The 57,671-nt window shown below is 39.6% G+C and carries 49 protein-coding genes and 4 pseudogenes (1 of these 53 running past the window's edge); 21 read left to right on the top strand and 32 right to left on the bottom strand.

Annotated elements, in window-relative coordinates:
* Positions 1-1,517, top strand: partial view of an iron uptake porin gene (locus tag V7L20_RS25395; protein WP_334746735.1) — the 3' portion only. It extends 214 nt beyond the left edge of the window; 1,517 of the gene's 1,731 nt are visible here — the last part of the coding sequence; its start codon lies beyond the left edge, outside the window; its stop codon occupies positions 1,515-1,517.
* A gap of 142 nt (positions 1,518-1,659) precedes the next feature.
* On the opposite strand, the gene V7L20_RS25390 is transcribed toward V7L20_RS25395, so the two are convergent.
* Positions 1,660-1,860, bottom strand: a complete 201-nt coding sequence (locus V7L20_RS25390) for a hypothetical protein (RefSeq protein WP_334746734.1) — start codon at positions 1,858-1,860, stop codon at positions 1,660-1,662.
* Positions 1,861-2,046: 186 nt separating this feature from the next.
* Here V7L20_RS25390 and cysK point away from each other — a divergent pair, with 186 nt between their 5' ends.
* The 3 genes from cysK to V7L20_RS25375 all read left to right on the top strand — a co-directional run bounded on the left by cysK (position 2,047) and on the right by V7L20_RS25375 (position 4,786).
* On the top strand, positions 2,047-3,009 hold the full coding sequence (gene cysK / locus V7L20_RS25385) for a cysteine synthase A (protein ID WP_334746733.1): 963 nt from the start codon (positions 2,047-2,049) through the stop codon (positions 3,007-3,009).
* A gap of 15 nt (positions 3,010-3,024) precedes the next feature.
* On the top strand, positions 3,025-3,726 hold the full coding sequence (locus V7L20_RS25380; RefSeq protein ID WP_334746732.1) for a J domain-containing protein: 702 nt from the start codon (positions 3,025-3,027) through the stop codon (positions 3,724-3,726).
* Between the two features lie 187 nt (positions 3,727-3,913).
* A complete protein-coding gene (locus V7L20_RS25375; protein ID WP_334746731.1) occupies positions 3,914-4,786 on the top strand; it encodes a 6-carboxytetrahydropterin synthase in 873 nt (290 codons plus the stop codon).
* A 260-nt stretch (positions 4,787-5,046) separates the two neighbouring features.
* Here V7L20_RS25375 and V7L20_RS25370 read toward each other — a convergent pair whose 3' ends face one another.
* The 4 genes from V7L20_RS25370 to V7L20_RS25355 form a co-directional block, all read right to left on the bottom strand.
* The gene (locus V7L20_RS25370; RefSeq protein ID WP_334746730.1) at positions 5,047-5,568 is read right to left on the bottom strand and encodes a Uma2 family endonuclease; all 522 of its coding nucleotides are present in this window, start codon (positions 5,566-5,568) and stop codon (positions 5,047-5,049) included.
* Between the two features lie 32 nt (positions 5,569-5,600).
* Entirely contained in the window at positions 5,601-6,617 is a 1,017-nt protein-coding gene (locus V7L20_RS25365; protein WP_334746729.1) for a PrsW family intramembrane metalloprotease, read from the bottom strand.
* Positions 6,610-7,530: a class I SAM-dependent methyltransferase gene (locus V7L20_RS25360; protein ID WP_334746728.1), complete on the bottom strand. Its 921-nt coding sequence runs from the start codon at positions 7,528-7,530 to the stop codon at positions 6,610-6,612. Before V7L20_RS25360 ends, V7L20_RS25365 begins: the two co-directional genes overlap by 8 nt.
* Before the next feature lie 289 nt (positions 7,531-7,819).
* A complete protein-coding gene (locus tag V7L20_RS25355) occupies positions 7,820-9,502 on the bottom strand; it encodes a DUF3352 domain-containing protein (RefSeq protein ID WP_334746727.1) in 1,683 nt (560 codons plus the stop codon).
* Between the two features lie 653 nt (positions 9,503-10,155).
* Between V7L20_RS25355 and V7L20_RS25350 the strand changes: the two genes are divergently transcribed.
* The 3 genes from V7L20_RS25350 to V7L20_RS25340 all read left to right on the top strand — a co-directional run bounded on the left by V7L20_RS25350 (position 10,156) and on the right by V7L20_RS25340 (position 15,311).
* Positions 10,156-12,798 (top strand): M1 family metallopeptidase, encoded by a 2,643-nt coding sequence (locus V7L20_RS25350; RefSeq protein ID WP_334746726.1) that lies wholly within the window; start codon positions 10,156-10,158, stop codon positions 12,796-12,798.
* Between the two features lie 381 nt (positions 12,799-13,179).
* Positions 13,180-14,904: an ABC1 kinase family protein gene (locus V7L20_RS25345; protein ID WP_334746725.1), complete on the top strand. Its 1,725-nt coding sequence runs from the start codon at positions 13,180-13,182 to the stop codon at positions 14,902-14,904.
* Positions 14,905-14,936: 32 nt separating this feature from the next.
* Positions 14,937-15,311, top strand: a complete 375-nt coding sequence (locus tag V7L20_RS25340) for a hypothetical protein (protein WP_334746724.1) — start codon at positions 14,937-14,939, stop codon at positions 15,309-15,311.
* Between the two features lie 220 nt (positions 15,312-15,531).
* Here V7L20_RS25340 and V7L20_RS25335 read toward each other — a convergent pair whose 3' ends face one another.
* The 10 genes from V7L20_RS25335 to V7L20_RS25290 form a co-directional block, all read right to left on the bottom strand.
* The gene (locus V7L20_RS25335; protein ID WP_334746723.1) at positions 15,532-16,569 is read right to left on the bottom strand and encodes an Npun_R2821/Npun_R2822 family protein; all 1,038 of its coding nucleotides are present in this window, start codon (positions 16,567-16,569) and stop codon (positions 15,532-15,534) included.
* 16 nt (positions 16,570-16,585) lie between these two features.
* On the bottom strand, positions 16,586-17,476 hold the full coding sequence (locus V7L20_RS25330) for an Npun_R2821/Npun_R2822 family protein (RefSeq protein WP_334746722.1): 891 nt from the start codon (positions 17,474-17,476) through the stop codon (positions 16,586-16,588).
* 3 nt (positions 17,477-17,479) lie between these two features.
* Complete coding sequence (locus tag V7L20_RS25325; RefSeq protein WP_334746721.1) at positions 17,480-18,460, bottom strand: Npun_R2821/Npun_R2822 family protein; 981 nt, start codon at positions 18,458-18,460, stop codon at positions 17,480-17,482.
* 3 nt (positions 18,461-18,463) lie between these two features.
* Positions 18,464-19,423: a glycosyltransferase family 10 domain-containing protein gene (locus tag V7L20_RS25320; RefSeq protein WP_334746720.1), complete on the bottom strand. Its 960-nt coding sequence runs from the start codon at positions 19,421-19,423 to the stop codon at positions 18,464-18,466.
* Positions 19,424-19,464: 41 nt separating this feature from the next.
* Entirely contained in the window at positions 19,465-20,676 is a 1,212-nt protein-coding gene (locus tag V7L20_RS25315) for a glycosyltransferase family 4 protein (RefSeq protein WP_334746719.1), read from the bottom strand.
* Between the two features lie 5 nt (positions 20,677-20,681).
* Positions 20,682-23,003, bottom strand: coding sequence for an ATP-binding cassette domain-containing protein (locus tag V7L20_RS25310; RefSeq protein ID WP_334746718.1), 2,322 nt, complete (start codon positions 23,001-23,003; stop codon positions 20,682-20,684).
* A 96-nt stretch (positions 23,004-23,099) separates the two neighbouring features.
* Positions 23,100-24,251 carry a glycosyltransferase family 4 protein gene (locus V7L20_RS25305; RefSeq protein WP_334746717.1) on the bottom strand — a complete coding sequence of 384 codons (1,152 nt, stop codon included), beginning with the start codon at positions 24,249-24,251 and terminating at the stop codon, positions 23,100-23,102.
* Between the two features lie 254 nt (positions 24,252-24,505).
* Positions 24,506-25,348, bottom strand: a complete 843-nt coding sequence (locus V7L20_RS25300) for a hypothetical protein (protein ID WP_334746716.1) — start codon at positions 25,346-25,348, stop codon at positions 24,506-24,508.
* Positions 25,349-25,396: 48 nt separating this feature from the next.
* A complete protein-coding gene (locus V7L20_RS25295) occupies positions 25,397-25,906 on the bottom strand; it encodes an alpha-1,2-fucosyltransferase (RefSeq protein ID WP_334746715.1) in 510 nt (169 codons plus the stop codon).
* Positions 25,836-26,324, bottom strand: coding sequence for a hypothetical protein (locus tag V7L20_RS25290; protein WP_334746714.1), 489 nt, complete (start codon positions 26,322-26,324; stop codon positions 25,836-25,838). Before V7L20_RS25290 ends, V7L20_RS25295 begins: the two co-directional genes overlap by 71 nt.
* A gap of 418 nt (positions 26,325-26,742) precedes the next feature.
* On the opposite strand from V7L20_RS25290, the gene gloB reads away from it, so the two are divergent.
* The 3 genes from gloB to dnaB all read left to right on the top strand — a co-directional run bounded on the left by gloB (position 26,743) and on the right by dnaB (position 29,751).
* Positions 26,743-27,516: a hydroxyacylglutathione hydrolase gene (gene gloB, locus V7L20_RS25285; RefSeq protein WP_334746713.1), complete on the top strand. Its 774-nt coding sequence runs from the start codon at positions 26,743-26,745 to the stop codon at positions 27,514-27,516.
* Positions 27,517-27,794: 278 nt separating this feature from the next.
* The gene (rplI, locus tag V7L20_RS25280) at positions 27,795-28,253 is read left to right on the top strand and encodes a 50S ribosomal protein L9 (protein ID WP_334746712.1); all 459 of its coding nucleotides are present in this window, start codon (positions 27,795-27,797) and stop codon (positions 28,251-28,253) included.
* A 154-nt stretch (positions 28,254-28,407) separates the two neighbouring features.
* The gene (gene dnaB / locus V7L20_RS25275; protein WP_334746711.1) at positions 28,408-29,751 is read left to right on the top strand and encodes a replicative DNA helicase; all 1,344 of its coding nucleotides are present in this window, start codon (positions 28,408-28,410) and stop codon (positions 29,749-29,751) included.
* A gap of 60 nt (positions 29,752-29,811) precedes the next feature.
* Here the strand turns inward: dnaB and V7L20_RS25270 are convergent, their stop codons facing one another.
* Both V7L20_RS25270 and V7L20_RS25265 read right to left on the bottom strand, forming a co-directional pair.
* The gene (locus V7L20_RS25270) at positions 29,812-30,333 is read right to left on the bottom strand and encodes an FKBP-type peptidyl-prolyl cis-trans isomerase (protein ID WP_334746710.1); all 522 of its coding nucleotides are present in this window, start codon (positions 30,331-30,333) and stop codon (positions 29,812-29,814) included.
* Positions 30,334-30,411: 78 nt separating this feature from the next.
* Entirely contained in the window at positions 30,412-30,735 is a 324-nt protein-coding gene (locus V7L20_RS25265; protein ID WP_109011445.1) for a phasin family protein, read from the bottom strand.
* A gap of 136 nt (positions 30,736-30,871) precedes the next feature.
* Between V7L20_RS25265 and V7L20_RS25260 the strand changes: the two genes are divergently transcribed.
* Positions 30,872-31,102: a TIGR03792 family protein gene (locus tag V7L20_RS25260; protein ID WP_334746709.1), complete on the top strand. Its 231-nt coding sequence runs from the start codon at positions 30,872-30,874 to the stop codon at positions 31,100-31,102.
* Positions 31,103-31,525: 423 nt separating this feature from the next.
* Here the strand turns inward: V7L20_RS25260 and V7L20_RS25255 are convergent, their stop codons facing one another.
* The 4 genes from V7L20_RS25255 to modA form a co-directional block, all read right to left on the bottom strand.
* Positions 31,526-31,936 carry a 2TM domain-containing protein gene (locus V7L20_RS25255; protein WP_334746708.1) on the bottom strand — a complete coding sequence of 137 codons (411 nt, stop codon included), beginning with the start codon at positions 31,934-31,936 and terminating at the stop codon, positions 31,526-31,528.
* A gap of 445 nt (positions 31,937-32,381) precedes the next feature.
* A complete protein-coding gene (locus tag V7L20_RS25250; RefSeq protein ID WP_334746707.1) occupies positions 32,382-33,032 on the bottom strand; it encodes a DUF642 domain-containing protein in 651 nt (216 codons plus the stop codon).
* 258 nt (positions 33,033-33,290) lie between these two features.
* On the bottom strand, positions 33,291-33,920 hold the full coding sequence (locus V7L20_RS25245) for a hypothetical protein (RefSeq protein WP_334746706.1): 630 nt from the start codon (positions 33,918-33,920) through the stop codon (positions 33,291-33,293).
* A 65-nt stretch (positions 33,921-33,985) separates the two neighbouring features.
* On the bottom strand, positions 33,986-34,843 hold the full coding sequence (gene modA / locus V7L20_RS25240) for a molybdate ABC transporter substrate-binding protein (RefSeq protein ID WP_334746705.1): 858 nt from the start codon (positions 34,841-34,843) through the stop codon (positions 33,986-33,988).
* Positions 34,844-35,710: 867 nt separating this feature from the next.
* Between modA and V7L20_RS25235 the strand changes: the two genes are divergently transcribed.
* Positions 35,711-36,112, top strand: a complete 402-nt coding sequence (locus V7L20_RS25235; RefSeq protein WP_334746704.1) for a fasciclin domain-containing protein — start codon at positions 35,711-35,713, stop codon at positions 36,110-36,112.
* 196 nt (positions 36,113-36,308) lie between these two features.
* Here V7L20_RS25235 and sfsA read toward each other — a convergent pair whose 3' ends face one another.
* Positions 36,309-37,034, bottom strand: coding sequence for a DNA/RNA nuclease SfsA (gene sfsA / locus V7L20_RS25230; protein ID WP_334746703.1), 726 nt, complete (start codon positions 37,032-37,034; stop codon positions 36,309-36,311).
* 243 nt (positions 37,035-37,277) lie between these two features.
* Between sfsA and V7L20_RS25225 the strand changes: the two genes are divergently transcribed.
* Both V7L20_RS25225 and V7L20_RS25220 read left to right on the top strand, forming a co-directional pair.
* Entirely contained in the window at positions 37,278-37,946 is a 669-nt protein-coding gene (locus V7L20_RS25225) for a 2OG-Fe dioxygenase family protein (protein ID WP_334746702.1), read from the top strand.
* Between the two features lie 256 nt (positions 37,947-38,202).
* Positions 38,203-39,468 carry a tetratricopeptide repeat protein gene (locus V7L20_RS25220; protein ID WP_334746701.1) on the top strand — a complete coding sequence of 422 codons (1,266 nt, stop codon included), beginning with the start codon at positions 38,203-38,205 and terminating at the stop codon, positions 39,466-39,468.
* A 314-nt stretch (positions 39,469-39,782) separates the two neighbouring features.
* Here V7L20_RS25220 and V7L20_RS25215 read toward each other — a convergent pair.
* Together V7L20_RS25215 and V7L20_RS25210 are read right to left on the bottom strand one after the other, a co-directional pair.
* Positions 39,783-41,012 (bottom strand): annotated as a pseudogene (locus V7L20_RS25215) (cation:proton antiporter); the annotation flags it as partial.
* 25 nt (positions 41,013-41,037) lie between these two features.
* Complete coding sequence (locus V7L20_RS25210; RefSeq protein WP_334746700.1) at positions 41,038-42,060, bottom strand: DUF389 domain-containing protein; 1,023 nt, start codon at positions 42,058-42,060, stop codon at positions 41,038-41,040.
* A gap of 59 nt (positions 42,061-42,119) precedes the next feature.
* Here V7L20_RS25210 and V7L20_RS25205 point away from each other — a divergent pair, with 59 nt between their 5' ends.
* Positions 42,120-43,109: a mechanosensitive ion channel family protein gene (locus tag V7L20_RS25205; RefSeq protein ID WP_334746699.1), complete on the top strand. Its 990-nt coding sequence runs from the start codon at positions 42,120-42,122 to the stop codon at positions 43,107-43,109.
* 31 nt (positions 43,110-43,140) lie between these two features.
* Positions 43,141-44,325 (top strand): annotated as a pseudogene (locus V7L20_RS25200) (cation:proton antiporter); the annotation flags it as partial.
* A 514-nt stretch (positions 44,326-44,839) separates the two neighbouring features.
* On the opposite strand, the gene V7L20_RS25195 reads toward V7L20_RS25200, so the two are convergent.
* The 3 genes from V7L20_RS25195 to hemE all read right to left on the bottom strand — a co-directional run bounded on the left by V7L20_RS25195 (position 44,840) and on the right by hemE (position 48,853).
* Positions 44,840-46,426 carry a B12-binding domain-containing radical SAM protein gene (locus V7L20_RS25195; RefSeq protein WP_334746698.1) on the bottom strand — a complete coding sequence of 529 codons (1,587 nt, stop codon included), beginning with the start codon at positions 46,424-46,426 and terminating at the stop codon, positions 44,840-44,842.
* Between the two features lie 236 nt (positions 46,427-46,662).
* A complete protein-coding gene (locus tag V7L20_RS25190) occupies positions 46,663-47,619 on the bottom strand; it encodes an NAD-dependent epimerase/dehydratase family protein (protein WP_334746697.1) in 957 nt (318 codons plus the stop codon).
* A 172-nt stretch (positions 47,620-47,791) separates the two neighbouring features.
* The gene (gene hemE, locus V7L20_RS25185; protein WP_334746696.1) at positions 47,792-48,853 is read right to left on the bottom strand and encodes a uroporphyrinogen decarboxylase; all 1,062 of its coding nucleotides are present in this window, start codon (positions 48,851-48,853) and stop codon (positions 47,792-47,794) included.
* 103 nt (positions 48,854-48,956) lie between these two features.
* On the opposite strand from hemE, the gene V7L20_RS25180 reads away from it, so the two are divergent.
* On the top strand, positions 48,957-49,709 hold the full coding sequence (locus V7L20_RS25180) for a hypothetical protein (protein WP_334746695.1): 753 nt from the start codon (positions 48,957-48,959) through the stop codon (positions 49,707-49,709).
* 69 nt (positions 49,710-49,778) lie between these two features.
* Here the strand turns inward: V7L20_RS25180 and V7L20_RS25175 are convergent, their stop codons facing one another.
* Entirely contained in the window at positions 49,779-51,110 is a 1,332-nt protein-coding gene (locus V7L20_RS25175; protein ID WP_442943629.1) for an ABC transporter substrate-binding protein, read from the bottom strand.
* Positions 51,111-51,192: 82 nt separating this feature from the next.
* A complete protein-coding gene (locus V7L20_RS32845) occupies positions 51,193-51,333 on the bottom strand; it encodes a hypothetical protein (protein ID WP_442943628.1) in 141 nt (46 codons plus the stop codon).
* A 219-nt stretch (positions 51,334-51,552) separates the two neighbouring features.
* Here V7L20_RS32845 and V7L20_RS25170 point away from each other — a divergent pair, with 219 nt between their 5' ends.
* Positions 51,553-52,599, top strand: coding sequence for a glycosyltransferase family 4 protein (locus V7L20_RS25170; RefSeq protein ID WP_334746693.1), 1,047 nt, complete (start codon positions 51,553-51,555; stop codon positions 52,597-52,599).
* A 22-nt stretch (positions 52,600-52,621) separates the two neighbouring features.
* Here the strand turns inward: V7L20_RS25170 and V7L20_RS25165 are convergent, their stop codons facing one another.
* From V7L20_RS25165 to V7L20_RS25155, 3 genes and pseudogenes are all read right to left on the bottom strand, one after another.
* Positions 52,622-53,518 carry a S66 peptidase family protein gene (locus tag V7L20_RS25165; RefSeq protein ID WP_334746692.1) on the bottom strand — a complete coding sequence of 299 codons (897 nt, stop codon included), beginning with the start codon at positions 53,516-53,518 and terminating at the stop codon, positions 52,622-52,624.
* 111 nt (positions 53,519-53,629) lie between these two features.
* Entirely contained in the window at positions 53,630-53,854 is a 225-nt protein-coding gene (locus tag V7L20_RS25160; RefSeq protein WP_229490177.1) for a type II toxin-antitoxin system HicB family antitoxin, read from the bottom strand.
* Between the two features lie 100 nt (positions 53,855-53,954).
* Positions 53,955-54,185: pseudogene (locus V7L20_RS25155) on the bottom strand (CDP-alcohol phosphatidyltransferase family protein); the annotation flags it as partial.
* Positions 54,186-54,611: 426 nt separating this feature from the next.
* On the opposite strand from V7L20_RS25155, the gene V7L20_RS25150 reads away from it, so the two are divergent.
* From V7L20_RS25150 to V7L20_RS25140, 3 genes and pseudogenes are all read left to right on the top strand, one after another.
* A complete protein-coding gene (locus V7L20_RS25150; protein WP_334746691.1) occupies positions 54,612-55,778 on the top strand; it encodes an FHA domain-containing protein in 1,167 nt (388 codons plus the stop codon).
* A 78-nt stretch (positions 55,779-55,856) separates the two neighbouring features.
* Positions 55,857-57,269: a protein kinase domain-containing protein gene (locus tag V7L20_RS25145; RefSeq protein WP_334746690.1), complete on the top strand. Its 1,413-nt coding sequence runs from the start codon at positions 55,857-55,859 to the stop codon at positions 57,267-57,269.
* A gap of 106 nt (positions 57,270-57,375) precedes the next feature.
* Positions 57,376-57,671: pseudogene (locus tag V7L20_RS25140) on the top strand (hypothetical protein); the annotation flags it as partial.

The raw sequence follows: 57,671 nt of genomic DNA, 5'->3' as shown, positions 1-57,671 counted from the left end.
ATAGTTCTCAGTCTCAAGTAACATCGGTTTCTCAATTTTCCGACGTACAACCCACTGACTGGGCATTCCAAGCATTACAGTCCTTGGTTGAGCGCTATGGTTGTATTGCAGGTTACCCAAATGCTACTTATCGCGGTAATCGGGCTTTGACCCGTTATGAATTTGCCGCAGGTTTAAACGCCTGTTTGGATCGGGTTAACGAATTGATTGCCACAGCAACAGCAGACTTAGTTACTAAACAAGATTTAGCTACTTTACAACGGTTACAAGAAGAGTTTTCGGCAGAATTAGCAACCCTACGCGGCCGTGTAGATTCCTTAGAAGCGCGGACTGCTGAATTAGAAGCTCATCAGTTCTCCACTACGACCAAACTAGTTGGCGAAGCGATTTTTGCAGTTAGTGATGTGTTTGGGGATAACACTGGCGACAATAACAATACTGTCTTCCAAGATCGGGTACGTTTAGACTTGCAAACCAGCTTTACGGGTAGAGACATTTTACATACACGTCTAGCAGCAGGTAATGCAACAGCTTTCACACAATTTGATAATGCTGGGAATCAGCTCACTACTGCTGAAGGTACACAAACGTTTCAAGTTGGTAATGACGGTGGTAACAACAGTGTCAATATAGATCGTTTGACATACGAAGTTCCTATAGGACCAGCCCAAGTTTACCTTGCGGCTAGTGGTGGACGACACAGCCATTATGCATCCGTCAATAACCCTTACTTTTTTGATCAAACAGATGGCGGTAACGGCGCTTTATCTACCTTTGCTTCTGAAAGTCCCATCTATCGGATTGGTGGTGGTGCAGGTATAGCGCTCAATCTACCCCTTAGTAGAGGTAGGGGTATTCTAGGAAATAGCTCAATCACTGCGGGTTACTTGGCATCTAATGCTAATAATCCTGGTCTGAGTTCAGGTCTGACCAACGGTGACTACGCTGCTTTAGGACAGTTGAACTTTAGTGTTGGCGATCGCTTGGCTTTAGCGGCTACCTACGTCCACGGGTATAATACCGCAGGCAATTTCTTGTTTAACTCCGGTACTTCATCAAACGTAAACAACGCTTTTGGATCTTCTGTTGCAGTAGGTACTCAACAAGCTAACGCTCTACTAAACTCAGGTGAGAGCAATTCTTATGGTGTGGAGGCTGCGTTTAGACCTAGCGACAAGCTATCAATTAGTGGCTTCGTCTCTTACCACGATGTCACGGGCTTTGGTGCAAATGATGATTATCAAGCTTGGAGCTACGGTTTAGGGGTAGCATTACCTGATTTTGGTAAAAAGGGTAACGTCTTGGGTCTTTTTGCTGGTGCAGAACCTTATTCGTTTAACAGGCCAGGTTTTGGTGGTAATAATGATATACCCTATCACTTTGAAGGCTTCTACAAGTATCGCGTGTCAGATAACGTCTCAATTACCCCTGGTGTAATTTGGTTAACTTCTCCTGGTCAAAACAGCAATAACGATGATGCGATTATCGGTACGCTCAGAACAACTTTCACTTTCTAGACTATTGACAATCTGCCAATAATTTAACTTTATTCCTCCCCGCCATTAGGCGGGGCTTTTTGTTGTTAGTAGTAACAATAAACCCCAGTAGTTAACCGGAGTATACTATAAAAGTTAGGAGTGGTGAGTTAAAAGTTCTGAGTTAAGAATTAAAAACTTCTAAACCGCGCCCACAAGTTGCACAAGTGTCGCTTTCCGGCGAACAGAACTTTTCAAGAGGAATTTTAAATTTTGGTGAAGCAGCCCGGTCTTCTGCCAAGGGGAGACGCCAAATGCGATAGCGCAGCGTAAAGCCTTCTCTTCTCCCAAGGGGAGACGCTACGCGAACGAGAGGCTTCGCCAACGGCATAGCTTCGCTTAGAGCGAGTCATCTCCCAAGGGGAGACGCTAAGAGCGAACGAGCGTCTGGGGGTTTCCCCATGAACGACTGCACCAAGCCGAAGGGATTAAATAAAAAATCTAACGGGAACGAGAAAGCCGAACAGGATTAATAACAAATAACTTTTGACTAATAACTAAGGGCTAAATTATGCGAATTGCTCGTAACATTACAGAACTGGTTGGTCGTACACCCCTAGTGCAGTTGAACCGCATTCCCCAAACAGAAGGATGTGTTGCAGAAATTGTAGTGAAATTGGAAAGTATGAACCCATCGGCATCAGTTAAAGATCGGATTGGGGTGAGTATGATTAACGCCGCCGAAGAAGAGGGGCTGATTACTCCTGGGAAAACAATATTAGTAGAACCTACTTCTGGAAACACAGGAATTGCTCTAGCAATGGCAGCAGCAGCTAAGGGTTATCGGTTAATTTTGACAATGCCAGAGACAATGAGTGCGGAGCGACGGGCAATGTTGCGAGCCTATGGAGCAGAACTGGAACTAACGCCAGGGATGGAAGGCATGAGTGGGGCAATTGGGCGGGCGCAACAAATGGTTAATACTATGCCTAATACTTATATGTTGCAGCAGTTCCGCAATCCAGCCAATGCAAAAGTACATCAGGAAACTACAGCCCTTGAAATTTGGGAAGACACCGATGGACAAGTAGATATGATCGTAGCAGGGGTGGGCACAGGTGGTACGATCACTGGTGTAGCAGAAGTAATTAAAACACGCAAGCCTAGCTTTAAGGCGATCGCTGTTGAACCATCCAATAGCCCAGTTTTATCTGGAGGACGACCAGGGTCACATAAAATCCAAGGAATTGGGGCTGGGTTTATTCCCCAAGTTCTTAAGATAAAATTGATTGATGAAGTGATTACCGTCACCGATGAAGAAGCGATCGCTTATAGTCGGCGTTTGGCAAAAGAAGAAGGGCTACTATCTGGTATTTCCACTGGAGCAGCTTTATGTGCAGCAATTCGCATTGCCCAACGTCAAGAAAATAAGGGACGTTTAATTGTGATGATTCAGCCCAGTTTTGGTGAGAGGTATTTGAGTACACCGTTGTTCCAAGACCTGGAAACAAGGTTAGCCGCTAGCATCAGCTAACGATAAATTTAATTAATGGTCAATTCTAAGCACGTTTCTAACCATTACGAAACTCTCAAAGTTAGTCCAAGTGCAAACCTTGCGGAGATTAAGCAAGCCTATCGCCGTTTGGTTAAGTTGTTTCATCCTGACAGTAATCAGGAAAGTGCCGATCAGGAGCAGATAATCCGCATCAATGCAGCTTATGAAGTCTTAGGCGACAACCAAAATCGCCGCGATTACGACCAACAACTGCAAGATAACTCTCAAATATTAAATAGCGATCGCCAACAGCGTACAGCATCAGCACAAAAGCATTACCAGACAACACGAAAAACTGGACGCGATGTTGACGAGCAAGTTGAGGAATGGCTGCGCCAAGTTTACCAACCAGTTAATCGCTTGCTTTGTACCATTCTTTATTCGTTAGAAGAACAAATGGAGCAATTAGCTGCTGATCCTTTTGATGATGAGTTGTTAGATGAATTTCAGGAATACTTAAAAACCTGTCGAGATGACCTCAAGCAGGCACAAACTACTTTTCGCTCCCTACCGAATCCCCCTAGTTTAGCAAGAACAGCCGCTCACCTTTACTACAGCCTCGATCAAGTAGGAGATGGACTCGATGAATTAGGTTACTTTCCTTTGAACTACGATGAGCGTTATTTACACACAGGTCATGAACTATTCCGCATAGCTACAAGATTACACTGTGAGGCACAAGCATCTGTTACATAGTCATTGGGAATAGGGCATAGGGCATCCCTTCGGCTTTGCTCAGGGCAAGTGGGCATAGGGCATGGTTCAATTTCGCTGGATGTCAAAGGACTAATGACTAATGACGAATGACACATAACTTAGGAATTAGTTTATGCTGAAAGCAGAGAAAGATTAAGAAATTTTAAATTCTGCTCATAGTGTACTCATGCAATGTATTATTAATCGCCGCGCCCAATTTTCGGCAAGTCATCGTTATTGGTTGTCAGAACTGAGTGAAGCTGAAAATATTGAAAAATTTGGTGCTTGCTCTAGATTTCCTGGACACGGACATAACTATGTCTTATTTATCTCCCTAGCCGGGGAATTAGATGAATATGGCATGGTGTTGAACTTGTCTGATGTGAAACATGTAATTAAACAGGAAGTTACCAGTCAACTGGACTTTTCTTATCTCAACGATGTGTGGGCAGAATTTCAACAGACTCTGCCCACCACTGAAAATATTGCACGGATTATCTGGCAACGGCTAGCACCTCACTTGCCTCTAGTCCGTGTGCAGTTATTAGAACATCCTGAACTTTGGGCAGATTATATGGGAAACGCAATGGAAGCCTACCTCACCATCAGTACTCACTTTAGCGCCGCCCATCGGCTAGCTCATCCTAACCTCAGTAATGAAGAAAATACTGAAATTTATGGTAAATGTGCTCGTCCCAACGGTCACGGACACAACTATCATTTAGGAGTTACTGTGAAAGGAGAAATTGACCCACGCACTGGGATGATTGTTGATTTAGGTGCTTTGAATCAAGTAATAGAAGATTATGTGGTTGAGCTATTCGATCACACCTTTTTAAACAAAGACATTCCCTATTTTGCCGAAGTTGTACCTACTGCTGAAAATATCGCACTTTACATTAGTAATTTACTGCGATCGCCTATTCAAGAATTAGGAGCTAAACTTTACAAAGTGAAACTGATTGAAAGTCCCAATAACTCCTGCGAAATCTACTGTACTGAATCTGAATCAAATTCAGTCAGCGCCACCGGGAATCAGCCAGTATTGGCAAGCGTTTAGGTAATTGAAAATTTAGGCATAGGGCATTTTTAATAATTCGTAATTCGTAATGGGCTACGCCCCGCTACGAAGACAGTAATTCGTAATTATTAAAATTAGTTCTTTTTAAGTGACTTGTAAAATTTATTATATTCTGTCTGTGTATTTGCGGTTTAAAAGTAATTTATTTAACCACACAGGCACAGAGAACACAGGGTAAAAAGATAATCGCAAAGAATCCAAGGCTAGAACAGTTTGTTGACTAAGCAGTTGAAACCAGGTTACAAAGGACTTGTTAACTCATCTTGACTAAATAAAGTAGCTGCTAACTTTAATGCAGCCTGTTCACGTCGATAAACCTCAACTTTCTTCTGTATAGAATCGCAAATCCAATATTCTTGAACCCCTTGCACCGAGTACAGCTTCAGTTTTGTTTCCTTGTCGCGTTTCTCGTTTTTTTCGCCGGGTGATAAAACCTCTACTACTAACTCTGGTGCGCCCGTAAGATGTCCAGCTTCATCTAGCAAATATTTTAAGCGTTCATGACTTGCCCATACCACATCAGGGATCACATTGTCAGAATCTGAGAAAATAATTCCAGGTGCGATCGCAGCTTTACCTAAACCAGTTTCATCTGACCAATTATTAAGGACTGTAACAATTTTGCCACAACTTGATTGATGATCCCAACTAGGTGATTTGGTCACAAATAGTTCTCCATCAACAATCTCATAGCGATTTCTGCGATCGCCAGCAAATAGTTCTAAATCAGCAGTCGTCCAACGCACTGGAGTTGTTTGCATAGAAACCCCCTAGCATTTTTCTAAATCATATTTTAAAAATACCGACGACGAGCGGAATGTCGCAAATAGCGATAAATCCCCCAAGCTAAAACTCCAAAAAAGAAATTTAGGAAAAAGCGACTAAATATAAACCACAAAATATCAGTGTCAAAAAGCTTTGACGGACTCAAAGGACTAATTTTCCTGGCTAAGAGAAACAGCCCAAAAATAGCATTTCCACCCAGCACGAGAGCAAATATTACTAAACTCCTCTGCCAGTAACGGTGTTGAGGCGTATGGCCTGAAATTAGGGTAATGGTGGGTTTGCCTTGCACTTTTCGCAGTAATTGTTCTAGTCGCCAAAACATCCACAAGAGAAACGGGAATAAACCATAACTCAGGAAACCTAAAGGTAGTGAGTAACGCCAAGCACTAGATAAGACATTAACTAGAGCATGACAGATTACAGAATTTAGCCAAGCCCTAAAAATAAACTTTTCGTCTCGATTTAACCCGGTGTTGAAGGAAATATAGATTCCTAAAGCATATCCCCAAGGTGCAGAAAACATGGCGTGGACTGGCATACCAATAGTACGGTCTAGAATTGATGCTGTATCGTGGAAAAGGTAAATCCAATTCTCTTCGGCAGTGAATCCAAGGGCAACGGCTATGGTGAAGAGGAAAACGGTAGATGCAAATAATCGATACCTGCGTTGCAAATAGTAGGTTGGGACAATAACCGCTACAAACTTGCAGCCTTCTTCAATTGAGCCTACTTCCACAAGCTGCCGCAAAGCTATTCCAAAAAGCGTAGACGTGTTGGTAAAGCCTCTTGTAGAGAAGCAGCTTGTCGGCAAACATAGCTTGATCTGATTCGAGTCTACAACCCTGTTGGCTACAGTTTCAAAAACCCATTCGAGACTAAGGGCTAAGATACCAGATATTGCGCCGATGATAAAGAACATCAGCAACTTTAACAGAGGTGGGGCAAATGGCACCCGACAGTAGTAGTAGCCTAGCAGCAGCAAAGGTGGTATTGCTGCCCAGAGTAGTAGAGAAAAATTAACCACTCACCTGAGCGATCGCTGTACGGTGACGGTGGGTATTATTAGTGATTGTGGGAGTTTGAAAACCCGCCTCAACAATAGCTTGCTCAATGTTCAAAGCAAAATATTCATCTAAATACGGTTCTGTACTTTTGAGCAAAGTCAAAATGTAGGCTGGCATTTTCTGGTAAACTTCAGATTTTGGATTCATATCCATGATTGCCAAGTAGCCTCCTGGACGCAGCAAGCGCCGCATTTGGGCTAAAATCTGTCGGGTTGGCGATTGGGGTAATTCGTGGCACATCAGGAAAATAGAAACTAAATCAAAAGAGGCATCAGGTAGCCCGGTAGATTCCGCTTGGGCATGAAGCCAGTTTATTTTAGCTTGACGTTGTTGGGCGCGATAATTGGCAACGGCTAAGAAGTAGGGAGATAAGTCCAAGCCTGTAATTTTGGCATGAGGATAAATTTCTTGTAGGGCAAAGGTACTCAAACCCACACCACACGCCACATCTAGGATGTCTTGGGGTTGATTAGGGATTTGCACTTTGAGGATATCGTGGTAACTTTGGCGCAGTTTAGCATCTCCTTGTGCTCCAGCATCCTGCCAAATTCCAGCATGGACAGTACGAGCAGCAACTTCTAGCTCCCAAGCAGCTTTCCAACTGAGGTTTCCGCGTTCATAGGCATGGAATTGGCGCAAATAGTATTCTGGGTAGGAAAGCTGAGGATTTTCTACTTGAGCGAGATCGGCTTTCCAATCACGCGCCTGTAGTGTTTCGACTTCTTGCATCCAAGGCACGCCAATTCTTTCGGCACGTTTAATCATCATTTGTCTAGCTTGATGCTTGGCTAGGTCGGCTAACGGCTGGATTGCCAGTACGCCATTTACCAAGCGGGAAGCTAAACCAGGATTAGTGTTTACAGCAGCAGTCATAAATTAGTTTGCATTTAACAGACTTTTCTACTTATGACATACTTGTTGGACACCAGTCTAGAAGCAAATTGAATTGTGTAAGTGAGATATGAAGAGTGGAGGGAGCAGGGGAGGCAGGGGAAGTGGGGGAGTAGGGGGAGAAAGAATAACTAATGACAAATACTTCGACTCCTTTGGACTTCTCTACGAGACGCTACGCGTAGCTTGCTTCCCCATAGGGGTACGCTCAAGGCAAGTCGCTCAGTACAAGTGACTAATGACTAATGCCCAATACCCAATTCCCAATGCCCTATTTTGTAGTATTTGGCTTGAGAGCTAACAACATCTCCAATTGACTGGTAGATTTATCAGGGCTAGTAGCGGTAAAACCAAGACCACGAATGGAACCCAGCATGGTGATAGTGTTGGCGTCAGATGAGATTAAACTCTTAATTAACGGCACAGTTTGAGTTTTGTCCATATCTAAATATAAATAGCCGCCGTTGGGCTTTTGCAGTGAACCAGTAACGGCTTTGAAGGTATCGCTATTGTCGAGAGATGAATTGTTACGATCGCTAATCGCTTCGGCAACTGGACCACCAAGAGCTACAAATACAGTATCTTGATCTAGCCAACCATGTGCCAATAAAGCTCCTTGTCTGGGGATTTGCCATTCAGTTACATCTTTACCACTGATATTTCTGTTGGCGATATTGATTTGTTGAGTTTTGGCAAGGGTATCCAATTTCGTCAAGGTAGCTTCGGCTGTTTTGCGATCACTAGTATCAAATACTAAAGCACCTCCAAAACCAACATTTGCTAATACCCCTTGATTAGATGGAATCGCACCAAAGGCAAATTCTCCATTCATCCAGCTAAAAATATCTTTATCCAAATCAATATTGACAAATTTCAGTTGTCTTCGTACCTGTTCAAGACCTTGTTTCATTTCTGGATAATTTTTTGACTCTTCTATTAGTGTTTCCCAGCCACGGCTAATGCCATTTCCGCTAATTAGAGCAAAGGTATCAGTGGGAAATTGCCCAACTATATTTCCCGAACTTGATTGATACTGAAATTTATTTAGTTGCGAATCTAAATTGGCGATCGCTTTTATCCGCACTCCTGCATCATCAACACCAACACCCGCCACCACAGATTTTATCTGCTTGAGTTGCGCCAGCGCTTGTGGAGGTAACTGCTTTGCCTGCTGACTTCCGGCTGCTAATTCCTGTACCATGCCTGTATAGTCTGGTACATAAATTTGGGCGAGGCTGTTTTTGACATCCACTCCTTTGTTAAGAATACTGCTTGCACCTTCTTTACTGGCAAAAGAAGACTCACCTTTAAAGGTGTCAATTGCTTTTTCTACAGCTTGCTTTTCTGGTGCTAATACTAAGTGACTATTATTTAAAACTACGTTATATGTCGGCTTACCATTTTCTGTAGTTTCTATAATTTTTTGACCTTTATAGTCTGATTCCTGAAATTTAACTCCTTTTTGTGACTTTAATTTGTTAGCAAAATTCAAGGCGCTGAGTTTGTCCTTGATTCCTATTACAATCAAAATATTTGATTCCTGCTGTACATTGATTGGCACATTAGATGCTTGAAAAGGTGCTTTTAACTGCGTCGGCTTCACAGGATTAGGTGGTAATACAGCAATCATTACACCACCAGCCCAAGGCTTTATGTCTTTTTCATAAGAAACGTTATTGTCACTAAACACTTGCTTGTTAAAATTTTCTAGACCTTTTGCTACTAATTTTTGTGCTTCTGGAGTGCCAAACTGCTGTAACTTTGCCCAGGCTTGAGAGTCAGTAGTAATATAAGTTGCCATCAATGCTGTTGAAGGTACTAGTTTAGCGCTGCCTAGAGCGTCTGAGCTAGCTCCTGATGAGGGTTTAAAATACGTATAAGCCGCTATACTTCCTGCGACAAGTACAGCAGCACCAATAGCAGGAATGAAAAACTTGGATTTACTTTCAGGCATTTTATTATCCTCTTTTGCTCAGATTGTCACCGAGATTTATACAAGTGTCACTGTAGAGTTTTCGGATTTATTAATAATTTCCGCTCATTGATCGGTATTTACTGATAAAATTAGTAGTCCTATAAACTAGCAGTCTAAAATAATTACTCTAAAAATACTTCCACGAGATGGGGAGCGAATCGGCAAATGATATGCTGTTCATTTCAAACAAAATAGCCTGCTCAACAGTGGCAAGCTATCCTAAGTTATAGGACTCCTGTATGATTTGTAAGCAAAATTTCAGATAAAACGCTGATAAACGGGCTTTTCAGTCTCAGTATGTTTTCAAAAATCAAATCGGAGTCCTATATAAGAATAATTAGGAGTGTTTGTACTTAATCAAAATTTATCGAGGTGCAAGAGACTCTTGACTCGATGACAAAAAAGTGCAAAACATCAGTAAAAGTAAATGCGGGAGGGATATGGAAAAAAGTCCAAGGATCGCTAGCCGACCTTCGGAAATTCGGGTGAGATTAATTTTAATCCCCCCCAAAAGGGAATTCTCACCTCCATAATGCCCTGTTGATTTGGGAAATACATTCAGACACCGCTATTTTGCTTAATAACATCCAGCCAAGCCAGACTTTTCAGGATTACAAGGTCAGTAAGGATCAATGTCGAAGTCTTATTTTGATACAGATAATAACGGACACAAACCTTTTGAGTTACCGGGAGCAAGACCACACTACAACCCTGATCGCCCCGGACAGGTAGAGCATATTTTTCTCAATCTCAGCTTGGATATCCCTAAGCAAAGCTATCAGGGCAGTTGTAGCATTCGCCTTTTACCAATCCGTAATGGCATTGACTGTTTGACTTTGGATGCTGTCAACCTGAATATCGAGTCTGTGCAAGTAGACGAGGTGCCACAAGATTTTGACTACGACGGGGAACAGCTTTCTATCCAACTTGCTGAGGCGACTCAAATTGGTAAACGCTTGCTGATTGCGATCGCATATTCAGTGGCAAAACCGCAGCGCGGCCTTTACTTTATTCAACCAGACAAGCACTACCCAAACAAGCCAACTCAAGTTTGGACTCAAGGAGAAGACGAAGACTCTCGCTTTTGGTTCCCCTGCTTTGACTATCCAGGACAACTGTCTACTTCAGAAATTCGCGTTCGTGTCCCTAACCCTCTGGTGGCGATTTCCAACGGCGAATTGATTAATACCACAGAAGATGGTGATTACAAAATCTACCATTGGTCACAGCAACAAGTTCATCCTACCTACTTGATGACTTTAGCAGTAGGTGACTTTGCCGAAATTCAGGATGAGTGGAACGGTAAACCAGTTACCTACTATGTAGAAAAGGGACGGGAGGAAGATGCTAAACGCAGCATGAGCAAAACTCCCCGCATGATCGAATTTTTGAGCCAAAAGTATGGCTATCCATACCCTTTCCCGAAATATGCCCAGGTTTGCGTCGATGATTTCATCTTTGGCGGGATGGAAAACACCTCTACAACACTGTTAACAGATAGATGCTTGCTGGATGAACGCGCCGCTTTAGATAATCGTAATACCGAAAGTTTAGTTGTCCACGAACTCGCGCACCAATGGTTTGGTGATTTGGTGGTGATTAAGCATTGGTCTCATGCTTGGATTAAGGAAGGGATGGCTTCTTATTCTGAGGTAATGTGGACAGAACAGGAATATAGTCTCCAAGAAGCAGCTTACTATCGTTTATTAGAAGCTCGTCGTTACTTAAGTGAAGATAGTAACCGTTATCGTCGCCCAATGGTAACACATGTTTACCGGGAAGCTATTGAGCTTTACGATCGCCACATTTACGAAAAAGGATCTTGTGTTTATCACATGATTCGCACCCAATTAGGAGATGAATTGTTTTGGCAGGCTATCCAAACATTTGTTCAAGATAATGCCCACAAAACCGTAGAAACAGTAGACTTACTCAGGGCGATTGAAAAGGCTACCGGACGTAATCTTTTATTCCTGTTTGACCAATACGTTTTTCGTGGTGGTCATCCCGATTTTAAAGTAGTTTACTCTTGGGATGGGGATGCTAAATTAGCAAAAATTACGCTAACTCAAACCCAAGCTGCTGAAGGGAAAAATGGCAGTAAAGATTTGTTTGATTTAAAAATACCTATTGGTTTTGGTTATAACCAACAGGCAGAAGTTAGGAATGAGAAGTTAGGAGTTAGAAATAATTCTAAACTCCAAACTGATAATTCACAACTCAAAACTTTTACTGTCCGGGTAAATGAACGTGAACAAAGCTTCTACTTCCCCCTAGAAAATAAACCCCAATTTATCAGCTTTGATGTTGGGAATAATTATCTGAAAACAGTAAGTTTGGAATATCCAATATTAGAGTTAAAAGCACAGTTAGAGTTTGATCCCGACCCGATTTCACGTATTTATGCAGCAGAAGCTTTGGCGAAAAAAGGCGGCTTAGAAGCCACCATTGTACTGTCTACGGCCATCAAAAATGACCCATTGTGGGGTGTGCGTGTGGAAGCGGTGAAACAACTAGCCAAAATCAATTTAGATCAAGCCTTTGATGGCTTAGTTATTGGGTTAAAAGATAAAAATGCTTACGTGCGACGAGCTGTAGTGGAAGCACTTGCTCAAATTAAAACTGCTGAAAGTTATAAAGTTGTGAGAGTGTTAGTACAAAAGGGCGATCTTAGCTATTATGTGGAAGGAGCAGCTTCTCGTGTAATTGGCGCTATTGCATCTGCAAACTTGGAAGAAAAACCCAAGGAAGACAAGGTACTAAAGCTGCTGAAATCCATTTTAGAAGAAAAGGCGGGTTGGAATGAAGTCGTGCGGAGTGGTGCAGTTGCTGGTTTAGCGGAATTCAAAACTTCGGAAGCAGCTTTAAATTTGCTAATCGAATACACCAAACTCGGTGTACCACAACCCCTACGTTTAGCGACAATTCGCGCATTAGGAAAGATTTCTGTAGGTCAAAGTCCGGTTAATTTAGAACGGATTTTAGAAAAATTAACAGAACTAGCCAAAGAAACCTTCTTTTTAACGCAAGTGGCGGTAGCCTCAGCATTAGGACAAATGGAAACACCTAAAGCAGTGAGAATTTTGCAATCGCTAGTTGAACAAACAGCCGATGGGCGTGTACGTCGCTATGCTGAAGAAGAAATTTCCAAGGTGCAAAAGAATATTGGTTCAGAAAAAACCCTGGGTCAATTGCGTGAGGATTTCGACCAACTTAAACAACAAAATCAGGAATTGAGAAGCCGTTTAGAAAACTTGGAGGCCAAATCTAAATAATTACACTATGGCTAAAAGTAGCTAATGTTTCTTCTCCATGCCCAAAAACTCCACACCACTTACGGGATGGAGTTTTTTATTTAAATTTGCATAATTAGACACAGGTAGATATTTATATTTTTATAAATAATGGTTAAGAAAAAATAAAATAATCTAAAAGTTGGATAAGTAGTTGTAGTTTTATAAAGTATAATTAAGAAAAAGATAAATAAATCTTAGGGAGTAACATTAAGCTAAAATCACCGCAAACCGTATCCCAAAAGGGTAAAGTTCTAGTTGTTTTAGCTAAAAGACTACCCCTATCCTGAACTTGCAACCAACTTGTGGGTTAGGAGAAAAACAATCATTGTAAATTTTTCAGTTGAAGAGGCAAATAAAGGCGTGGGTCAGTATCAACCTGCTCTGCTAAAACTCTATAATCCAGAGGCGATCACTCGCTACTATAGTTACCGTCCCTGGCTAGCCTGGGGGCGACTGGTGAGAATTATCCTCTCTTTTGCGGGATTTATACTCAGTCTCAAGTGGGACGAATGGCAAGATAAAGTTGAGCAGAACAAGGGTAAACGAGCTATCCAGTTGCGAAAACTGCTCACCCGCCTCGGTCCAACTTTTATCAAAGTTGGTCAAGCCCTCTCTACCAGACCTGACCTAATACGTAAAGATTTTCTAGAAGAACTGATCAAGTTACAAGATCAGTTACCACCTTTCGATAATGCGATCGCTTACCAAATTATCGAAAGTGAACTAGACCGTCCCATTCACGAAAGTTTTAGCGAACTCTCACCTAACCCAGTAGCAGCAGCTAGCTTGGGTCAAGTATATCGTGGTCGTCTCATCAGTGGCGAAGAAGTCGCAGTGAAGGTGCAACGTCCCAACTTACGCCCGATTCTCACCCGCGACCTTTATCTATTGCGGTGGGCTGCGAGTTGGTTAGCTCCTTGGTTACCCCTCAATCTCGGTCACGACCTAACTTTAATCGTGGATGAGTTTGGCACGAAGCTATTTGAAGAAATCGACTATATAAATGAAGGTCGCAACGCCGAAAAATTTGCTAGCAATTTCCGCAACGACCCCCAAGTTAAAGTTCCAGGAATTTACTGGCATTATACCAATACCCACGTTTTAACCCTGGAATGGATTGACGGCTTCAAGTTGACAGATACTAAACGCATCCGCGAAGCAGGTTTAGATCCAGAAGCAATTATCCAAATTGGCGTTACTTCAGGTTTGCAACAGCTTTTAGAACATGGCTTCTTTCATGCCGATCCTCATCCCGGCAATTTGTTTGCTGTGCCCGATGGTCGGATGGCTTATATTGACTTCGGCATGATGGATCAGTTGGAAGAAACCACTAAAGAAACACTGGTGGATGCACTGGTGCATTTGGTAAATAAAGACTACACCGACTTAGCTGAAGATTTTGTAAAATTAGGATTTCTAACTCCAGACACGAATATTTGCCCGATTGTGCCAGCATTAGAAGCGGTGCTGGGAAACGCCATAGGTAAAAATGTCAAGGATTTTAACTTCAAAACTATCACTGATGAATTCTCGGAACTGATGTACGAATATCCTTTTCGAGTGCCGGCAAAGTTTGCTTTGATTATTCGTTCCTTGGTGACTCAAGAAGGTATTGCCCTGAGCCTCAATCCGAATTTTAAAATTGTTGAGGTGGGTTATCCGTATATAGCACGGCGGTTGCTGACAGGGGAATCGCCGAAATTACGGCGACGATTATTGAATGTATTGTTCAAAGATGGTAAATTTCAGTGGCAGCGATTAGAGAATTTGATTGCGATCGCTCGTACCGATAACAACTTTGATGTATTACCCACAGCCCAGATGGGGTTCCAATATTTAATTTCAGAAGAAGGTAAGTTTCTGCGGCGGCAGTTGGTGCTTGCTCTCACCGAGGATGACCGCCTCCACACCGAAGATGTCCAACGCCTGTGGAACCTGGTTAAAGATGACTTAAAACCGGATCGTTTATTAAATGTAGCGATCGGCATTTTAACAGACTTATCCAGACAAGGCGCAGCTGCTATCCTCCCAAAAGCTACATCCCTTAGGCCTTTTGCTGGGAACCAGTCCACAAACAAAAAGTAAAAAATCTTTAATAATATAAATCAGGAGTTTTAATGTACTATTTTCCTCTGCAACCGCCTTATTTTCTATTACTTGTTGGCTTTTTAACAGCATTAACATCTGGTTTGGCATTATCTGGAACATTGAAAGTAATTGTAGAGAAATGGCCAAGTGTTCGCACAGAAAATGCTAAACCACGTTCTTCTTTGAAAGAACTATTTGTGCCATTTCTTGGCATAACTGGTGGTACTTGTCTATTTCTGTCTTCAGGATTAGCAATATTTGGCTTTCCCACCTCCTTGGCTTTAGGAGTCGGTTTACCAATTAGTCTCTTTACTTGTTTATTAGTTTGGTTGCAGTTGGGAAGTATGATGACCTTTATAGAACGCGAAGGTATGCAATCTTTAGATTTAGATACTATGCCATAATTTAAAATAATATAGTACACAGGGCTTTTCAAGTAATTGAACTACACTGCTCCTTACTCACCGTTTCAGTCATGCTCTAAATACCTGAAAATAACTATAAAAATGAATTTGCATAGGTTGGGTTGAAGAACGAAACCCAACATTTTCGCGCATTTGTTAGGTTTAACTTTGTACCCCTACGGGCAAGCAAGTTACAACCCAACCTACAATTATCCTGTTATTAGTACCCATTAATTCTATCCTTTAAATTGCGGTAATTTAGCTTAATATTATCGATTCTTTGCTGAATAAAACTCCTAGTAGACTTTTGCAGAAGCATTAGCTGGCTTGGGCGGGTAAAGCTTTGAGGACGTTCTTCAGGTGATTTTAAATAGCGATAATGCAAAAACACATCTCGATATGGAATATTAACATCTTCACCAGCGCAAAGTTGAGTAAACTTTGATGAACTTATACTCATGTAGTGCAAATATGTCAATCTCCGCCCTTGGTCGTATAGGATATTATCTACCACATCAAATTGAGAACTCCAGTGATTACCAGTTGCCTGTTCGCAGTCATGGCAGGCAAAGTTATAATAGGAAATTCCACTTCTCAAAACCATGTAATTAAATAAAGATTGGTCAGGTGCTAAAAAGGCCATAGCATCTGCTTCACCTGCTGTTAATTTGTTGAGTAAGTCGGCTCTTATTGCTGGAGAAAAAATATTTTTTTTAGTTGCAAACCAACCAGCACAAAATACTTTAGATTGCAAGTTCTCTGAGTTGAAAACTTGCTGGATCTGCTCTGGTGAGCCATCAAAAATAAATTTTAATTCAGACTTATATTGAAAATCATTGACTACCCAATCATAAGTATCTAATTTTTCATATACATAATTTATCGGCCCCATTAATAAGGTATCTGCATCAAAATAAATAAATCTATCAAAGGGGCCAGCGATAGCACAAAATTTACGGTGCATTGGTAGCTCATAAAGTTCTGGAAAGCCCCACTCTCGCCAAGTTTTTTGTGCTCTAGGGTAATTTTTCCATATCTGAGTGGCAAAATTATCCCAATAAGCTATGGAATCAGAGTCTTCAAATAAGCTAACATTATCTCTAGATACAATCTCTGCCCTTACCTTGTCTAATCGCTGATTATATGGAAGTATACAAATAGGAATTTCTCTACCAGCATTAACTTCTATACTGTTGAGCAATGCAACTAATTGGTCATAGACAACATCATTGGCTAAGATATAAATGCCATCAATCATTGGGATACTCATAATATTAAGTACGGGCAGTAACAAAGGGAAATAAACGGCGAGTCAGTTTGGGGATAAAAGCGAATTTACCCTCATGGAGATAGCGATAATGTTCCCACAATTGCCAATAGGGACTACCAATTTTCATCCGAGTACCAGCCCAATGAAGATATTTTAGCCTTTGTCCTCGGTCATAAAGGACGTAGTCTTGCTGTTGGAAATTTTGCGAACCTGCCCAACTACCAGGCCCGCCTCCAGGAATTTTGACAAGATTTCCACGTTTGGCAATTAGTTTAAGAACAAGATAATTTAAAATTGGTTGGTCTGTAACTCCTTCAGAAAAATCGAAATATTCTCGATGTGCAGCACATTCACGCAAAGCTTCATCCATCTGTTGTTCGGTAATAGTTCCTTTCCTCGAAGCCCAAAAACCACTGTTGAAAACGTCTTCTAGTTGGGCATCTGAAAAAATTTGCTGCTCTTTTACAAATGGGGAAAAGATATTTCGCAGCTTGTCATTGGCATGATGGTAATCACAACAGAAGAAATCAATTTCTGAAAGTTTGTCTAAATTGTCGGCGATTTTTTCAAAAACAACAATATCCGTATCAATATAAATAAACTCATCTAAAGGTCCGAACCACGCCACCAGTTTACGCATTTTATTGGGTAAGGCAAGGAAATCTCGATTAAAAATTTCTGCGATCCGTTTGGTAAATTTATCGATAAGTTCTAAATCTGGAAAAATTTGCACTTTATGTAAGGTAGCAAGCTGCTCTGCTACCTTGTGATAATTTTTATTAAAAGGTATGAGATAAACGGTAACTTCTGGGTCATAGTAACGAATGCTATTGAGTAAAGCGATCGCATTATCGATAACCCGGTCATTAGCAACAATATAAATTCCCCTACTCATAAATTATCCTTGATTAATTAACTTCAGTTTTCGTAAAGCTCTTGTAAGTAAATTTGGTGTTGGAGCGTAATTATAATTTTTAGGAGAATCTGTAAAAACTGGACGTTTTTCTGGCTCGTGTAAGTAGCGATAGTGGAGAAATAAATCTCGATAGGGAAACTCAATATTTTCTCCAGCACAGACTGCTTGATTGATATTGGGAGGAATACCAATATAATGAATGTAAGTTAGTCGATTGCCTTTGTCATAGAGAATATATTCTCGTTCTTCAAAGTGCTTAGATGTCGCAGAACATCCAGTTTTTTGATTATCTGGTAATTGTTGAGCAAAGTTATAAATAGAAAGATGAGACCTCATTACCATGTAGTTGATTAATGGTTGTTCACCAGCCCCTTCATACAAAATTTCTGCCTCACCATTTTGTAAATGAGATATTAGCAAATCTCTTTGCTCTGAGTTAAATATGCCCCGTTTTGCTCCATAAAAGCCTGAGCAAAATATTTCGGAATCAATGCGTTTTTGCTCGAAAAGTTTTAGTAATTTGGGTGAATTAACATTGTATATTTTAGTAACATCTTTAAATTGAAAATCGTAGACAACAAAATCATAACTATCTAACTTTTCAAACACTGCCGCCAAGGAGTTCATCACCAAGGTGTCTGCATCTAAGTAGATAAACTTATCAAATGGTCCATCAAAAGCACAAAAACGACGATGAGCGCCATACAAACGGAATTTACTCTGATTTAATCGTTCTGGTGCTGCTGAGAACATAAATTGATCCCAGCGATTGATTGATTCTTGATTATCGTAAAGAAATACATTAGGGCGTTTAGCTATTTCATCAGCGATTCGCTGTGTCTGATCGTCGAAAGGATAAATACAAACAGGAGTTTCTGGGCCCAAGATAACATCAATACTGTTGAGCAAAGCCACCAGTTGATCGAAAACATAATCATTGCCAAGGGTACAAATACCATTCATAATTTATGACTGTTGATCAACAAAGTTTGATAACCAGTTAAGCAGGTTTAATTTGTGTAAAATGATTTGACGTGCTTCTGCGATCGCATCTTTGGCAGCATACCAAGCATCAGGTGTAGCTGTCACTTCTTGGATGTAAGCAATGCCTTTTTCATCTAAACTCGGCAAGCGTAAAAAACTACCTGATGGCAATAATTTATCAGCAGCCGGCCCGCCATAGTAAATTGGTAGACACCAGGCAAGTAAACTATCCCAAAGTTTCTCACTCACATACCAATTATTATCAGCATAATTTTCAATTGCTAGATTGTAATAATATGGTGCCATGCCATACCATTTGTTACCTAGTTCTCCTGACTTTTTAGCCCATTGTGGTAAGTTACGCCCATACAAATCAAATTTAATGCCACTAGATTGTAGGGACTGCAAAAAGTCTAGACGCTGGCGATGGTTGACAGTGCGGCTAATTCCTGAAGTAATCCAACTACATAAAGCAACCTTTAGGGGAGGTGGCATTTCATTTAAATCTTGAAATGAATTTGAGTGATACCAAATAGCAGGCATATAGTCGGGAGTGGGTGCAAAATCATCTGGACCAGAAACGTAGCCGCAATACTTTTGAGCTTGTTGGTAGTTATAATTAGTAATTTCTACAATTTCATCTAAAGGTGGTTCTCTTAGTAAATAAATAATTCGCTCTTTACTTACATTACGCAGTAGAGAATCAACATTTACTACTGATTTTTGCTGCCGTTTATGAAAACTATCTAACCAAGATGTTTGTAGTGCTGCTTGGGGAAAATCAAATTGATACATCAGCAGAAAATCTGGTTGGACTGCTAGTGCTTGCATTTGTATATTGCCCCAAACTCCAAATTGATTTGGAGTTTGTTGCCATAGCCAATCGGCTCTAGTTTCTAAACCTCGATAGCTGCTAATCATGCCTACAGTTGTAATAGTCATTTTATTTATTAGTTAGTTATTGTTTTTATTAGTTATTTTACTTATACAAAAATTTGGGGTAACAGAGATTCATCAACATGATTAAGGATTTTTGCAGCTCTATTTTCCCAAGAGAAATGCTTGACAAAATTAATACTATCTGGATAACCTTCTATTTTTCTGGGATGAGTTTCTAAAACCCGCTTTAGAGATTCGGCAAATTTGCTGGGGTTATCTGATTCACACCAAGCAGCGATCGCTTGGGTATCTTTAAATTCAACTAATGATGGAATTTCTGTTGCTACAATGGGAGTCCCAGAGGCGAAGTAGTCAAACAGCTTTAAGGGAGATGTGAAAGTTGCCGCTTTTCCTGAACAATGAGGGTGAGCTAAAACATCGGCTGCTTGTAGTAAAGATGCTAAATCATTATGTAATATATAGCCCAAAAATTTAATATTATTAATCTGTTTTTCTTTGATCAATTGCTGATAATATTTAACTTCTGTTGGTTTACCACCTGCACAAACAAATTGCACATTAGGCATTGCATTAGCTACTTCAATTAGTACATTAATACCTTTAAATTGTTGTAAAGCTCCCGCATAAACTACCAGTTTTTGGCTTTCGTCTTGCAAAAGTTTTTGACGCCATTCGGCTGCTTTTTCTGGTTGTCTCTCCATAAATAAGCGATTAAAACCATTGTGCAGCGTAATCACTTTTTCTGGTGGCATCCCATTTTTAATCATGCTTTCACGGATAGTGTCTACAACGGTGACAGCAATTTGCAATAGCGGATTTGTAACAATTTCTGGCTCAAATGGTTTGTCTTCGTGGTGGTGATGTTCATAAATTGCCGGGACGCCATTTTTAATGGCAGCTTTGACAAAATTCCAGTTGCGACTGTGGACAAGTTTAGTTGTTGGAAGTATGTGAAATGGTAAATAATACTTGCTGGCAATAGTGTTAGAGTCAGTAAATTTGCTCTGAAAATGGTCAATCGGCCAAGGCATGGGTAACGGAGCAACTTTTAACTTGTCATGGAGGTTGTAATATTTGATCAGTTCTGTTGGTGCTTTTCTTGGTTGAAAAGGATGAGCTAAATTAGCTGGATTAATCGCTTTTGCTCCTTTTTCAGGATATACCAAAACTGTTGAGTATCCCAAGTTAGCAGCGCCGTTAGCTGCATTTGTAGACTGCACTAGGTGAGCCTCTGGCTGCGGCAATTCTTCACCGATAAAAAATATATAGTCTTTTTTTAAAGCAGGATTTTTCATAACTATTAGACATTAATACTATTCTCAAATGTTTTTAAATTATCGAGCATAGATATAGCAGATTCATAACTTTCAGTAATTAATCCCTTTTGTTCTTCTGGAATGTATATCAAGTTATCAGTTAGAGAGCGGAGAGAGCTAAGTATGAGATTGAGAGAAGCCCGAAACTCAATGGATAGATGATTAAAGGTCTGATAATAGTTGCTAATAATATCTTGATTTTCTTGAGAAATTAAGATAAATTCTCCCTTAATTTGCAAGTTAAGAACATCTTCAAAAACATCTATGGTGTTAAGAATTCTCCAAGCTGATTTGTAAGAGTCTTCAATTAATTTCTGCTGTTCTTGAGAATCGTCTACTAGATCATCAAGTGATAAGCGCAGAAACCCAATCATTGAGTTCAACTGCGTCCGAATTTCGTGAGAGATGCGGAGCAAGCTTTGCTTGTGTTTACTAGCAACTTCAGGATGTTCAACAAATTTCTTTGAGTTTAGGCGCATTGCCTGAAAAATTTTTGTCTGAATCAAATTTTTGTTAGGTCGATCGCTAAATTGCATTGAGTACAAACGTGAGTAGTAACCACCTTTTTGTAACAGTTTTTCATGGGTTCCCACTTCTACCACCTGTCCTTGATCTAATACGGCAATTTGATCAGCTTTTCGGACTGTGGAAAGGCGATGAGCAATTACAAGGGTTGTGCGATCGCGACTCAATTCATCAAGTGCAGATTGTACTAAGCGTTCGGAAACAGTATCTAAAGCGCTGGTGGCTTCATCTAAAATTAGAATATCTGGATTTTGGAGCAGAGCGCGAGCGATCGCTAATCTTTGCCTTTGTCCACCAGATAACATGACACCGCGATCACCAATTAAGGTGTCAAATCTTTGAGGCAATTTGCTAATAAACTCATAAGCATTTGCCCGCTTGGCTGCTGTCAGAATTTCCTCTTCAGTAGCCTCTTCTCGCCCATAAGCAATGTTATTTTGCACCGAGTCATTAAAAAGAAAGGTATCTTGACTGACAATCCCCATTCGCTTTCGCAAGGATACAACATCGAACTCCCGCAAATCAGTACCATCAATGGTAATACTGCCAGCTATTGGGTCATAGAATCTGGGCAAAAGGTCTGCTAATGTGGATTTACCAGCACCAGAACTACCCACTAATGCTAAGGTCGTGCCACGGGGTAAAAATAAATTTACATCTTTGAGTACCAACTTTTCATGACCAGGGTAAGTAAAGCAAAGAGAATTAAAAGACACGCCCTCTTGTAATTTTGTATAGGGAAGTTTACCCTTATCCATGAACGGCTTATCATGAAGGCTTAAAAATTCATTTGCCACATCTATACTGGCGGCGGTACTAGCAAAGTTGCTGCGAATAGTATTTAACTGAGAAATTAATGGCAGTACTCGCAGCAGCACTAATAAATATGTTAAAAGTACGGTGGAAAGAGAAGAAACCTCGCCAGCAAAGAAGGTTTTGCTCAAAAGTACAATCAGCAGTAAAGCTGTAATACCCATCACCTCACCTAAAGGTGTAATCGCTTCTGAATTAACCTGAGATTGGAAATCTGCTAACTCGCGATCGCGAATTAATTTTTTAATTCGTTGATATTCTTTTTCTTCACTTCCTGTCGCTTTTACCAGTCGGATTCCGTTCAAAGCCTCCAGCACAGAGATTGAATATGCTCTAGACATTTCACTAAGCTGTTTACCAAAATTTCTCGACTGAGAAATGGCATACTGATTTATTAATGTCACCAACGATAGCAAAAGCGTAGAAGCAATTGTCAACTGCCAAGATATTGACAGTAATAAACCGACAAAAACTAAAATTGTGATTCCCAGGATAACTATCTTGACTGTACTAGCTATAGCACTTGCAGCCCGACCAATTTCTCCCCCAAGACGGTTGATTAAATCACCAACCTTTGTTTTTGTATAATAATCTATATCAACTTCTAGTAATAGCTTTAACCCGGTTTCGCGCATATCCGATGTCAGCTTTCGGCTTAAAGAACTCGATGCCAAAGCGCTGGCATAAGTTGCTAAGTTTTTTAAGAAAATTGTGAATAAAATCGTCCCAGACATGATTACTATCCGGTAAGATTCAGGAGTATTATCAAAGGGAGATATCAACTTTTTTAGGATGGGAGGGGCAGAACTTAAATCTACTTCTTGCCCCACAATTTTTAAAATCACTGGCACAATTAAAGCTGTGCTAATTCCATTAAATAAGGCTCCAGAAAATCCTAACAATATTGTCAGCAGAATCAAACCTGGATAGGGTTTAGCAAATCTTAGTAGTAGTTTTCTGGTAGACATTGGCTATTTTTATGCAACTTTATAATTTATTAATATCATTCACACTATACTTGCCAAATTTACTAATTATCAAATAAATCAAATCTCCATCAATATTTACAACCGAGCAATTACCGACTTGAGCACAGAAGCCATAGTCTCTATGCTATAGAGTTCCACACATCTTTCTCTTGCCTTGAGACCTTGCTGCTGTGCTGACTCTAAATCCTGAAAAATCAATTGTATTTGTTCAGCAAGCTGTTCAGGACAAGCAGGCTCGACTAAATAACCAGTATTACCTAAAATTTTGGGAATATCTCCTACACGGGTCGATAATACAGGTTTAGCCATTGCCATTCCATCTGTCAACTTCAGGGGAAACTGAGCGCGAGCAGTCAAAGTATCTCGCTGGGGAACAACTACAATGTGGGCAGATGCTACAATTTTAGGCATTAATTCTACAGAACACCTGGGTAATTTAATAATCCAACGCCCCCACTTTTGAATCAATTTATCGTCATAATCATCGTAAGGACTACCACCCACAATCACTAATCTTAAATCTGGCTCATCCAACAAATCGAGCGCTATTAGAATGTCTTCAACCCCTTTGTGAGGTCGTGGTGCCCCAGGAAACATAAGAATTCGATACTCAGTAAGACCGTAATACTTTCTGCTAGTCTCAGAATCATACTTCTGGGGGTCAAACATTGCGGTATCTTTACCATTAGGTACGTAAACACCACCGAAGCGTTTTTGCAGAAAGTCAGTATCTATCGTTACTGCATCTGCCTTTGCCACTACGTTTTCCATCCACTTGAGATACACTGGATGATCTGGAAATTTTAATGCACCATTTTTCTTGAAAATGTCACGATAAAATTGCTTAAGACTAGGACGATATTTCCACTCATCACCTCCGTGCCAACTGAGTTCCCAGTCATCCATATCTAAAATTAAAGGACGACGACCACTAAATTTTTTCAGTAGCGATAGGCCAAAACTTGTAAACTTTGGTTTTACAGCATAAATAATATCTCCATCTATTTTTTGCAACAGTTGACGAGCAGATATCAGAAATTCTGGATAATTTGTACCTGGAAGAGAAATAACTGAAATGCCAGACGGAGGAATAGCATACAGTTCTTTCCCATAAATAAAACCAACAATTTCTACTTGATAATTGAGGATTTGCAGGACTTGAGCTAGTAAAAATGCTCGAATACTACCGCCTCCAGATAAATCACCAACAATTAATGAAACTTTCAATTTTGATGTTCCCTCCTGTAAATTCGCAATTTAAATATTTATTAATATTTAATTTTTTTTATTGAAAGCGACGGGAAACTCAATTCTCAAGAGTTGGGTGGACGAGGTTGTTCCCCCTGTCGCTTGAACATTGGGCATAGTGGCAGTACGATCTTCCCCATAACCAAAAACTCCATCCCGCAAGTGGCGTGGAGTTTTTTATAATGTGATATAGGAAAAAGGCTTGTCCATATCAATATATTTATAACAAGATGTCATTTTTTACGCCAGGGATTTGTAACTTGATTGGGTAAAAATACTTGAGCAAATCTGTCAAATATCCTTGTGTACAAAGAACGGGTAATGTTTTTAGCATATTGAGGTCGATAAGGATAGGTACAGTGAAGAACTTTAATTTTATCCTGAATATTATAAGCGTCCTCCCATTTACTGAGATAATTATAGGTAGGTGGTAGTATTTTCATATTAGGACGTACAGATGCGATCGCAGAAGCAAAAGCACCTTGGTCTTTTAAAAGTAATTTCTCTTGGTTGTTTTTGACAATTTCAAAATAACTTTGAAATTTGTCAAAAAATACCTTATTGACTTCTGTTTTTCTAAAAGCTATCAAACCGCTATTATATTGCACACTATCTGCTTGTAAAGGTAACCCGATAGATTGCAGGATTTGCAAAACATTTGGCAAAAGGTCTTCTTGCTTTCCCCGGAGTAAATTTGTAGCTTTAACAATAGAAGGTTGCACATCTTCAGTTAATAGCAAATCATATTCATCTAAATGCTCAAATACGTCGTTGAGATCGGAAAGTAAGCAAATATCTGAATCTAAGTAAATAGTTTTATCAAATTCAGAGGCTGTATATAAAGCCAGTTTGGCTTGCCGTGATGCTAAAACAGTATTTTCATTTGCAGGTGCAGGCTTTAAAATTACATTTTTGAAAGTCTTTAAAAAAGGATAGAGACTTTTTGGAACTTGATCAATTAAAATGATTATTGGTTCTTGATGAAACTTTCTAACTGCTGCTAAAAAGTGAATACAGTCTTGAAAAGGGTAAAGTCCAGTTAAAATTGTAATAAATCCTCTAGTTTCTTTTTTCATAACTCAGTTAAATAATGATTACTTTTAATTCTTGTTTTTAAATCTAATTTAATGTGTCCATTCCCAAAAATTTTTACTCCAGTCTTCGTTATAATAAAAAACTCCTTGCCACTGGTGAAAGTGAACAAAATCTTCGATATCTAAAGTTTTATTCACATCTCTAATCATGTATAGAGGTCGCTTACCATAAAATGATGCCCACATAGTATAACTACTAGGAGGGCCAATAATATAATCACATTCAGCCAAAGAATACATATCCTCAATTATATGATTATTGCCATAAGCATAAGATAAATGTTGAAAATATTCGTCATTTTGCTTCTGATTCGAGCAAATAAAAAATGTCACTTTTTTATTAGGAAATAGCATTTTTGCTGATTCCATAACCTTTAAATAATCTTCAACTAAATAAAAATATCTACCATTTTGATGTTGCTGATAATCTCCATGACGGATATGGACTCCAATGAGCACATCAGTCTGGCTACGAATATTGGATATGAGTTTTGCTACATTTAACTGATAACTTTTTAAAGGTTGAAAGTAAGTAAGCACGAATTTTTTCCCCATGTTTTTGTAAATTTGACATATCATTTACAAACCATCCATCACGAAATACCCATCCTTGAAAAAAGTTTATAGTTTCTGGTTTTAACTCTTTTGTAATGCTTGAATTACTCCAGTTAAAGGGCTGATTACGCTTAATCTCAATTGTGTTAAAGCGTCCACTTGTAGCTAAATAACGATTTGTTTTATAGTAGTATTTACGTAGCAATTTATTTCCCGCAATCGAAAATGGGCTAGAAGGATAGCGACATAAAAAATTTTGATATGTTGACTTAAAAAAATCAGCGTACTCTTCAAATGCTGGATTTAAAACTGTAAAATTATTTTCACATGCAAATGCTATAAAATAAGCAAATAACAATAATCTATTGCCTAACTGTCCAGATTTTACAGAGATTACTAACATATACAAAACCTCTAAAAATCCACATTAATAATTAATATATAGTTAAATTTTAACATATTAAATTATAAAATAAATAGAGTTTAAATTACATTTTATCTAATAGAAAAATAAATATTTACTATACTTGAAGAGATTTTTCGTATTCATAGAATAGGAAATAATCAAATAAATCTAACTTTGTATTCGCGGTTATTTCCAGAGCAAATTCACTGATAAATCCAGATAAATTTTGCTCTCTTGTGGTATCTTTATAGTATAACTACGGTTGTATATTATCATAACTGTTAATAACGTATTACATGTATGACATTTTTAGTATAAAAGCTCACAATAATATATTTAAGTAGCCTATTTACTTGCTTAGAATTAAGATTGCTACTCGATACCAAACATCTATGTTGTAAGGGAGGCAAAAGTAATGCAGGTAAACCGTCTGGAAGCACTCTCAGACAACTACATATTCTTGCTATACGACCATAAACAAAATATTGCTGCTGTCGTTGATCCGGCAGAGTCTCTACCAGTATTAAAGAAACTGGCAGAATTAAAAGCTGAATTAGTAGCAATTTTTAACACGCACCATCATAACGATCATGTGGGTGGTAATAAGCAATTAATAGAACAATTTCCACAACTGATAGTTTATGGAGGAGCGGAGGATCGTGGTAGAATTCCCGGACAGCAGGTGTTTTTGCAACAAGGCGATCGCGTCCAGTTTGCAGACCGCATAGCTGAAGTTATCTTCGTTCCCGGACATACCCGCGCTCACATCGTTTACTACTTTCCCCCCGAAAAAGCTAGTGAGACAGGCGATTTATTTTGCGGCGATACTTTATTTTCTGGCGGTTGTGGTCGCTTGTTTGAAGGAACACCAAGCCAAATGGTTGACTCATTAAGCAAACTGCGCTCTCTACCCGATGATACACGCATTTGGTGTGCCCACGAATACACCATGAAAAATCTGCAATTTGCCTTAACTGTAGATGGCGACAACGCCGACTTACAAAGACGCTTTAATGAAGTAAAAGCTTACCGTAGCCGAGGAGAAGCTACCATCCCCTCGCTGCTAGGAATGGAGAAACGAACAAATCCCTTTTTACGTTGGGATCAACCATCATTACAATTAATTGTTAAGAGTTGCGATCCAGTGCAAACTTTTGCGTGTCTACGGAAAATGAGAAATAACTTTTAGGCTTTGGGCATTGAGCATGGGGCATAGAGGCAAAGAGGAAAGACTTACTGCAACTTGCTTGCCCTCTGCTCCCCATCTCCCCTGCTCCTCTGCTCCCTACTCCCCATTCGGCACTCCCTACATTTTTATAGCGCTAATAGTTGCGATCGCACCCTTCCTTTCGCTAGGATCTGTAAGCTTTAGGGTATGGACATACAAGCTTGGAATACAGCACTGACATTGTGAGCTATGCTGTCCAAACCCAAAATAATTAGATTTTACAGGAAAAACGAAAAACGATGGCGAAGCGCGTGCAGTTAGTTTTAAATCAGGATATCAGCAAGCTGGGAAAATCTGGCGATTTAGTGGAAGTAGCTCCTGGCTACGCTCGTAATTATTTGATTCCCCAGAAATTGGCAACCAATGCCACTCCTGGTATTCTCAAGCAAGTAGAACGCCGTCGTGAGCAAGAGCGTCAACGGCAATTAGAACTCAGACAACAAGCTTTTGAACAAAAAGAATCTTTAGAAAAAGTTGGCAGTTTGACAATTGCGAAACAAGTTGGTGAAAACGAAGCAATTTTCGGTACTATCACCACCCAAGATGTTGCAGATGCAATTAAGGCAGCCACCGGTCAAGAAATCGATCGGCGTGGAATTACCATCCCCGATATTAACCACCTTGGTACTTATCAAGCTGAAATCAAGCTGCATTCGGAAGTAGCGGCACAAGTCGATATTCAAGTCGTCGCTAGCTAAGAGACAGACGGAAGCAGGAGGGGATGAGAGGGATGAAGGAGTAGGAGTCATAAACAATTCCTACCTCCTGTACAGACGCGATTAATCGCGTCTTTATTTCTGTACAGACGCGATTAATCGTGTCTCTAACAAAATCTCAAAACTAAAATCGTTTATGGCTGAAGCACTGAATTTTCAAGGTGATGGTAGCGATCGCCTCCCACCACAAAATATTGAGGCGGAAGAAGCGATTTTGGGGGGTATTTTATTAGATCCAGAAGCGATTAGTCGAGTTAGCGATCGCCTCCTTCCAGAAGCTTTTTACATTAGCGCTCACAAAGATATTTATCAAGCAACTGTGAGGCTCCACGCCCAAGGTAAACCCACAGACTTACTCTCAGTCACAAGTTGGCTGACTGACCATGATTTACTTGCCCGCATTGGTGGTAGAAATAAATTAGCAACCCTGGTAGACCGTACAGTGTCAGCCGTCAACATCGACGCCTTAGCTTCTTTAGTGATGGACAAATACCTGCGGCGACAGTTAATTAAAGCTGGTAATGAAATTGTACATCTTGGTTACGAAACAGAAACCGAATTACCAATTATTTTAGACCAAGCAGAACAGAAAGTTTTTGGCGTTACTCAAGAGCGTCCCCAATCGGGTTTAATTCACATTTCTGATACTCTAATTAATAATTTCCAGGATATTGAGGCTCGAAATCAAGGCATTGCCTTACCTGGTATTCCCTGCGGATTTTACGATTTAGATGCCATGACTAGCGGCTTTCAACGTTCTGATTTGATTATTGTCGCGGGTCGCCCATCAATGGGAAAAACAGCATTTTGCTTAAACCTTGCTCATAATATTGCTGCTTCTTATAAATTGCCAGTTGCTGTCTTCAGCTTGGAAATGTCCAAAGAGCAATTGACGCAACGTCTATTAGCTAGCGAAGCGCAAATTGAAAGTAGTTATCTGCGAACTGGGCGTTTAAGTCAAACACAGTGGGAACCTTTAAGCCATGCTATTGGTATCCTTTCTGAGATGCCGATTTATATTGACGATACGCCGAATATTACAGTTACACAAATGCGTAGTCAGGCAAGAAGACTGCAAGCAGAAGTTGGAACTGAATTAGGATTAATTGTAATAGATTACTTGCAATTGATGGAAGGAGCGGGTGATAATCGCGTACAAGAATTATCAAAAATTACGCGTCAACTCAAAGGTTTAGCCCGGGAATTATCTGTACCAGTTATTGCTCTATCTCAGTTGAGTCGAGGGGTAGAAACACGTACTAACAAGCGTCCGATGTTATCTGATTTGAGAGAAAGTGGAAGTATTGAACAAGACGCGGATTTAGTAATAATGTTATACCGCGATGAATATTACTCTCCCGATACACCCGATCGCGGCATTGCAGAAGTAATTATCGCTAAACATCGCAACGGGCCTACTGGTACTGCAAAACTTTTATTTAATCCACAGTTTACAAAGTTTCAAAATTTAAAAATTTAGCCATTGAATTGGGGACTGGGACTGCGAAAAACCAATGCCCAATTCCCAATGCCCTAGTTTCTACTTAACTCCCAGCAATTCCACATCAAATATCAGAGTGGCGTTAGGTGGAATGACATTACCAGCACCACGAGAGCCATAACCTAGCTCTGAGGGGATGATTAACTTACGACGACCGCCTACTTTCATAGTACTAAGTCCTTCGTCCCAACCTTTAATCACTTGTCCAACGCCAATTTTAAAGCTGAAGGGTTGACCGCGATCGCGTGAACTATCAAACTTAGTACCATCTTCTAAAGTGCCGACATAGTGAACTTCAACCGTTTGTCCAGGTTTAGGAGTCGCCCCAGTCCCCTCTTTTAACTCGACATACTTTAATCCAGAGGGAGTGGTTACGGCATTAGCATCAGACATAGTATTGCTCGCAATTAGAGTATTATTTTCAGTTACAGTTGGGGGCGCTGGCGGCGTTTGGGTAATCTGGGCAGCAATAGCAGTATTCTGTTTACTGCTCACTTGCCCCACAATCAACAGCACAACACACACCAGCATGAACGCCACACTGAGGAAAATTGGTTTCAAAATCAGTTCTCCTTACTTAGGTATCCTGGCAAAAACATTACCAACAGGACACAATTAGTTTAAATCAGAAAGGACATCCTAACGCCAAAGCTTATTTTCTAAATCGCGCAGTTGACGCTCTAAACGATCAATTCTACCGCGCAGTTCGTCCACTTCCGATTGGCGAGCTACTCCCAAATCTTGCATCATATTTCGCATTTGCCGTTGCATTTGGACATCAAAGTTTCCCTGTTCCGACTTTAACTGCTGGGCAATATCATCTATAACTGCCTTGGCTTGCTCAGGATTGAGCTTACCGTCTTTAACTAAATCATCGCTGACTTGGCGCAGTTTTTCTGCTACTAAAGACGTTGTGCCAAGACCCACCATCATAAGCTGTTGCAACCAGTTGTTGCTTTCCATACTCCCTTCCTGTTAACTTATTACAAACCAAACGATCCTTGCTCCTGAGTGTAGGCAATCAAGCTATGCTAACAGCGTAGTTATTCTAGCCTACATCTCTATTTTGACAAATTAGGAAACACAGAGATAACAGGGTGTGCTTATAGAACAACTCAAGTTTAAGGTTGGCCCGAATTTAAGGGAAAATTTTATCCAGAAGGACGCACAAATTTGGACAATAGCGCTGGTTGAATATCCTAGATTTCTCGTTAAAGAGGTTTGGATCAGCCTCAATAACCACACAGCAGTTATCCCGATGATTTGTTGGGCAACATTGGAGCACTGGAAAGCTATACCCCAAGCAGATTTGCAGACTATTATGGATTAATTCATCCAATCACTCAAAGAATCTTATCCAATAGCGAAATCAGCAAAGTATCAAGTAGGGAAATTTCCCCATTTCCAAGTGAGAAATTACTCTCAACTTGTAAAGAAGGGGCTTAACACAGATGCAAACTTTCACCACCATGATTAGTGAAGTGCTCGCTCCAATAAATTCTAGTAATTCAACTTAGTCATTAGTCATTATGGCTAATAAATAAATCGGCGGTAATCCTAACCCTTGAAGGGATGAAATTCCCACCGATTCTATTTGATTTTTACGAAGTTTACAGCTTTCAGTCAGTTTGGCTTTTCAAAAATTAAATCAGATTCCAATATCATAAAATGAGTTAGAGCTTAGATAAACTCAATTGCTTTTAAAAGTTAAAGCATCTTCTTCAAATCTCCATTTTTCCAAATAGAGAGATGCTTAAGTTTTTGCACGCCAATTCTGAAAAGCTGTCTCGTAGTCTTCTGATTTACTCTGATAAACGCTCCACCAATGAAAAAATATTCCTAATCCCCATCCTAATACTGGGAAGATAGCCCAAAAATAATTAGGACTAGTTATTAAATTCAAAATAATAAGGAATAAATTCACCGCTACGAAGCTAACAAAGTGTGCCTTAAACCCTTTGCGTCGGAAAGTATTAAATGTGCTTTGCAAATGTTCCTCTTCTTGTTGAGCTAACCACTTTTTTTCAGTTGTTTTCAAAATATCATCAGAGATACCTAACTCAGATGCCATTTCTATAAGCTGTTCTCGTGAAAATCCTCCTTCCTGTTTACGAGCGAGTGCTATTTGAAGGATTTTTTGCACATCTTCTGAATTGTAAGTCATTTTAATTACCTTATAAGTTTGTGTGTAAATGCGCCTTTGATTTGACGAAATTTTGGATAGGTTTCGTTCAGTTTAGTTAGCGATAGCCACACATTTTTTTTGCACCCAATACTTAATTAAATTTACACAGTTATTATTTTCTCACAATTGATTTATGACTACTGTATTTGTCAATACCTCTATATTGCTTTTATGACAATGCCGTAACAGCGATCGCTGTTACGGCATTAAGCTAAAAATTATCTGAAAGTTGAATGCTAGTCCGTAATTCTGAAGTGGTTAGAGGAGCTGCTTATCGGACACCAGTAGGTTGTCACTTTCTAAATACACCCGAGCTATATAAAGCGTAAGGTGATGTCTACAACGGGCTGTTCGGTCAAGCACCTTTTTTATTTAAATTGTGTAGAAATCACTTTCTTGTTTTCCGAGAGTGACAAAAAACTTTCTAGCTAATTGCCTTCTTTTTCTTCAGCCATATTCCCAACAACCCAGCAATTGCTATTCCTCCAATACTTAATGGTTCAGGTACAGGTTTTACACTCACATTATCCAAGTATAAGAATCCATATTTATCCCAATTCCCAAATTTTAACTTTGTGGATGATGTGTCTGCTGTGAAATTGAACTTATATTGCGTATATGGTTGAAAAGAAATGTCTTCTTGATCAAAAATCTTATTTCCACCTACAAATGTCTGAAATTGATTATCAAGGTCAGGGGCCTCATCTATAGATGCTAAATAGTAACTAAGTTCGTATTTCTGACCAGGTTGTGTAGAAAGCGTCTGTGATATATAGCTTAAATCTATAAATCCACTAAGTGATAACCCCTGATTACCACTATCATGCTGAGGAAAATTGCTTATTCTTATCCCTGATATATCCATCGGATCACCAGACTTAGCCCATCCTGTAATATTAGGATTTGTAACATTAGGATTATTAGGATCTACGAGGGGGTCTAGTTCAAAGCTTCCGTTTTTAACAAGTTCTACCGCTTGTGCTCCTGCATTATAAACATTAGTAATTACAGCAGTGCTAATTAAGGTAGTAGTAAAACTAAAAACAAGAATTGAGAGTTTTTTAGTTAAAATCATGAAAATTGACTCCAAATAATTGTAAATTTTGACAATTAAAACAAGTTGATAGTTACATCTATGCTGGCTTTCAGTAGTGTCAATAAAAATGAATACTTTATTCTGGTTTATAAGAGTTAGCTATAGATGTGGATAATGATTCATACACCCAAGGCGATTTTTCTCAATAAACCCATGATGGAGTTTTTAAATCAGATGAATTCTAGTAACATTCTTGACACTATGGAGCCAGACATAGCTTAGGCTTTTACCTGTGGTTTATTCATCCTTATCATCTATCACCGGATCGTCCCAATAGTTTGTCTTTCGATGTTTAGATTTAGCTTTGACACTTACATCATCCAAATATAAAAACGCATACTTGGCTTCGGAACCAAACTTGATCTCTGTGGATGTTGCTTTGGCTTTAAAATCTAAGGTGTATTTCGTATAAGGTTGAAAAGGAGTATCCTTTTTAACAAAAACCTTCTTGCCACCTATAAAAACTTGAAATTTATTATTAAGGTCAGGTGCCTCCTCTATGGATGCGAAATAGTAAGTAAGTTGGTAGCGTCGACCAACAACTGTAGGGATAGTCTGTGATATGTAGCTAATGCCTGAAAATGAACCAAGCGATAAACCTTGGTTACCACTGTGAGGAAAGTTGCTAATTGTAATACCTGCTATAGCTACTGAATCGCCAGATTTAAGCCATCCAGTTACATTAGGATTTACACCGTTAGGATTATTAGGATCTGCCAGAGGGTCGATTTCAAATCCCCCGTTATAAATCAATTCTCGTCCTTCCGCTTGTGCTGCTGACTTATAAGTATTGGTAATCACAGCAGTATGAAGGAAGGCAGTGGTCAAACTACAAACAATAATTGAGAGTTTTTTAGTGAACTTCACAAGACATTACTCCAAATAGTTCAAAATTAACGACAACGATTTTTAATTGATTTACTTTGTGGTGATTAAGGCGCAAGAAACCCATAATTATTTTTGAAGATATTCTGGGCAGTAGTACCACTTAAGTAAGTAGAAAAACTCTGTGCTGTCGTTAAAACTTTAGTTCTGGTGAGTATACCTAGTGGATAAACAATCGGATTACTTTCTGTTGTTAGGGCAGTTTGTACCACTCTTACCTTGTTAGAAATGGCAGCATCAGTTTTGTAAACGATACCTGCGTTGATAGTTTTATTTACACCTTCAACAGTTACAGAAGCTTTATTTTCAACAGCAGTTAAAACGGCACGCACATTGTTGGCACGATATAATTTAGGGCCCAAAGTAGTGAAAATACCTCGGCTAGTGAGAACTTGTTTGGCATAATTTCCTGCTGGTACAACTGGAGGAGTACCTGTGTAGTCACCTATAGCAATGCCACTAATATTGGCATTGGTTAAACCATTGAAGCTAGTGAGAGCCGCACTACCAGCACTAACAGGGGGCGTCGTCGGAGTAATCAAAACTAGACGGTTTCTGACAATGTTTTTACTGCTACCTGCTACCAATTTACTTGGGCTTGAATTTTGCAAGACATTTATTTGATCGGTGGCGGCAGAAATGAAAATATCTGCTGGTGCTCCTGCTTGTATTTGCTTGAGCAAGGTACCAGAAGCACCAAATGTATAAACAACGTTGACACCTGGGTTAGCATTTTGGTACTGAGTCTTTATGGCATTCAGTGCGTTTGTTAAGCTGACAGCCGCATACACGTTAAGTGTGGTTGCAGATTGTGCTGGTGAGAAATTGACAAACTGCCAGCCTATTACTAGCATCATGCTGGTAACTGCCGTAGCAATCCAACCAATAAGTCTTCTTCTGTTCATAAAAGTCATAGTTTGGGGAAATTATTACCTAAAAGTCTCATTGTTGACATACCTGACTTAGGTACAGGCAACCAAAAAATCAACTACCTACACAGATGGCAGAGGTAGAGGATATAGATACAGTGTTTTGCAACTACATAAGGTACACCCCTCCTCTTAGAAGGGGGAAGGTGCGCGATAGCGGGGCTGGGCTATTGTTGTACCTCACCAAGTTGAAATTTGCTGTAAATGGGAGTTAGAGAAAGTCTATACGTAAGTCCCACGCATAATAAATTCTGCAAATAAACAGCTAATCACAATTACTACAAGCATTAGTGTGATAAACCCTTTATTATTTCCAACTAAAATTACACAAACAGCAAGTGAAATGTATTTAGTGATGAAATAATATCAGTTAAATCTGTACACTACCAACATTTTTGGTCAATAAATCCTGACAAAGAGCTATGGCAGGCATATCTAAGTTCTTATAAAGCTCGAAATTACCTATTTAGCAAAGGTTTCACTAGAAAATTCCATATAGCTCCTAAAATAGCTAAAACTTTATTTATACCAACTAAATACTTTTAAGTATCTATTAAACTAACTTTTTTGGTAAAGCAAGTGCTGTATTGATACTAATAGTGAACAGCAATCAATTATCCAGTTGTATAAAAAATATATCTTAAATAATAAACTACGCATTCCTGAGTTCCCATAACTCATCTGCCCAGACAATGTAAATATAATTCTCTACTTATATAAAAGTATAAATAACTTTTTATAGTATCAATAAGTAATTTAATTTTACATACGTCTAACGATAGATAGATTTTATTAAATAAATAGTTTAGATTTGTAACAAGTTACACAGAACTAGGTAAAAACATGGCCAATATAGTTGACACCGCCGCTAATAATGGTTCTTTCAACACACTAGTTGCAGCAATCCAAGCAGCTGGTCTGGTAGATACACTGAAAGGCCCTGGTCCATTCACTGTCTTTGCACCTACTGATGAAGCGTTTAATAAGCTTCCAGCAGGTACAGTAGACGCATTACTTCAAGATATTCCAAAGCTCACGAAAATTTTGACTTATCATGTAGTCTCAGGAAAAGTACTAGCTGCTGATGTAGTTAAGCTAAAGACAGCTACAACAGTTGAAGGTTCAGATGTAAAGATCGACGCTTCTAATGGCGTTAAGATCAATGATGCAACTGTTGCAACGGCAGATGTTGATGCTGATAACGGTGTCATCCACGTAATTGACACAGTTTTGATTCCTGCATAAGCAAAGCTCACAATAGCAAATGCTATTTGTGGTGGGGCGACTACCTATAGTCGTTTCTCGATAAAAGTCTGGTTGAATGTTTTTTAGAAAACAGCAACTACCAATAAATCCATTTAGATAATATCTAGATGGATTTGTTGTTTTATGCGTTTATAAACGTTGCAATGCAACGTCTTTAGTATTTAATCAGGTATAATCAAATTTTTAGTTTTGCCAAACCCAAATAACGGATACCTTCGGGGGAAATATCAAAACGGCAAGGTAAGACTTCTAAACCGAGAGCGATCGCATCCCGTAATAATTTACCATATAGAGGATCTGTATGATCGCCAGGGGAAAACTCAGTACAATCACTGCGATTGATAAAGTAAAGCATTACAGCACGAGTTAGAGGTAGCAGCGCCATTAGTTCTCGCAAGTGCTTTTGTCCTCTTGTAGTCTCTGTGTCGGGAAATAAAGCTAGTCTCCCATCAGACAAAGTTGTATTTTTCACTTCTAAATAAATTGGGCGTTTCTCATCACTCCCCGTTAAGAAAAAATCCACTCGACTTTTTTTATCTAGCCCATAAACCACTTCGCCCTTGATTTGACTATAATTGCCCAATTCCGGAAAAAGATGTTTTACCAAAGCTAGCTTTACCACCCGATTGGGCAAAAAAGTATTTATGCCTACCCAAGTCGGCTCGTTGTCATGTACCTGAATTAGTTCTAAAGTGTAAGCCAATTTGCGGTTAAGATTATCGCTTTTGGAAAGCTGTACAACACTTTGGGGAGTCGATACTCCAGTCATTGGCCCTGTATTTGGACAATGTGCTGTCACTATTTCGCCAGAAGTAAGTTGAACCTCAGCAAAAAACCGCTTGTAGCGTTTTAGCAGAATACCCGAATACAAAGGTGGGTAACGGTAAAGCCAATCTATCATTGTAAAACCTTGTTGCTGTTAGTTAATATACGTCGATTCCTTACCCACCTACTTCTCAACAGCAAGTCTTTTCAGCAGCTACTCTGCCCCATAACAGAAATTGAGTAACTGTATATATCATAAAATGCGATTGTTTGTAGTTAAATTGACAACATAGTAATATAAAGTAGCATATACTAAGTATTATAAACCTCCCATAAAGAAAAATCTGGGAGAATTTCAATATGCAAGGAGGTAAATCCTATGCAAAAAGTGTGGACAGCAACGGAATTAGAATATGCTTTTCTGTTTACTCTTAGAAAGGTAAATTCGATAAACCTAGAAGGTTTTAAGCCATTTTTTAGTAATATGCCTATTGACCCTTATATCAAAGGCAACTATCGTCAGAGAAGATTATCTCGGTTCACAGTTTTTGGTAATCAGTTAATCAAATTACCTCATGGCTACTTCTTTCAAAGTAAAGAGTATAACCCATTACTAGGTGACATAAAAAGAGAGTTTGCAGAATTAGATGATGCACTCATAGAACTTGATATTTTTAGAAATCTTGTCTTAGCATTTAGCGATTCTTGTAAACTTCATCCTGAAGCTGAAATTGGAGTTCATCAAATTAGAATTATTTGTTCGCCAGATAATTTTGCTAATCCAGCCCCTGAAGGTATCCATCAAGATGGTACTGATTTTATTGGCATATTTTCAGTAGATAGAGATAATATTCAAGGTGGAGAAACACATCTATATACTGCCAAAAGAGAAAAACCTGTGTTTAGCAAAGTTCTAAATCCGGGGGAACTCTTATTAATCAATGACCATGAGTTTTTTCACTTCGCCAATCCCATTAAACCACAAACTGACGCTCAAGGAAGTTTTGATGTTTTTGTACTGACTTCTCCTAGCTTACTTTCAGGATAATTCTAGTTAACTGTAAATATTTTACAATCTAAGAGATATGGGGAATTGAATACATCATTTCCCCAGTTTTTTTATTTGGAATTGAAAATAATCATCCTGATAGAGTAAGCACAGATTTTTATTGATACATTTTTGAATACACGAGAATGAAGCAAAGGCACGCTGAATACTTAAAAATATTAAGGGTAAGTGCATAGGTTAGGCTAGGAAACAAGCGTGATGGAATTCAACTAACTGAATCAACTAAACAAATGCCATGAATGACGAATTCTACAATAGAGGATTGGAAAAGGCTAGGCGAAAAGACTACGCTGGAGCAATTGAGGAATTTAACCATGCTTTACAACTGACACCTTACTTTACCGAAGCTTACTTGCAACGGGGTTTGGCACATTATGACTCAGGAGCAATCCTTAAAGCTGTTTCAGATTATACCGAAGCCCTCAAGTTGAATCCTGAGAGTCTAGAGGCATATTATTGTCGTGGATTGGCTAGGGTGGCGCTGAAAAATTTACCGGGAGCATTAGACGATGTTGAACACGCTATTCGTCTCAATCTCAACTATGCTTCTGCTTATAATCTGCGGGGAATAGTGCGGCGTAAACAAGGTTATATTCAAGATGCGATCGCTAATTTTAAAAAAGCTGCTCGGTTATATCTAGAACAACAGGATAAAGACAATTGTCGTCTGTGTCTAGAACAAATTAAACAGCTACAACCCCAAGAATTACCTGTTGTACAACAATCACGTTCTCCAAATGTGCCCATTCTATCCACAAATGAATATTTTACGCAATTATTAGAAAAGGCTGAAAAGGGAGATACGCAAGAGGCACTAGCTGATTTAAACTGGGTATTAAAAGCCGATCCCCAAGATGCCCAAGCTTACTGCTATCGTGGGGTTGTGCGTTGCAAAATGGGCAATTACCGAGAAGCGATCACAGATTTTAATCAAGCATTGCGATTAAATTTTCAAGATGCTATTGTCTATCGTAACCGAGGTAAAGCCCGTTCTATATTGGGCGATCATCAAGGAGCAATCGCAGACCTCAACCAAGCACTCCAGATGCAACCTAAAGATACCTTAGTCTATATTGCCAGAGGTAATGCTTATCGGACAATGGGTAATTATCTCGGTGCAATTCAAGATTACACCCAAGCGCTGCAAATAAATCCTAATGATGCTCAAGCTTACTACAATCGCGGCATTACCTATACTTGCATAGAAGAAATGCAAAATGCCCTAGAAGATTATCAACACGCGGTGAGTCTTTTTTGTGAACAAGAAGACTGGGGAAATTATCAACAAGTCTTAAGTAGCTTAGAAAAAATCCAAAAATTTAGTCCATCAAAAAAGCAAAAATATAACCTACTACGTCAGCGACTTTTGCGAATGGTTGGCGGATATTGGGAAATTGCTGAACGATTAATTCAGCAGAAGCAAGATTATTATCCTGGGATGTCAGACGATTGGTATTTGCAAAAAGTGATTGATGATTTAGAACGCGATCGCGGTAGATAAAAAACTCCACGCCACTTGCGGGATGGAGTTTTTGGGCATGGGGAATTGGACAATTGGCATCGGAAAGAACCTACCAATGCCCTATGTTCACTTGGCCCAAGGGAGGGGGAGAACAACCTCGTACAGCCACCTGGGGGTGGAGTTTACTGTCGTTTTCGATAAAATATTAATGCCATTACATACGTAAATTCACCCGTACACTTTTTAGAAACAACTTTTAGGATAAAGATGGAAACAGTACTATCTTCTTCCCACAAGACATAGCTTAAACGTCCGTCTTCGCCAATAAAGTGGTCTTGCTATCATGAAGCGGCTTTGTTGCTTAATAATTCCAACTTGACAAGCATTGGCTTGATTGTTAAACCTTGGATTAGCAACGTAAACAAAACGACTCCAAATACTATAGCGCTCGTTTGTTCTCGCTGCGATAGAATATTTGGCACACTTAAAGCCAAAGCAATGGATACAGAACCACGCAGTCCTCCCCACCAAATCACAGTTTGCTGTGATAGCGAAATCTTAGAGCCAGCTAACCAATTGCTCAACGCCCCTAGACCATAGATAGCGATCGCCCGTGTAACAAGCATTGCTCCCACGGTGACAGCAATCAGTCCTAAATTTTCTCCCAAATCATCCCAGTTAATCTGATCGCCGATCAAGAGAAAAACGATTGAATTGACAAAAAACGCGATAAACTCCCAAAATTGAGTCACAGTCACTCGTGTATTCGCCTGCATCCCGATCTGAGAGCCAAAATTACCTAATATCAAGCCTGTCGTCACTACCCCCATCACCCCAGATCCCCCCAGATCCTCTGTAATCACATAGGTGCCGTAGGCTGAAACTAAGGTTAATGATTGCTCCACCAAAGGTAAATCGAATCGTTGAGTGAGATAGGAAATGCCAAAACCAATTAAGCTTCCAACCCCAATTCCAATTCCCACAACGACAAAAAACTGGGTCAAAAGGCTAGTGATTCCAATGTCAGCCTTTCCTAAAGACAGTCCCACCAAAGAACTAAAAGCGACAACAGCAACACCATCATTAAATAAACTCTCTCCCTCCACTAAAACAGTTAGGCGTTTTTCCACTCCAAGTTCTCGGAACAGTGCAATGACTGAAACTGGATCGGTAGCCGAAACGCTTGCTCCTACCAACAAGGCGATCGGTAAAGACATTCCACTAATCTGGTTGAGAGCCAAAGCAACGCCAGCTACAGAAATAACTACCCCCACCAGTGCGTAGAGACAAATTGGCACCAAATTCTGCTTCAGTTGAGACCATTTAAGATTCCAAGCCGCTTCAAATAAAAGCGGGGGTAAAAAAATCGTCAGAATCAGCTCTGGTGAAAGGCTAACCAGCCGCACATTTAAGCCTGCTAAAACCAATCCCACAATTACCAGCAGCAGCGTGTAGGGGATTTGACGAAACCATTTTACGGTTTGGGATATTGTTACTACACTCAAGGAAACTGAAAGCACCAAGAGAAAATGCTTCAAATTTGTATCAATATTAACTTGGCTAGTTATTGCTTCTAAAGCCATAATCTGTAGATGCCTAAAAAAAGCGTTAAGGTGTTGGCTGAATGGATGATTTATCCAAGTTTTCTCCTGTAATTTGTTCAACTTGACTGACTTCAAAAATCAGGATAAACTTCTTATGCATAACTTTAGTGACAAATTCTTCTAAAAGTCGCACCTGTTTAGGAGTGAGAACTTTCTGAGTCCGAACACTTAAGCGGACTTCCGGTGGGTTGGTTAACCAATTAGTATCGCTTTTAACTAGAGTAACCTGCTGAAAGGTAATGGTTCGATTCAGCAAGGCTTGTTTGAGACTGGCTTCGAGTTGATTCTGGCGAACCAATCGCACAAAGCTTAGGACTAGAGGAATTAAAAGTATAGCCGTAAAAACCAAAGTCCAACCAAGGGCTTGACGGGCACGGTTGAACGAAGTGTAACCAGTGATTAAGAATACTACCATACAGGAGAGGGTGATACCGAGCAAATTGGTGAGGTAGAGCAGGGTAGCACCGAGACTGAGCGACCAATTTGTTTGAGACAGACCTAAGCCAATGACACAAACTGGTGGCATGAGAGCAACAGCAATCGCAACTCCCGCTAAACTACTAGAAAGTTTAGGTTGAACTTTGGCAAAGCCACCAATTCCTCCAGCAGCAATCGCAATTACTAGGTCTAGCAAAGTTGGTTTGGATCGGGCGAAAACTTCGCTGCCAAGTTCTGCAAGTCCTACCAAGTGACCCAGCAACGCAGATAAAACAATTGCTAATAGCGTTCCGACAGCGATCGCTGTAAAACCAAGGCGGACGAGGATAACGTCACTATCTAAAGCTCCAAATGCTAACCCCCGGATTGGTAGCATTAAAGGAGCAACGATCATTGCACCGATAATCACAGCAGCACTATTGGAAAGCAGCCCCAAAGTTGCGATCGCACACGAGCCAATAATTAACACCACATAATTAATATCTAAAGTTGATTCTGCCAACAGCCCAGAACGCAACTGTTCTATGTCTTGTGGAGCAACTCTTCTGGTGCTGAAATATCTAAAACGCTCCTGAATATTGTTGAACATAATCCCATGACCCAAAAAATTAAGAGATGATGTTGAGAGTAGCTCATCTTACAAGCATTATGAAATCGGCAGTATCAACAGCATGGGCGAAGATTCAGGGGATGGCTAACGGCCTAATCATCATGCTGCCAAACATTGTATTGGCATTCATCGTCTTCGCAATCTTTTTTTTCGTAGCGGGCTTGATCAAGTCAGCGGTTAAGCGCTTTTCCCGAAAGTATCGGCAGGCTCATAATCTGGGGCTGGTACTCGGACGTTTAACCCAGGGGACGATTATTTTAGTTGGTCTATTTGTGGCGTTATCTATTGTCATACCCTCGTTCAAGGCAGGGCAGTTAGTTCAACTGCTGGGGATCAGTGGTGTGGCCATCGGCTTCGCGTTCCGTGACATCCTTCAGAACTTTCTGGCTGGGATCTTAATTCTGTTAACTGAACCGTTTAAGATTGGCGACCAGATCGTTGTTGATAATTTCGAGGGAACTGTCGAAGACATTGAGACGCGTGCTACAACTATTAAAACCTACGACGGTCGCCGGATTGTCATTCCCAACTCGAACCTTTTTAACAAAGCAGTCACCGTCAACACTGCTTTCGACTATCGCCGTCTAGAATATGATATTGGCATCGGTTACGGTGACGATATAGATAGAGCCAAGCAACTGATTCTACAAGCAATGCACAGTGTGGAGGGAGTATTGAAGGAGCCACAGCCTGACGCGCTGGTGGTGGATCTTGCTGGCAGTAGTGTCAACATTCGTGCCCGATGGTGGATGAATCCACCTCTACGTGCAGAGACTCTCAATGTCCAAGACCAAGTTCTGACTGCAATCAAGAATAACCTGAGCGCAAATGGCATTGATCTACCCTACCCAACGCGGCAGATCCTTTTCCACGATCAAACTGAGGAGACGGACGGCGATCGCTCGCGTCAGCGTGAAGGGTGGCCTGCCGGTCAGAACTCGGCGCCACAGCCGCGTAGCATTAGTAGTTCTATTCAGAAACTAGTTCAAATGCAAGTGCCTACAGATGTCCAAGGGCATTCAAAATAGCAGTTCTGGTAGCGTTTTATTTTACTTTCTAATGGAAGAATCTTTGCCTATTACCATTTTGATCAGTGCAACAGTTGTGGCTGGGATTGCTGCTCAAGTTTTAGCTGGTTATCTTCATATTCCTAGCATTGTCTTGCTACTTTTGTTTGGGATTCTTCTGGGACGAGATGGTTTGGGTTTTTTAGTTCCATCATTGTTGGGCGTTGGTTTAGAAGTTGTGGTTTCGCTGTCAGTAGCGCTGATTTTATTTGAGGGTGGTTTAAATCTACAGCTAGGAGAGTTAAAAGAGGTTTCTAGCAGTCTTCGTAATCTTGTCACTTTGGGAGTGCTGATTACCTTAATGGGTGCCTCAATAGCTGCACACTGGCTCAGTGAATTTCCTTGGTCAATTGCTTTTCTTTACGCCTCTCTAGTCGTTGTGACAGGCCCAACAGTTATTAATCCACTCCTCAAACAAATTGGTGTAGATAAGCAAGTATCAACACTTTTAGAAGGAGAAGGGGTTTTTATCGATCCTATTGGTGCAATTTTAGCTGTGATCGTGCTTCACTTCGTCCTAAGTGGAAATGTGCAAGCGTTCATTTTAATAAAGGGTCTGGTTTTACGTTTGGGTATAGGTGGAGCTATTGGCATAAGTGGAGGGTGGTTGCTGTGTCAACTTCTCAAACAGGATGAATTTCTCTCCCAAGAGTTGAAAAATCTAGTTGTTTTAGCTAGTGTCTGGGGTTTATTTAGTTTGGCACAGGTGCTACGTGGTGAGTCTGGTTTAGTAGTTGCTGTAGTTATGGGGATAGTTTTAAGAGCTAGTAATCTGTCTTCAGAGCATTTACTGCGTCGATTTAATGAACAATTAAGCATTTTAGCTAATTCTGTTTTATTTATCTTGTTAGCAGCAGACTTATCAATTGCAAGTGTTTTCGCTTTGGGTTGGGGTAGTGTTCTGACAGTTCTAATGTTAATGCTGATAGTGCGTCCTATTGATATTTTAATATCTACCTGGAATCAAGGTTTTAAATGGCAACAGCAGTTATTTTTGTCTTGGGTTGCTCCCCGTGGAATTGTAGCTGCTTCTTTAGCTTCTTTGTTTGCAGTTTCACTTACAAAACAGGGTATAAATGGCGGTGATTCGATCAAAGCTTTGGTGTTTTTGACAATAATGATGACAGTTTTTTTGCAAGGATTGACTGCTGGTTGGGTCGCTAGTCTGCTCAATTTACGTTTAACACAAACTAATCAAGAGTATTTGCAATCCGCTAGTGATGATGTCAAGACGCAATCAGACGAAAAAATAGTCAGCCCTGCTTCCTAATAGTGGTCATGCTTGCTTAATTGAAGCGGATATTAATCTTTATCAAATTCTATTGTCAGCTAATTTTATCATTGCCTAATATACTATTTTTAAGGGCACGTAATGATTTATATAATAACTAAACAAAATATTTGGCTCGAATTGACTTTGAGAATTTTTAGTATAGGCTTACTACCTACACTAACTGCAAATTAAGCTTTCGGTGCAAAAAGATGTAATACATCGATATTCAAGAATATTTCTTAATAATGGTCAATCATTAAATATTAATACTGCGAATTATTAGTGATTTTTAATTCCTATTTAACCACCATTAGCCAGATGTTGAAAATCTTCGTATATTACATGATGAAGTGCGGAATGTGGGTTTTAATTAAGAAAGGGTAATAAGTAATTTATTTACTGTTACCCATTACCACCCTTAACTGACTACTGCTTCAGCTTTTTCCTTAACTAGCACATAAGGCTTTTCTGCACCTTGTGCCAAATATTCAGCTAGCTGACTTTCAATTTGGTCGCGCACTATTTGGCGATACTCTAGAAAATGCTCGTTATGCGCGCAAGCAGAAATGTAATGCTCAATCACTCCAGGGTTACGCTTAAGAATACTGAGTAAATAATGCCAGAATTTCCAACGGGTTTCGCGTTTAATTCCTTGTCGCCAAATCACAATTAGCAAAGCTTTCACAACTATCCACTCTGGCATTTTCGCTGGTGCTTTCCAACTTGGCAAACCCATCATTAAGAAACAGCGATAGGTACGATCTAAGTACTGTACCGGGTCGTATAAAGTACAAAATGCTTCAATATATTCTCGTGCAAGTTCTTCGAGGGGACGGGTGGGCAAGAAGTTCATCAATGTTGTTTGGTTGATGTTACCATCTTGATTTTCCCGTAATCTTCCTTCTTTTTTCAGGCGATGCCAAAGCGCGGTGTTCGGTAACGCTTGCAACATGGCAAAGGTTGTAGAGGGAATAGCTGCTTGTTCTGCAAAGCGGACAATGCGATCGCCTGCACCTGCTTTTTCGCCATCAAACCCGATAATAAACCCAGCCATTGGGCGCAATCCGGCTTTAATAATGGTTTGTACTGCCTCAACTAGGGAACTACGAGTATTTTGAAACTTCTTAGTCATTTGCAAACTATCCTCATCCGGCGTTTCGATTCCTAAAAACACCGCCGAGAAACCACACTCAACCATCAACTCCAACATTTCTTGGTCTTGTGCTAAGTCTACTGAAGCTTCAGTGTCAAACCGGAAGGGATACTTGTGTTCTGCCATCCAGACTTTTAACTCTTTTAGCAACAATTTCACATTTCGTTTGTTGCCAATAAAGTTGTCATCCACCATGAACACACCCCGCCGCCAACCCAATTCATAGAGGTAATCTAATTCTGCTAACAGTTGTGCTGGAGTTTTGGTGCGCGGTTTGCGCCCATAGAGAACAATAATGTCGCAAAATTCGCACTGGAAGGGACATCCACGCGAAAACTGCACCGACATCATGTCATAAGCATTCAATTCTAATAAATCAAAGCGAGGTATTGGTGTGCTTGTCACATCAGGTTTTTCTGTGGCGCGGAAAGTGCCAGATGTGTCTCCCCGTTTGATTGCCTCAATAAACATGGGGAGAGTGATTTCTCCTTCATCCAGAATTAGAAAATCTGCGCCAACATTTTCAACTTCATGAGGTACAGAGGTTGGGTAGGGCCCGCCAACTGCGACTAGCTTGCCACGTTTTTTTGCTTCTTGAATTTGCTCAAGTAAATCTTGTTTCTGCACAATCATCGCAGAAAAAATTACCACATCTGCCCATGCCCATTCTGCTTCTGTTGTTTTGCGGATGTTGCGATCAACCAGCTTGAATTCCCATTCTTGGGGTAAAATCGCCGCCACTGTTACTAAACCCAGAGGTGGTAACAAAACTTTGCGATCAACTAATTCCAAGATTTTTTCATAAGACCAAAAGGTTTTAGGAAATATTGGATACACTAACAAGATTCGCATCTAGTATCAATCCTCACACTTTGATTGTTATCCCACTTTAACGAAAATAAAGAACTATTGACTTTTTATTAAAGTTGTTCTATCTTAGCATTCCGGTTAATTTATACATACTCATAAAAATATTGCCTGATTTTTTCTACTGACAGGCTGTGCTTACGCAAGCTTTTGCTAATTTTTTAAATATCCTTGATTTGGTATGAGATGTTTTTATCCTAATGCTAAGAGTGTCAAATACCCTACTTCACACCTTTAACGCCACTAATTTTTAAAACATCACTCATGGTTGCACAATAATTTGGCAAGCCAAAACTATCGGGATTGATGAATTTTTCGTATGTAAAATGCCGATAGTTCATGCAAAACCGATCCCAAGCGGCCATCCGAATGTGGAACAGAACAATAATTAAATTAGCTAATGCTATAGATATGGGAATGCGAAAGTAAATCTTTTTGCCCAAATAAGCGCAAACTTGTTTCACTGCTTGATTAGCAGTTAATGGTGCTTGACCTAAAACAAGCTGATGTGATTGATTATTTTTGGCAGAATAATCGATCAAATATCGCACGACAGTAGCAATATCTCGTCCGTGGATAAAGTGAAAGCTTCCATCTGCTTCCAAAAAGCGAATCAAATTAATATATTTGGTAACTTCTGTAATACCAGATGTGACAGCAGAATAGGGTTTATTCGCATCACCACCTAATACTAAAGTCGGAAATAGTGTGGTAATTTTGGGTGCGATCGCTAATTTTTCTTTTTTCTGTAAGCAGTCATATTTGGAACGGATGTAATCTGTCCCAATTTCACCAGCTTCTTTTAATGGTTGATTGTAGCGATCCAAAACGCTAGCTGTCGAAAAGTAAATTACCTGCTGACAACGTTCTGGATCTAGGAGTTCTAGCAACTCTATAGTCTTGACGACATTAATCTCAAATGTCTCATCACCACCCCAAGCTGTAGCTGTGAGTACTGCCGTATCAATTGTGGATAGCAAATCGGCAAACTTGTGAATATTTTGCATATCACCTTGCAAAACGTTGATACCTGAACGTGCTTTGGTATCAACTTGCAGTTTAATAGGGTTCCTAACTAGTAGATACAGTTCGTGATCTGTTTCCTTAATTAAGGCTTCTGTTAAATAATGACCTATACAACCACTTGCACCAGTCACTAAAATCCGTTTCTGGCTCATAGAGAATTTATCAAAATTTAGGAGTTAAAACTAAAGAGTTAAGAATCAAGTTAAAAGTTCCGAATTGCAACTGATAACTTATCACTCTGAAAATTTTAGATTTTGAATTTTGGATTTTGGATTGAAAGGAAAATCTAAAATCTAAAATCTAAAATCTAAAATTGAATGGCTCTTAACCCTTAACTCCTGCAAGATTCAATTCCTTTGCTGTTTCAAAGAAGAAAGCAACATTTTCTTCTGGAGTTTCTGGTAAGACACCGTGACCGAGATTGAGAATGTGACCCCAATTACCAGCTTTGCGAACGGTATCAAGAATGCGATCGCGGATAAACTGTTTGGAGCCGAATAACACGCCTGGGTCAAGATTTCCTTGAACTTTGACTTGCTTACCTAATCTAGCTCGTGCGTCTGCCATATCTACAGCCCAGTCTACACTGACTATATCAGCGCCAGATTGTCCCATTCTTTCCAACACACCCGCACTACCACTAACTAGCAGAATCAAAGGTGTATCGGGGTGGGTTTGCTTGACTTGTTGGAAAACTCTCTGCTGATAGGGGAGAGCAAAGGTGTCATAATCTTGAGGACTCAATTGACCCGCCCAGGAATCGAACATTTGCACAACTTGAGCGCCAGAGTCAATTTGGTAGCGGGCATAAATAGCGATCGCATCTGCTAATTTAGCTAACAATTGATGCAAGATCGTTGGATCTGAAAATGCCATGTTTTTGATGATGGAATAGGTTTTAGAACCTTTTCCTTCCACTGCATAAGCTGCTAAAGTCCACGGCGCACCGACAAAGCCCAACACCGTTGATTTATCGCCTACTTCCGAACGCAGCGCTTGCAAAATTGTTTTGATAAATGGTAGAGCTGCTTCTGGTTCTAAAGGATGCAGACGTTCAATTTGTTCTTGAGTGCGGAGGGGTGAATGAATGATTGGCCCTTTACCTTCAGCAATATCCATCTCAATCCCCAAACCAGGTAATGGGGTGACAATATCAGAAAATAAAATTACTCCGTCTGGTTGGAAAGCTCTCCAGGGTTGCAAGGAAACTTCAATTGCTACTTCTGGAATTTCGGAGCGATCGCGAAACGAAGGATACTTTTCTCTTAAGTCTCGATATGCTTTCATATATCGTCCCGCTTGTCGCATCATCCATACAGGGGGACGATCTACTACTTCACCACGAGCAGCCCGTAAGAGATGAGGAGTCGTTGAATAAACACCCATTTATCACTTCATCCTAAGTCACAATTTTTATGCCACTGTTTAGCTTATCATTCTGGGATTACGCTTTTTCAGATTAAAAGTGTCCCTAATCCCCAGTCCCCTTATGCAAACTGACTCTAACAGTCCCGATGATGTTGCATCTGTTAATAATGAGCCTAACTCAGGAAAGTTTTTGATTCCGCGATCGCAGCGACAGAGGTTCTTTATTCAGTTTACCTTAATGACCCTGATCGGATGGGTTGTGGGTGGCGTTGCCAGTATCGCCTTAGAGAAAATTATTCTCCAAAGTCTCTTACCTAGCGCTGCTATCGAACCACAAACATGGAGTATTTTGGTCAGAAGTCTCAGTAACGTAGTATTTGCCGTGATTTTCGCCGCCGATCAGAGCCTTGTCCTTTACCGATATTTACTGGCTTGGCAGTGGCTATTTGCTACTAGCGTCGGTTGGCTGATTGCCAATGGCGTTTCTACAGCCTGGATTAACTATATTTCAACTATTGCCACATCGTTAAATGAAACTTTATCTCCTGAACAAACTTTTATTTTTGGATTTCTATCTGCAATCGCATATATAATTTCTGGTATTTGGCTGGGGCTTTGCCAATGGCTGGTATTGAGGCGATACACAACAGGCATTTGGTGGTGGAATTTTTTACCTTCAATATCTTTTTTCTTGATTACTATTTCGGTTTGGTTGCTTTTTCTTGTCCAAGATTTGATTCCAGAAGCAAACCGTAACTTTATATTGTATTGGAGTGGACAAGGATTTACAGCAATAATTTTGGGGATTATACCAGCAATTGGCTTGTGTACCTTGAAAAGAAATTCACATCACCAAAGTAGAATTTCTGGTTAATTATAATTAAGCATCGGCTTTGAAACCTAGTTTTTACAAGGCTAAGTAAAAAGTCAGCCTTATTAGATTTTATCTGGATTGTAGGGAATCCCAAATTGAATCGAGGTTTGCTTGAGCTTGTTTGAGTGCTGTTTCTGGAGACGCACCTAGCATCGTGGCTTCAATGGCTCGACCTAAACTGTCAGACAAGCGACTATAGCCAGGAATGATTGGTCGAGAACCTGATACAGACATTTGGTCAATAAAAACTTTCAAGACAGGTTTTTGCTGGAGAAATTCTTGATAAGGCTGACTTTGAGCAGATTTGAGGTTAACCGGTAAAAAACCCGTCCCTATACTCCATTCTGTTTGGAATTCTTCACTTAAAACATACTCTAAAAATTTGAGTGCGGCTTGCTCTCTTTCTGGTGTAGTCTTCATCAAATACATATTTCCAGTGGCTGTCACCGTAGCAGATTTCACATTTGCAGGTATAGAAAATGCGTTAAAGTCAACATTGGACTTCATGATATAAGTCCAAGGGCCTGTGATCTGCATTGCAACGCGACCCGCAATAAAAGCGTCTTCTTCATAACCTCGCTCTGGGGAAGAAAGGGTTGCTGAACCATCTTTTAATATATTCTGCCAAAATTTTAAAGCTGCGATCGCACCTGGATTCGTTAAATTGGGACGGTTATTGGTAACAACTTCTCCACCAGCGCTCAATAAAAAGGGAAACCAAGTAAATACAGTCCATTCTTCCTTCCCTAAAGGCAGTAAAATTCCGTACTGTTCGGGTCGATTGTCGCCATTCCGGTCTATGGTCAATTTTTTCGCAACTTCCCTCAACTCTTCCCAAGTTTTAGGAATTTGCGTAATTCCTGCAGCTTGGAAAAGTTTAGGTCGGTAAAAAATGCCTACATTACTAGTGGAGAGTGGAATTGACCAAAGATGACCGTCTAATTTTAATTCCTCCCATAAGTTAGGACTAATTTCGGACTTTAATGGAAATTTTTCCAGCCATTCTTCTAAAGGTCGAATTGCCCCTAGTTCCATAAACTGACCGGTCAATTGAGAATCGAATGATAGAATATCTGGAGGCACATTACCCACAACTGCTGTTAAGATTTTTGGCAATTGGGGTTGACCTACAAAGATAGATTCCACCTGAATATCAGTATGAGTCTGATTAAATTTATTTACTAATTTATTAAACACATCTCGATTAGCAGGAGGATTAATTGATTGCCATAAATTTAGATGAATTACCCTCTCCTTTTTCTGGACTGTCTCCTGACAACCATATAATATGAAGAATATACTCAGAATAATTACTATCAGCGAAAGCCGCCAAGCAAAATTGCCCAAGTTGTGGGAATAATTCTGAATTTTGAATTGTAAAGAGGTAACTTTCATGCCCATTTTTATAGAATTTCTGGAAGGTCTATATGTGTTGGATATTTATCAATTCACCCTTCTTAAACCACACTCCAGTGTAGTAAATTCAACGTAAATTAAATTGCTTTCCTCTCAAACGCTCAAACTTATGTAAAGCTTTTTTACAGTCATTTGGATGGCTGTAGTCATCTACCTGAATCATGCCATTTGGAACAACATTGTCAGAAAGATTATTGAAGATATCCATTGTTGATTCATACCAGTCGCCATCGGCATGTCATGTATTAAGGCAACATTACTTATCTCAAACTTATAGTCTCATTGTTGATGACTCAAAAGAAGTTAAATAGCTAAACATCCATTCTATAAGGAAATATGTTGATTTCATTTAAGTCCGTTATTTACGTTAGAAAATAATGTTTATTAAAATACATTAACGACGAAAATGTACCATAAATTATTATTTATGTCTACTCCAATGGGTGCGCTAGGTTCAGGATTGGGAGGCGGAGTAGAGTTAACCCTATCTAATATTGCTACAGAGATGCTGCGGCGAGGACATAAATTAGAAATTGTTGCACCGCAAGGGTCAATCAGCAACTCCTTACTTATTAAAGAAATTCCCGGAGAACTAATACAGATACCAGCGCAAAATCAAAATCGTAGCGATCCGATTTTCTTGCATAAAAATTCTGTTTTAGCGAATATGTGGGATTATGCTCGCCAAATGCAAGCAGATTATGATTTGATTGTGAATTTTGCTTATGATTGGCTGCCACTGTATTTAACACCATTTTTTAACTGTGCGATCGCACATCTGATCAGCATGAGTTCTTTGACAGATGCAATGGATCAAATTATTGAACAAGTAGCAATCAATTTCCCTAATACTATCGGTGTTCACAGCCAAACACAAGCAGCAACTTTCACCTTTGCAGAACGATGTATTTGTCTGTTAAATGGCATGGATTTATCTATTTATCAATTTTGTCAAAAACCAACTCAGAGCTTGGCGTGGGTAGGTAGAATAGCTCCTGAAAAAGGACTAGAAGATGCAGTAGCAGTAGCAGAAATCACCAGCATTAGACTGAAAATATTCGGGTTAAAACAGGATGTATCTTATTGGGAGAAGATTTGTCAAGAATACCCTAATGCTCCTATAGAATATATAGGATTTTTACCAACGGTTGAGCTACAAAAGGAGCTAGGTAAATGTCAAGCGCTTTTAGTAACTCCTCGTTGGATAGAAGCATTTGGAAATGTAGCAATAGAAGCGCTTGCTTGTGGAGTACCTTTAATTGCTTATCGTCGGGGTAGTTTAACAGAAATTGTCCAAGAAGGGAAAACTGGTTTTTTGGTGGAACCTGATAGTGTCCAAGGTTTAGTAGAAGCAATTAAGCATCTGGATGAAATTGACCGCCAAGCTTGTCGCCAGCAAGCAGAAACTTTATACTCTTTAAAAGCTATGGGCGATCGCACCGAAGAGTGGTTTCAAAAAATTCTGAGAAACTGATGATGAAATATTTGCAAAAAAGTTATGGCGCGATCGCTAATATTCCCGCATCCCCATCTAAAGTTACCTCTACTCCCACTGGTAAGGCTGCATTGGGACTATCATGGCCAAAAGGCAGATTAGAAACAATCGGAATACCCAAATCACCCAAGCGATCGCGTAATACTTCTTCTACACTAAAGCTAGACACATTTGGCGGCGCTTCACAGCGAGTAAAACCGCCCAAAGCAATACCGCAGACTTGAGACAAAGCACCACTCAAACGCCACTGTGTTAGCATCCTGTCAATACGATAAGGTGCTTCTGTAATATCCTCTAGCGCCAGAATTATACCATCAAGATGTGGCTGGATTGGTGTACCCAAAAGGTGAGTTGCGACTGTGAGATTACCTGGTAATAAAGCACCATTAACCACACCACCACCCCAACCGCAACCTTTGAGAGGGATGAAAGAACTACTTTCCACCCAATCAAATAATCGCTCAATTGACCAATCTGGCTCATCTACCAAAGTCGTTAGTACAGGACCGTGAACGCCGGAAATCCCTGCTGTATAAAGGCTCCATAATAAAGCTGTGATATCAGAAAAGCCTATAACCCACTTGGGAAGCACTGAGTTTGGCCAGTTCCAATTTTCTAAGATACGGGTGCTGCCAAAACCACCTCTGGCACAAAGGATACCACGACAATCAGGATCTTGCCATGCTGCTGCTAGTTGGTGACGACGGATTTCGTCTGTGCCAGCCAGATAGCCCCATTTGTCATCTATCTGGGGACTTATTTCTACTCGATAACCACGCGATCGCCAAATTTCTACACTCCGTCCAAATGCCTCAAATTCTCGCAAAGCACCACTAGGGGCAATTACTCGTAGTAAGTCTCCAGGTTTCAGGGGCGGTGGTAAGATTTTGGATGGCATGAAAAAAGTTAGGAGTTAGGGGTTAAAAATAAGAACTATACCTCAGAACTTCTATAAAATTTTGTTGAATCATTTTTGAAATTACCGAGTGTTCGTATAATTAGGGAAGAATTACACAAACCGAAAGGAAACGTTTGCAGTCAAAGGCTCTGGTAGTGGTTTTCCTTGTGCTTGGTAATCTTCAATCAAAAGTTCCAGCACTTCCTCACCATTATTGAGAGCATCTGCGTAGGTATTACCATGAGTATGTGCATAAGGGCCAAACTCAGGTAGGCTGACAATATACTTTTTATCTTCCATCGACCACTGAATTACAATACTATATTGTGGTTTCATTCCTGTTCTCCTTTGTCTTCTTCCTCTAGTTGTTTTATTTCTATGAGCGTAATGTTAAGCCCACAGAAATCCAAAAAGCAATCAGAGATAGAATTCGCTACACTTCAGGTAGGGGTGCAATTAAAAGTATGTAGGTGTAGTCCGCCGTAGGCATCGCTACTATTTGACTAACGGTTTTGAGTTTACCCCAAATATTCGCCCTCGTAATCGTCGTTTGATTTACCCACCAACTAGCGATCACTAATTCCCGTGCTAAAATCAAAAACACTCCCCAAGCCGGAATTTTTCCTAGTTCAATAAAAACCATTAGCGGCCCAAGTACCAGAAATTCTCAACCACTTGGCGATCGCTCTTCTGGAACAAACTTTGTGAACTACTAAAATTGGGCATAAAAGGCAGTGGCTTGTCTCACACGTCATATCAGATCATTAATCTTATTATTTTAAATTTTCTTTTTAGAAAATTATTAAAGATAGTGTTCCGATAATCACGGAACACTATTTTTAAGACAGAAATAAAGCTCAAACCTAGACACGGAAAGGAAAATACACCGAAGGCTCAAAAATGCCCCAAACCTAGAAGATATATCAATAAACTAGGTAAAACTATGTCAAATTTTTTCTGTATATACGTTTGATGGTTTTTTCGGGCTACTTTTTGTCTAAGTTCCCTTATTTTATGATGAAATTGTTTAATATTTCTGGAATAGTAGCGTGAATATTTGTAGTAATACGCGAAAAGCTACAGAGTTAAAATCATGAACACAGCTACTTTGCAATGGGCAATCACCTTCCAGTGGAACGATGTTAGTACTGGCTTCAAAACTCAGCAAATTTCTAAACAACAAGTATCTAAGCATAGCCATGCTATCATTATTGGTCGTGACCATGTCATGTGCGACCTAGTTATAAATGACAGTAATATATCAAGGGAACACGTTAAAATATCCTGTGAGGAAAAGGCAAAAATATTTTTTATTAAACTTTTACCAAATACTAAATTAATTCCTAAAATAGATGGTCAAGAATTAACTTTTGATAAAGAATTACCATTAAAATTAAATAGTAATATTGTGTTAGGAACGAAAAAAATCGAAATTCTTGATATTCAATTTTATGAACTTGAATCGACAAACTATTCAGGTTTAGCCTCTGTAAGTGCAAATTCAACTAAGATAAAGACTAATGCTTCTAGTCCAGTTTCTACCAATAAAAATCCAATTCCAGTCACTCCCAACACTTCAAATGCAGACGACAAAAGTAAATCTTGGCAAGATAAAACGATAATAGCGGCAATAGTAGCAGCAACAGCAACAATATTAGCAGCAGGGGTAGGTGCAGCAGTTACGTGGTATACAAGTAAAACTACTCAGGAAACAGATAAATACAAAGCTGAACTACAGGCAAATGTTGATCAAAAAAAGTTCCAGACACAGTTTGACGCTGACGAGAAAAAAAAATATTTAGATAGATTATTAGCACATAGAGACAAAGTTTTGTCTTTAAAAAAAAGTAGTTTCAATGCATACCGGAAGCTAAAGTTAATAAATAAGTGTTCTGTAGCTTTAAACATTGCAGCAACCTATAATGCATTAGATGATGTATTAGAGACTGAAGGTTGGGTTGTCATTGAACCAGGCGGAGACGTATCTCCTGGTTATTTTACAAATTATTCAGCGATACATTTACATGCTGTAGCTCATAAAGAAAATAAGAAAATTATCTGGGCAGGAGACAGAATACATTTAGTAAAAAGGTTTGTTGTAGAAAGAGACTTTACTTATATTGAAGACCCTTTTTTTAACAATAGCGAAAAATCAGAGGAAGTCAATTTTTACAAACTTAAGTTTGATCATCCTGGAGATAGCAATGCTTATACAACTAAAACTTTTACTTGTAATGGAGACAGTTTACAGCTAAATTAATAACATTAGGAATATATTGATACCAAGTTCCCCAAAAGTGATACAATATGGTATGTAACATCCTGCGAGATTACATGGATGCTTATAGACACAATTCTCCGTAAACGCTACAAAATCGTAGAGCAATTGGCAAGTGGTGGATTTGGCGACACTTATTTAGCTCAGGACTTAGATTTACCTAGCAAACCTAAATGTGTCGTTAAACACCTAAGACCTAAGAACTTCAAGCCAGAAGTGTTGGCGATCGCTAGACGATTATTCGAGAGTGAAGCAGAAGTTTTATACCGCTTAAGTAAGTTTAGCAACCAAATACCTAAACTATTCGCTCATTTTGAGGAAAATGGTGAATTTTATTTAGTGCAAGAATTTGTAGACGGGCATGATTTAGCAGCAGAAATTATTCCTGGTTATCGATGGAGTGAAGGCAAAGTTGTTCAACTATTGCAACAGATTCTAGAAGTTTTGTCTGTGGTTCATCAACAGAATATTATCCACCGTGATCTCAAACCTCAAAACTTGATGCGTCGCCTTGAGGATGGTAAAATTGTACTGATTGACTTTGGAGCAGTTAAAGAAATTAAAGGTTTGGCGGCAAATTCTCAAGGTCAAGTTATTTCAACTATTGCTATTGGCTCTAATGGCTATATGCCAAATGAACAAGCTAGTTCTAGACCAAAACTATGTAGTGATATCTATGCAGTGGGAGTGATTGCTATTCAAACTTTGACAGGCAAATTACCTAAAGACTTCCAAGAAGACCCCAGCAATGGAGAAATAATTTGGCGAAACGAGGTAAATGTTAGCAATAAATTGGCTGATGTTATAACCAAAATGGTACGTTACAACTTTAGCCAGCGATACCAAACAGCAAACGAGGCTTTGCAAGCACTGAGTTCTATATCTCCAGCATTATCCAAGTCAACAACGTCGTCGTGGAAATTACCATCTCGTAGAAAAGTTTTAGTTGCAACTGGAGTAGGAGCAGGAATACTTGTAATGCTTGTGTCAGCTTTTTTTATTCTATTACGTACCAAAACCACCGAAAACTTTACTCAACTACCTTGTGATAGGGATCTATCCTTATTATCTTTACCACCATTACCAGATCAACCAGATAAAAAGTTTGAAAATGGTATTAATTTTTATGGCTCTTTCGATCAGAATAATAAATTATCTGGCAAAGGAATTTTACTCTTTAAAGATGGTAGTAGATATGACGGAGAATTCAAAAACGATAAGCGCAATGGTTGTGGAAGATTTTCATTTCCGATTCAAACTAGCTCACATCAGTATTATATAGGTCAGTACGTAAACGATCAGCGTAACGGTCTAGGAAGATTAAGATGGAAAAATGGTGATGAGTATAGAGGAAATTTCAAAAATGGAAAATGTAATGGATATGGAGTATTTCAATTTGTTAATGGCTCTTTTAAGAGTGGAGTTTGGGAGAAAGGTTATTTATTAAAAGATAAAAATATATCATGTAATTAAAAATAAATATAAATATATCTTGTAGCTTATAGTATTTTAAAATATTTAGATATCATTTTTATGATAAACTAACCGCTAAACATCAAAGCTCAAGGAATAAGGAAAAATGAATCAAAATTCATCTAAAAAATCAAACTTTCTATCTAAGGCAGTTTCTTTACTCTTTATTACTTCTTATTTCAGCTTCGCTATTCTGCCACAAATAGGACTGGGGCAACCTACAGAGCCACCAACACCTTCTTCGGGGGATACCATACAACAAAATAATACAGAGCAACCAACACCTTCTTCACAGGAAGGTACAACGCCAACTAATCAAAATACTCCAGATACCACAACGCCAACTAATCAAAATACTCCAGATACCACAACTCCAACTAATCAAAATACTCCAGATACCAC

The sequence above is a fragment of the Nostoc sp. genome (genome assembly GCF_036916735.1).
GTDB lineage: Bacteria > Cyanobacteriota > Cyanobacteriia > Cyanobacteriales > Nostocaceae > Nostoc.
Note: the sequence above shows the minus strand (reverse complement) of the source record. Positions and strands in the feature narration are given on the sequence as shown.

Bases quoted from the DNA above. Each gene is read 5' to 3' on its own strand.
- cysK (WP_334746733.1), top strand. From the start codon at position 2,047: ATGCGAATTGCTCGTAACATTACAGAACTGGTTGGTCGTACACCCCTA.
- V7L20_RS25380 (WP_334746732.1), top strand. From the start codon at position 3,025: ATGGTCAATTCTAAGCACGTTTCTAACCATTACGAAACTCTCAAAGTT.
- V7L20_RS25375 (WP_334746731.1), top strand. From the start codon at position 3,914: ATGCAATGTATTATTAATCGCCGCGCCCAATTTTCGGCAAGTCATCGT.
- V7L20_RS25370 (WP_334746730.1), bottom strand. From the start codon at position 5,568: ATGCAAACAACTCCAGTGCGTTGGACGACTGCTGATTTAGAACTATTT.
- V7L20_RS25360 (WP_334746728.1), bottom strand. From the start codon at position 7,530: ATGACTGCTGCTGTAAACACTAATCCTGGTTTAGCTTCCCGCTTGGTA.
- V7L20_RS25355 (WP_334746727.1), bottom strand. From the start codon at position 9,502: ATGCCTGAAAGTAAATCCAAGTTTTTCATTCCTGCTATTGGTGCTGCT.
- V7L20_RS25350 (WP_334746726.1), top strand. From the start codon at position 10,156: ATGTCGAAGTCTTATTTTGATACAGATAATAACGGACACAAACCTTTT.
- V7L20_RS25340 (WP_334746724.1), top strand. From the start codon at position 14,937: ATGTACTATTTTCCTCTGCAACCGCCTTATTTTCTATTACTTGTTGGC.
- V7L20_RS25335 (WP_334746723.1), bottom strand. From the start codon at position 16,569: ATGATTGATGGCATTTATATCTTAGCCAATGATGTTGTCTATGACCAA.
- V7L20_RS25330 (WP_334746722.1), bottom strand. From the start codon at position 17,476: ATGAGTAGGGGAATTTATATTGTTGCTAATGACCGGGTTATCGATAAT.
- V7L20_RS25325 (WP_334746721.1), bottom strand. From the start codon at position 18,460: ATGAATGGTATTTGTACCCTTGGCAATGATTATGTTTTCGATCAACTG.
- V7L20_RS25320 (WP_334746720.1), bottom strand. From the start codon at position 19,423: ATGACTATTACAACTGTAGGCATGATTAGCAGCTATCGAGGTTTAGAA.
- V7L20_RS25315 (WP_334746719.1), bottom strand. From the start codon at position 20,676: ATGAAAAATCCTGCTTTAAAAAAAGACTATATATTTTTTATCGGTGAA.
- V7L20_RS25310 (WP_334746718.1), bottom strand. From the start codon at position 23,003: ATGTCTACCAGAAAACTACTACTAAGATTTGCTAAACCCTATCCAGGT.
- V7L20_RS25300 (WP_334746716.1), bottom strand. From the start codon at position 25,348: ATGAAAAAAGAAACTAGAGGATTTATTACAATTTTAACTGGACTTTAC.
- V7L20_RS25290 (WP_334746714.1), bottom strand. From the start codon at position 26,324: ATGTTAGTAATCTCTGTAAAATCTGGACAGTTAGGCAATAGATTATTG.
- gloB (WP_334746713.1), top strand. From the start codon at position 26,743: ATGCAGGTAAACCGTCTGGAAGCACTCTCAGACAACTACATATTCTTG.
- rplI (WP_334746712.1), top strand. From the start codon at position 27,795: ATGGCGAAGCGCGTGCAGTTAGTTTTAAATCAGGATATCAGCAAGCTG.
- dnaB (WP_334746711.1), top strand. From the start codon at position 28,408: ATGGCTGAAGCACTGAATTTTCAAGGTGATGGTAGCGATCGCCTCCCA.
- V7L20_RS25265 (WP_109011445.1), bottom strand. From the start codon at position 30,735: ATGGAAAGCAACAACTGGTTGCAACAGCTTATGATGGTGGGTCTTGGC.
- V7L20_RS25255 (WP_334746708.1), bottom strand. From the start codon at position 31,936: ATGACTTACAATTCAGAAGATGTGCAAAAAATCCTTCAAATAGCACTC.
- V7L20_RS25250 (WP_334746707.1), bottom strand. From the start codon at position 33,032: ATGATTTTAACTAAAAAACTCTCAATTCTTGTTTTTAGTTTTACTACT.
- modA (WP_334746705.1), bottom strand. From the start codon at position 34,843: ATGAACAGAAGAAGACTTATTGGTTGGATTGCTACGGCAGTTACCAGC.
- V7L20_RS25235 (WP_334746704.1), top strand. From the start codon at position 35,711: ATGGCCAATATAGTTGACACCGCCGCTAATAATGGTTCTTTCAACACA.
- sfsA (WP_334746703.1), bottom strand. From the start codon at position 37,034: ATGATAGATTGGCTTTACCGTTACCCACCTTTGTATTCGGGTATTCTG.
- V7L20_RS25225 (WP_334746702.1), top strand. From the start codon at position 37,278: ATGCAAAAAGTGTGGACAGCAACGGAATTAGAATATGCTTTTCTGTTT.
- V7L20_RS25220 (WP_334746701.1), top strand. From the start codon at position 38,203: ATGAATGACGAATTCTACAATAGAGGATTGGAAAAGGCTAGGCGAAAA.
- V7L20_RS25210 (WP_334746700.1), bottom strand. From the start codon at position 42,060: ATGTTCAACAATATTCAGGAGCGTTTTAGATATTTCAGCACCAGAAGA.
- V7L20_RS25205 (WP_334746699.1), top strand. From the start codon at position 42,120: ATGAAATCGGCAGTATCAACAGCATGGGCGAAGATTCAGGGGATGGCT.
- V7L20_RS25195 (WP_334746698.1), bottom strand. From the start codon at position 46,426: ATGCGAATCTTGTTAGTGTATCCAATATTTCCTAAAACCTTTTGGTCT.
- V7L20_RS25190 (WP_334746697.1), bottom strand. From the start codon at position 47,619: ATGAGCCAGAAACGGATTTTAGTGACTGGTGCAAGTGGTTGTATAGGT.
- hemE (WP_334746696.1), bottom strand. From the start codon at position 48,853: ATGGGTGTTTATTCAACGACTCCTCATCTCTTACGGGCTGCTCGTGGT.
- V7L20_RS25180 (WP_334746695.1), top strand. From the start codon at position 48,957: ATGCAAACTGACTCTAACAGTCCCGATGATGTTGCATCTGTTAATAAT.
- V7L20_RS25175 (WP_442943629.1), bottom strand. From the start codon at position 51,110: ATGGGCATGAAAGTTACCTCTTTACAATTCAAAATTCAGAATTATTCC.
- V7L20_RS32845 (WP_442943628.1), bottom strand. From the start codon at position 51,333: ATGGATATCTTCAATAATCTTTCTGACAATGTTGTTCCAAATGGCATG.
- V7L20_RS25170 (WP_334746693.1), top strand. From the start codon at position 51,553: ATGTCTACTCCAATGGGTGCGCTAGGTTCAGGATTGGGAGGCGGAGTA.
- V7L20_RS25165 (WP_334746692.1), bottom strand. From the start codon at position 53,518: ATGCCATCCAAAATCTTACCACCGCCCCTGAAACCTGGAGACTTACTA.
- V7L20_RS25160 (WP_229490177.1), bottom strand. From the start codon at position 53,854: ATGAAACCACAATATAGTATTGTAATTCAGTGGTCGATGGAAGATAAA.
- V7L20_RS25150 (WP_334746691.1), top strand. From the start codon at position 54,612: ATGAACACAGCTACTTTGCAATGGGCAATCACCTTCCAGTGGAACGAT.
- V7L20_RS25145 (WP_334746690.1), top strand. From the start codon at position 55,857: ATGCTTATAGACACAATTCTCCGTAAACGCTACAAAATCGTAGAGCAA.